The following is a 44,738-nucleotide window of genomic DNA, read 5'->3' as shown; positions in this document are numbered from 1 at the left end:
TCACTTTCGAAGTTGAGAGTGGGGTTATTAATACTATCTGCCTTTCTGGTCGCGCTTTTTTATCAAGTACCGCTTAATACGGTCGCAAAAACTATCTCTGATGGCTTTGGCGGTATCTTAGGATATATCGGGTTGGTGATTGTGTTTGGAACCATTATTGGCCTAATCCTTGAGAAAACGGGTGCCGCCATCGTGATGGCAGAAACCGTCATTAAAGTTTTGGGACCGCGTTTCCCTACTTTGACCATGTCTATCGTTGGTGCTGTCGTATCTGTACCCGTGTTCTGCGACTCAGGCTATATTATTTTAAACTCGTTAAAAGAGTCTTTGGCTGAGCGTTTAAAAGTTTCGAGCGTGGCAATGAGTGTCGCATTAGCGACTGGCTTATATGCCACTCATACCTTTGTGCCGCCAACACCCGGTCCAATTGCAGCAGCGGGCAACTTGGGTCTTGAGTCAAACTTGGGCTTGGTCATCATGGTCGGTGTTGTCGTCACCACCGTTGCGGTACTTGCTGGTTGGCTGTGGTCAAATCGCTTCCTTGACGCCACGCCTGACAATATTGATGCCCTTGACGCAGTCGCCGTACCAGATAATATGAAGACTCGTGACGACTACAGCAAACTGCCATCAGCGACTATGGCATTTTTACCTATTATCGTGCCCATTGTATTGATTTGCTTATCGTCTATTGCCAATTTACCCAGCACACCATTTGGTAGCGGCATACTAACCGATATTCTCATATTTATTGGCAACCCATTAACCGCCCTATTAATTGGTTTGTTTTTATCATTCTTACTGATTAATACTGACCAAAAAACACAGCAGATTAGTGACAGCATCTCACAAGGCTTGGTAGTCGCAGCGCCTATTCTTTTAATTACTGGTGCTGGTGGCGCGTTTGGCGCTATGCTAAAAGTTACGCCAATCGGTGATTATTTGGGTACTACGTTATCTGCCCTAGGGCTTGGTATTTTTATGCCATTTATCGTTTCTGCGGCGCTCAAAACAGCACAAGGTTCAACCACTGTTGCTTTGGTCACTACTTCGGCGATGGTCGCTCCATTATTAGGTCAAATAGGTCTTGATAGTGAGCTTGGTCGCGTATTTTGTGTGATGGCGATTGGTGCAGGCGCGATGACTGTCTCGCATGCTAATGACAGCTTCTTTTGGATTGTTAGCCAGTTTAGTCGTATGAGTGTGGCGCAGGCTTACAAAGCCCATTCTATGGCGACAGGTATTCAAGGCGTGACCAGCATCATCTTTATTTGGCTATTGACCTTGGTATTTATCTAGCGCCTTAAGTAAATTATTGAAAGTCAATTTTTAAAATTTAAGTAATTAAAAAAGACTCAAAGAAACATTTAAAGAGAAAGTCATGAAAATTTTAATCGCCCCTGACTCGTTTAAAGAAAGTGTAGAAGCACTGGATGTCTGCCACGCTATTCAATCTGGCTTCAGCCAAGTGTTTCCTGACGCTGACTATAAACTGCTACCGATGGCGGATGGCGGCGAAGGGACTTCTGCAGTGTTGTCTTATGTGTTAGGTGGACGCTGGAAAGAAGTGCGTGTCCATGACCCTTTAATGCGACCAATTAACGCAAAATATTTATTACTCCCTGATGCAACTGCGGTCATTGAAGTCGCTCAAGCTTGTGGCTTACATCTATTGACGGTAGCAGAGCGTAATCCTGTCATTGCTAGCAGCTATGGCGTCGGCGAATTGATTGAGGATGCTCTAAATGAAGGCGTCAAGCGGATTATCATTGGTCTTGGTGGCAGTGCTACCAATGATGCAGGACTTGGTATGTTAACGGCGCTTGGTATGACGTTTCATGATAGTAATGACAACATCTTAGCCCAAGGCGGCGGCGCACTTGCTAACTTGCAACGATTGGATGCGACCAGCTTTCATGCAAGCGTCTTAAACACGGTGTTTGAAGTGGCTTGTGATGTCACCAATCCGTTATGTGGTGAATTGGGTGCCAGTGCCATATTTGGTCCTCAAAAAGGCGCTAGCCCGCAGCAAGTCCATGAGCTAGATAAATCGTTAACGCATTTTGTAAATGTGTGCGAGCAGCATGGCTATCAAGGCCATCAAGAGGTAGCAGGTGCCGGTGCAGCAGGTGGACTGGGCTATGCGTTAATGAGCTTTTGCCAAGCGGAGTTAAAGTCAGGTTTTGATACAGTGGCAAAAGTGGCCAATTTATCACAGCATATCGCCGATGCAGACTTGGTCATCACTGGTGAAGGCAAGCTTGATGCTCAGTCTGCTATGGGCAAAGTGGCAGGTGGTATTAGCCAAATTGCTAAATTGAGTCATACCCCCGTGATTGCTATTTGCGGCAGTGTTGATGGGCTAAAATCCGCTCAGACTAGCCAGTTTGACATCATTGTGCCCAGTATCCAAAAGCTAGATTCCCTCGATAATGTCTTTAAAAACGCTTATAACAATATTGAAATTACCGCTACTAATATTGCCGCAGCGATAAAATTGGGTCAACGCCTAAAACAGTATTTATAGAACTATATTATAGATGCTTAATTGGTAAGCTCGCTTTTTGTATCATAAAAAATGCTTTTCTCAATAACCAATAGCTTTAACAAAGCTACTCTGCCAACAACTTCGCCAACAATTCATTTATTTCGACTTTAAACTCTTTATCTTCGATTTTATTGGCGCTGATTTTAGCGTTTTGTAGACTTTTGATCGCAGCATCGGTTTGGCCCAATTCGATTTGCAGCTCAGCCATCGAAAAAGCAATCGATGCTAAATGGTCTTTTGAATTAATCGCTGCGGCTTTATCTAATGCTTTTTGATATATAACCAGCGCTTCATCCAAATCCTCGGTAAAGTCAGCCAAGGTTTCCCACTGTTCAGGATGGTCTTTATCGCTTTTTTCATTTTCATTACACAAATCTTTTAGCTGCGCATATAGCGCATCAAAGGTTTTTTGATCGTTCTTACTGTCCGCTTCTAGCAGCTTTTCTGCTAACACATAGATGGATTTATATATTTTGGTATTAATCATGATGGGTTACCCTGTTGGTTGCGCGTTATAGGCGTTGAATGATGTTGATTATAGACTAATTTATAACAATAGCTCATAGAAAAGGGCGTGATAGCAATCACACCCTTTTATTTTATCTGGCTTTCAACCTAAACAAGTAAAATAAGCAATTATTCAGCAGCGATAACGGTAATCTCGACCAATAACTCAGGACGAGCCAATGCTGATTCACCGCATGCACGCGCTGGTGGCTGGACGCCTTCAAACCATTTATCCCACACCTCATTCATTGCGGCAAAGTCTGACATACTTTTTAGCCAGACGGTTGCGGATAGCAGCTTTGATTTGTCACTACCAACTTCTTGCAGCAGTTTTTCGACTTTCTCTAAGCATGTCAAGGTTTGGGCTTTGATATCCTCTTCGCTATTACCCACTTGACCGGACAGATAAATGGTTTGGTTATGAATCACAATCTGACTCATACGTTGGTTACTATGCAGCTTTTGCATGAATTATTATCCTTAATTTTTAATGTTCTTAATGTTTCAGTACTCTTAAATACCTGAACTGTCAAATATATAAACGGCTCGATTTTTACTTAAACGTTATTTAGCAAAAATTAGCGAGAAAAACGCTCAGCGCTAAAGGGTTTAATATCAACCAATAATGGCTTGTCATGAATCATCTCCTCTACCAGACGACCAGTCATGGGTCCTAAGGTAAAACCCTGATGGCTATGACCAAAGGCAAACCATAATTTGTCGTGCTGCGGCGCAGGACCAATGACTGGTTTCATATCCGGCATACAAGGACGTGAGCCCGCCCACGCTTCACTCTCGACGGCATTTTCTAGCGGCAGAATTTTGCGCGCAAGTTTTAATACGGTATTTAATTGGCCAAAATTCTTTGGCGCATTCATGGTGGTCATCTCAGCACCAGTGGTGATGCGGATACCTTGCTGCATCGGACCCATCACAAAACCCTTATCCATATCAAACATACTATGGTTGATGGTGTTTTTTTCCGTGACTTTAAAATGCTGATGATAGCCACGCATTGGGAACAGCGGCAAATCATAACCAAGCGGTTTGATTAAATCGTTAGACCAAGGCCCAGCAGCAATGACCAATTTTTCACTATAAAAAGTGTCGTTGTCGGTAATAATTTTCCAGCCATCTGCTTCTTGGACGATTTCATTGACACCGCTTTCTTTGATGGTACCACCCATTTCTTGAAAGTTTTTTGCGTATGATTTCACCAATAAGCTCGGGTTTGACACTTGCCAAGAGTTTAGCCAATGAATCGCGCCAACGAACTCGTCAAAATTGGCGCTCGGCTCCATCGCTTTTAATTCGTCAAGCGTCAAGACATTGTGCTCAACGCCCTGATCACGGTCTTTGATTGCAGCATCAATAGCTGTTTTAAACGTCTCTTCAGAGCGATGCAACTGCAACCAGCCTTTGCGGCTAATCAAATATTCAGCGCCAGACGCTTCAATCATGGTTTGGTGTTCACTGGTGCAATGTTCAATCAGTGTCTGCCACTCCGCTTCGATTTTTTTAATTGAAGCTGGCGTCGAGTATTTCCAATACTGCAATAACGCTTGATGATAGCGCAAAATCGCTGGGATTCGATAGCGAATATCAGTGCCTTGATTTGGCAATACGCGTATCATTTCAGTCAGCTGGCGTGGAAACGGATGAGTATGAATCGCCTCGCGCTGAATCAAACCAGCATTGCCATATGAAGTCTCAGAGCCCGGTAGTTTTTTGTCCAATAGTAAAACTTTGGCGTTATTTTTTTGTAAATGCCAAGCCGCTGAGGTGCCGACCATACCTGCACCTATAACGATCACTTCGTAGCGCATAACACGTCCTTTTTTAAGATTTTAATACAGAATATCAAGGTTGAGAAATAACAAATAAGGGAGTAATAGTAACGCATTGCGTATCAGATTAAACCCTTATCATAGAAATATTTTTGCTATTTAATACTTTTGGTTATGCGTTTAATTGAAAGCTATTTCTGATAGGAATAATGAATAAACTATTAAAAAAATACACATGTTTTGGATAATCTTAGATTAACACATGAAGTGCAATACCAAATGCAAGGTAAAAAAAAGACCTAGATGCGCTAGCATCAAAGTTTTTATCCACCGACCAAAGTGAGATTGCAACCATGAGCTATACACATCTAAGCCTAGGTGAACGATACCAGATTTATGCCCTTAAAGGGGCAAAACATAGTATTAATTTCATAGCGAGGGTGTTAAACAGAAGTCCCAGTACCATATCAAGAGAGCTTAGGCGTAATAAAAGCCTACGAGGTTACCGAGCAAAGCATGCTAATAACAAGGCTTGTGACAGACGGGCTAACAACGCCACAACTATTGTGGCTGACCTCTGGCCATGGGTGACAGACAAGCTTAAAGAGAACTGGAGTCCTGAGCAAATATCTGGCGTTCATGCTGGTATCAGTCATATGAGCATTTATCGCTATATTTGGCGTGATAAGAAGCAAGGCGGTACAATGTGGCAGTGTCTCAGACGTAAAGCCAAACCATACCGGCAGCGTCTAACCGCTGAGACTCGAGGCCGTATCAATGACAGAGTCTCGATTCATGAACGCCCTTGTATTGTTGAAGAACGCTCACGTATTGGAGATTGGGAAGCGGATACCGTTATCGGTCAGCATCACAAGCAAGCGATTGTCACGCTCGTTGAACGTAAAACGGGGCTATTGAAGATGAAGCGTGTGGGTCATAAAACAGCACAGCAAGTATCAGAGGCAATGATAGAACTCTTAGCGCCAGTGAGGTTGCAGGTTAAGACCATTACCTCTGACAATGGTAAAGAGTTTGCTCAGCATAAGAAGGTGAAACAAAAGCTCTTTAGCCCTTTCTTCTTTGCCGATGCTTATGCGTCATGGCAGCGAGGAACCAACGAGAATACCAATGGCCTTATCAGAGAGTACTTGCCTAAGGGTAGTGACTTTAGACAAGTCACTGATAATGAGATACAGGACATTGAGAACAAACTAAACAACAGACCAAGAAAACGATTAGGGTTTAAGACGCCTATGCAGGCGTTCTATAATATTAATTAGCGTTGCACTTGGTGTGTTAATCTAAGAATTAAAATAGCATGAATGAATCACCACCAAATTGGATCCTCACTTGCTAGTGTTTCTAAAAGCTTCTTGCCAGTCTCGACCGTCAACTTATCGGCAGGTAGCTCAGCGATGAACCGTGACGGCTTATCAAAGTAACCCGAATAGCTTGAGAAATACTCGGGCGCAGTTAAAAATAATCTGCTCTTAGCACGGCTACAAGCAACATAAAACAGCTTACGCTCCTCCTCTAACTCTTCAAAATCACTGAGCGAGCGATAGTGCGGCGTCATACCATCGACGAGAGAGTTGACAAATACCACTGGCCATTCAAGCCCTTTGGCACTATGAATGGTAGAAATGGTAACTTTATCATTACTATTTTCGTCTTTTTCAGGCTCGCCTGCGGTAGCAACTGAATCATTGGGCGGATCGAGGGCAAGATTTTCTAAGAATTTATCGAGGCTGTCGTACTCTGTTGCTAGGTTTTTAAGCACACGAAAATCTTCACTACGCTCGCGCCAATTCTCTTCAATCGTTTTTAATACAGGAATATAAAACGCTAAAATTCGCTCAATCACTATTTCCACTGACTCTGCCTGACTGGCTTTGGTTAAAGTCGTATGCAATGATTTAAGCTGTGGGCTTTTTTTTGCAAATGATGGTGCTAATAGCGGCTCGAAAGTGTTGTTGTTAATGTTACTATTAACATCGCTATTCACATTTTTATTTACATTGCTATCGGCATTAATCGCTTGGGTTAAGCGCGTCGCCGTTACTGCCCCTACCCCTTTAAACAAGGTTAAAATACGGTGCCATGCAATGGTATCATTTGGGTTATAAAGTATTTTGACAAAGGCTAAAACGTCCTTGATATGACGCCGCTCAATAAAGCGAATGCCGCCCACGACGATAAAGGGAATATTGCGTTCCATAAATTCAAGCTGAACGTAGTTGGATTGAAAAGATGTGCGGCACAAGACAGCAAAGTCCTCATAATCGTAATCTGGTTTTAATTCGATAATTTTATCTGCAATATATTTAGCCTCTTTTGTTTCATCACTTAAACGGCGAAATATTGGCTTGATGCCTTCTATAGATGCGCCCGAGTACAATTGCTTTTGATAGCCCAACGTAATTTGCGCCGATAAAGCATTGATATAATCCAGCACCGCTGGCGTACTGCGATAATTTTGCTCTAATTTAATCAGTTTTGCTTCGGGGTAGCTTTCGCCAAATAGTAAGATATTTTCATAATTGGCACCGCGAAAAGCATAGATGCTTTGGTTGTCATCACCAACGACCATCAGCGATACCGACGCCGGCGCACAAATCAAATCTATCAGCTCTTTTTGCGGAATATTGGTGTCTTGATATTCATCGACCATGACATAACGATAGTGCTGTTGTAGCAGCTGACGAAAGGTATCATTGTGCTTTAGATGGCGCACCACTTGGCTGATGATGTCATCAAAATCATATAAATGATTGGCGCGCTTATATTCATGAAAGTCGACCGCCAATTGCTCAATAACTGGAATATGCACGGCGATATCAGGATAACTGCTTTCGATTAAGTCGCGAATATGAATGCGCCGATTTCTAGAAGTTGAAAATATATTTTGCAAGGTTTTTTTGCGCGGAAACGCCTGATTGGTTATTTTGGTCGGATACTTTTTTTCTTTATTAATCAAATCAATCGCATCTTCACTATCGCCGGTATCTAAAATCGTAAAGCGCGGATTGATACCAAGTGGCCCAGAATATTGGCGCAATAACATATTGCAAAATGAGTGAAAAGTGCCGCTGGTGATATCGTTTAGCGCCTTGCCATTTATGTGACTATCATCTAGACGGCTTGCCAACAAAGTTCTAGCGCGACTTTTAATCTCATTGGCCGCCTTGCGGGTAAAGGTTAATAGCAAAATCTCTTTTGGCGCGACGCCATTTTCTATCAAATAGCTGGTTCTATAAGTCAAGGTTTTGGTTTTACCAGAGCCTGCACCGGCGATAACCAACACCTTGCCCTCAGTTGTGGTAGCAGCCAATAACTGATTAGGATTTAACTCACTGGCATAATCCACTTGCAACCCTAAATGACTGGCAAGCCGTTGCTCTAATATTTCAGCATCCGCATTTATCAAGTTGGCCTCGAGCTTTTTAATCGCCTGCTCAAGCCGCGTCAGCTTGGGTTTCATGTCAACGAAATTTTGCGGATAATTATAATGGTGGGTAGCAAAAATGGTGGTCATTATTAACAATTGCCTTTGGTGTGGTTTATCGTGCTGGCTATTGATGACAGCGCAGCAGCATGCATTATCATTTATAGGTAGTAGCTTATCATAATAGACAGGGCGCTGAGGGTCGTTGATAACGAACACTCATATGAAACGATGATATTAAAGGTTGGTATTAAACCGCGGTATTAAACAGGTTACTAAGTATTGTGATTGAGCGTAAAAATTAAAATAGCAAGCACAACAACCTCACCCATTTTGGCTGAAATTTGCTACAATATGCCCAATTTTGAGTTCCTATTTTACCAAGCTTTATACTGACTAAATACCAAGTCTGTTATTGCCTGATTTTATTAATATATTGAGAGCATGTTATGGGTTTTAATTGCGGCATCGTCGGTCTACCAAACGTGGGTAAATCCACCCTGTTTAACGCCTTGACCAAAGCGGGTATCGCCGCTGAAAACTTCCCTTTTTGTACCAAAGATCCCAATACCGGTATTGTTCCTGTGCCAGACCCACGCCTAAAAAAATTGGCTGATATCGTCAAGCCCGAGCGCGTATTGCCGACAACGATGGAATTTGTCGACATCGCAGGTTTGGTGGCTGGCGCCTCAAAAGGTGAAGGTATGGGCAACCAGTTTTTAGCCAATATCCGCGAGACCGATGCGATTGCGCACGTGGTACGCTGCTTTGATGATGACAACGTCGTCCACGTTGACGGCCGCGTCAGCCCTATCGATGATATCGAAACCATCAATACCGAATTGGCATTGGCCGATTTAGAGGCCGTTGAACGCGCTATTACCAACTTAAGCAAAAAAGCCAAAGGTGGCGATAAAGACGCGACGGCTATGCTTGATGTGTTCAAAAAAATCGAGCCATTATTAGCAGAAGGTAAAGCCGCCCGCGGCGCTAACCTAGACAAGGACGAGCAAAAACTGATCAGAAGTTATGGTCTGATTACCTTAAAGCCAACCATGTATATCGCCAACGTGAGCGAAGATGGCTTTGAAAATAACCCATATCTAGATGCGGTGCGCAACTATGCCACTGGCGAAGATTCTATTGTCATTGCCCTATGCAATCAAATCGAATCTGAAATTGCTCAGCTTGATGAAGATGACAAAAAAGACTTCCTAGCTGAAATGGATATGGAAGAGGCTGGTCTTGATCAAGTGATTCGCGGCGGTTATGATTTGCTTGATATGCAAACGTATTTTACGGCAGGCGTCAAAGAAGTTCGCGCTTGGACCGTCGCTGTTGGTGCCACCGCTCCTGAAGCCGCTGGGGTGATTCATACTGATTTTGAACGGGGTTTTATCCGCGCTGAAGTCATTGCATATGATGACTTTATCGAGTATGGCGGTGAAAAAGGCGCAGCTGCTGCTGGCAAATCACGCTTAGAAGGCAAAACCTATATCGTACAAGATGGCGATGTGATGCATTTCCGCTTTAACGTTTAATATTTACAAGTACAAGCGGATTGCGTGTTTACATAGTCTTAGTAGAGAACAACCAAAAGCCAGCTTCAACGCTGGCTTTTTTTATTATAATAAAGGGAATAACGTTAAAATAATTAACTTCTCGAACAACAACGATAAAATAAAATGATAAAAATAACGGGCGATAAATGATGACTGTTTCTGTTAATCAAACCACGAATTCTAGCGACCATTGGGCAAAACTATTTAGTGCTCAGCGTTTAGGCAGTCATAAAAAAGCCCCTGCCGAGGACAGCGCACGCTCCTCCTTTCATAAAGATTACGACAGACTGGTATTTTCACATTCCTTTCGTCAGCTGAATCAAAAGACCCAAGTTCATCCGTTAACCAACCAGCTTGGTATTCATACGCGCTTAACACATTCGCTAGAAGTTTCTTGTATTGGGCGCTCTTTAGGTGTCATGGCGGCAGAGAAGCTGCATGATAAGTTGGGCGGCGGCTTACCGAACGGTGTCGCGCCCGCTGATGTCGGTGTCATTGTCCAAGCAGCTTGCCTTGCCCATGATATTGGCAACCCACCGTTTGGTCATGCCGGAGAGTACGCCATTCGTGACTGGTTTATGCATCCTGACCGTAAGCAAATCTTGCAAAATCTGAATAATAACGAGCAATTAGATTTACTGGCTTATGAAGGCAATGCACAAGGATTTCGTATATTAACCCGAAATGAGCACCACCCTGATTTAGGCGGTATGCGATTAACTTGCGCTACTTTAGGCGCGTTTATGAAGTACCCTTGGCTTGCGACCCATAGCAATCCCGTTTATCAAGACAGCTCTATTGATCAAAACAACTGCATTTACCAAGGCAATCACACCACTAACATGCAAAAATTTGGCTGCTTTTATAGTGAGGCAGCGCAGTTAGAGCAGTTGGCAGAAACGTTAGGCTTGCCATATTCAAAGCAGCACGATGGCTTTGCTCGTCATCCGCTAGCCTATTTATTAGAAGCGGCAGACGATATTTGCTATGCGCTGATAGATTTGGAGGATGGCATCAATTTGAATATGCTAAGCTATGCAGAGGTTGCGGCGATTTTTTATGAGCTGATTGGCGAGCGCCCTGATACGCTTATTCTACCCACTCAAGTATCAGTCAGACAGCATCTGGCATCGCTGCGGGCACGTGCAATGATGCGTTTGGTCAATGCCGTCACCGATGCCTTTGTAGCCAATAGTGATACTATGTTGGCGGGGATGCTACCAGGCAGCTTGTTTGCGCACTGTGAGCCGAGCGTACAAAGTGGCATTAACCAAGCTAAGCAATTGGCACGCGAAAAGATATTTAATCACCCAAGTAAGGTATGCATGGAGCTGATGGCCAATCAATGCTTGCAGCGCCTGCTCGATGCTTTTATGCCACTCGCCTGGATAAAACAGACAAATGAGGCAAATGAAACCAATGCGCCGATAAGCCAAATATCCTTTGAGCAGCAGCGTTTGCTAAAATTACTCCAGCCGCATCTCGATGAACACCGCCGGACTCTAGCAGATAATACCTATGATAATATGCTTAATGTTTTAGACTTTATAACCGGTATGAATGACCATGAAGCCTATCGACTGGCACAAGAGCTACAAGGACATTGGGGCACCATTGTTTAAACAACATGTTTAAGCAGCTCGTTTAAAAAGAAGTTTAGAGACAATTTAAAACCGAGCCAAACCAAAATTTAAGCAAACCATTAACGATAATCCTCTATTTTATTCGTATTTTCGCAATGAAATGAGTATGATAGACATCTATCAGGTAATTTTGAAATATTATGAGTAGTCGCGAACAAAAGAAACTTCAAACACGGCACGCTTTTTTTAATGCGGTGCTCGATTTGTGTATGACAGGACAGTCTTTCAGCTCAATCAGTCTCAGGCAAGTCACGCGTGAGGTTGGCGTGGTGCCGACCGCCTTTTATCGCCATTTTGATGACATGGAATCGCTTGGTCGCGCCTTAGTCATCGAAGAGTTGGGCGGTACGATGGCAACGTTAAGTGAAAACTTGCAAATTGGGCGCAAACGCAGTTTTGAGCGTCAAATCGCTAAAAGCATCCAAATGTTTTTATATATGGTCAGCGAGCAGCCTTGCTACTGGCAGTTCTTAGTCAGTGAACGCTATGGCGGCTCAGAGGCGGTACGCAAAGCCATCAATGAGCTGATTAAAAAACACGGCCAAAACCTAGCAGAAGACTTAGCGCTACAGCCGGCATTTACCCACATCAATACTTATGATCGTAGACTGTTGGCGGAAGCTGGGGTCAATATGTTTTTTTCTTGGATTATTGACTGGCTCGAGCTAACCTATACCGAAGATCATGATGATGAGGTCGACTTGGCTGAGATTGAAAAGAAAAAACAGCTGATGCTGCATAATTGCACGCGCCAAGCACAAATGCTGTTTTATGGTGCCTATAACTGGAAATCTACCGAAGAAACCCGTTTAAATGATTAATTAGACTTAGTTTTTGCATGCTATTTATTACTAATTATCTATAACCATTAGAAAATTGGCCTAAACGCCCAAAGTCGCTGCGTTAGCACACGCACCTCTTTGGGCTTTTTATTATCAGCGTTATTAGCATTGCCATTAGCGTTGTTAGCATCACTGCTGTTTTTATTACCATTATTATCGCTGCTATTTGCTGCGTCGCCATCAGCGGCCGTTTTGCTAATAATAACGGTCGCAAAGCGTTGTCTTGCTTGACCAACCGTCGCATTATCAGAGGCGGTAATAAATGCCATAAAGGCTTGGCTATCAACCGCTAGTAATGGCGTCAAGGCTTTGCGCTCCTCTTCTTTTACACTACTTAATACAGGCAGTTGCCAAACATCTTCGACAGAGCCGAAGGCTTGTTTTGCTCGCAACTCAACGATACTCTGCATTTGCTGGCTGCTCGCACCTTCTACCAAGGCGGCGAGTAAAACGGGACTGGCGGTATTAATATTAATGGGTAAATAATATGGCACCGCCGTGATATAGGGACGCAGTGTCGCCAATACTTGCGCATCAACGCCCTTTACCTCTGCTAATTGATCGATACTAAGCAACGCTTGGTTGGGTAAAGCTGTATCCGCGCCGCGATTGGACTGCTGAGCATAAACCACACTTTCATCACCGCCATCTTGGTAGACCTCGCTGTCGGCATCTTGATAATCAAGTATCGCAACGGCGGTATCAGGCTCTAAATTTAGCTGTGTAAGCAGCCTTTGAAAGACGGCCAAGGCAGCAGTATCGACAGCGCCATTATGATATAAATTATTAATATTAAAACGACTGCCCTCATCGCGTAATTCGATGTCGATACTATGTCCGCCTAGGGTGTAAGGCGGTATTGGCTGCGCCCAAATATCCTGCTCGCTATCAGTATCATTTAATTTGGCATCAGCACGAATCAAGGTAACCGCCAATTGCTGACCTGCATTAATATCTTGTAAAAGTTGGTTTTGGTCAAACAATAAGCCGCTACGCCGAATGGCAATCTTTTGGCTAGCAAGCATTGCCCCTGCAACCACAGTAATACTAACCACCAATAATAAAATAGTCAGCAGCGCGACGCCACGTTGCGAATCGGCTTTCATAGAGGTTATAGGCATCGTTGGCCTTATTTGTGGCTTAGTTGGCATAAATAGCCTCTATCATTGACCAAATGCGGCATTGTCATTATTGCTGCCTGAGTTATTGTTTTCTACATTGCCATTGGCTGCATTATCGTTATTGGTGCCACCATTACTGTTGCCGTTATTGTTGTTATTACTATTGCTATCGCCATTAGAATTGTTAGGCGTATTTTTATGACTGGTATTTGTACTGACATTTGGTATTGGCTGCGGCGTCAGTGCCCATTGCCAAGTGATCGGCATATCTTGATACGTAAGGTTAAGCGCAACCCCTTTTGGTAACAGTATAGTCTCAGACGTTTTATTGGCTGAATTCGCCGTCTGCCCTGATGGTGCGTTATTGCTGATGTTATTACGATTGTCTTTATTGGGAAATTTGGTGCTTAATTCAGGTAAATAAGCTTGCCAGCGCCCAGCCGTGACGCCTTTAAGCAATACACTATCTAAGCTTATGCTGTCACTGCCAAGACTGGTATATTGACGACGAATTAAGCCCTCATCGGCAAAAATGTATTCGATATGCTGCACACTCGCGCTGCTTTGATAACGTGGATCGGGGTCCGCAAAACGCACAAAGCTGATACGTGCGCCGTCTAGAGTCATAAAAGGTTCGGGCGCTGGTGCGTTTTCTTGATTGCTATTGCTGGCGTTATTATTACTCCCATTGTTATTTGCGGTATTGTTGGTTGCAGCATTATTCGTTGAGACATTATTAATTAAAGAATTAGCACCCTGCGTATCCACTGCCTGATAAGGAATCATTTGGTTCATATCTTGCTGTAATTGCAAATATGCATATTGCAAAACTGCTAAATTATCCGCATGAAATTGCGCCCGTTCACGCGCACGGTTAACGCCATCAAATACTTGCCAGCCTGCAACTGCTAACATGGCAAATATCGCCATCACCACCATCAGCTCAAGCAAAGTAAATCCATGATTTGATTTCATGGATTGCCTCCATTAGGGTCTAGTTGGCTCAAATCCAAACTACCAACCTCTTGCTCAGCATTACTTAACATCACGTTGATATCCGTCACTGCGCTGCGTGTTTGTCCGTCTATAATGGGCGCAACAGCGATATTTACTTGCTTTAATGCAGGTGTGATGGCATCGGTGGCAGTCATTGTCACTTGCCAATCACGACCTTGGGCATTGATGGTTTGTGTTTTGTTGGCCGTCAGCCACGTATCTTGAATATGCAAGTCCGCTGCCGCGTTTTGTGCGACAAACTGCGCTAGCGTGCGAGTACGTAAAACATCAACTGAGCTTAAATACGCACTACTCGCACGGCTCGCGGCAACGGCAACGACGGCCAAAATTGCTAAAGCAACCATGACTTCAATTAGGGTAAATCCTTGCTCATGCCTTGATATAACAGGCTTTGGATTTGTGTAGGTCGATTTGGCTTTATCTTTGTTAATCATCAGCTACAGCTCTTGTCCTACCGAGATACTACCATCGGGCATAATTGTAATCGCCTCGCCCACCAAACGCGAATTATGACGCACCTCTATTGTTACCGGTGTGGCCTGACCTGTGCCAAACCATAGTACTTGCGGTACATTTTGCTCGGTAAACCACGGCTGCAGCGCTTGCGTTTGGCCTGCGGTTGTTTGCTTACCTGCATCTAGGCTTTGCACGCTTAAGCTCACACCCGTAGGCAAGGCAGGCAGACTAACTTCTGGCTCAATCTCCCAACTTGGTGTGGGCACTTTATCTGCAACAGCACTTGAAATGCTCGTCAAATCTGCCGACAACTCCATGGCGTTCTTAGGTGTACTGTCTCCAATAAAAGAAGTGGCAGCCTGAGTTTGATAAGCAATATACGGGTTTGATAGCGTGACAATGACAGGCGCAATTTGACCTTGTTTATCGGCTTGTAAGCTTAGACCCATGGGCTGCATACGCTCAGCCGATAAAAGCCGTACATAGCTCAGAGAATCTGTTAAATGCTCATAAAAGGCGCGGTTTTTGCGTGACTCACTACTACCGACCGACAAGCTCATCATGCCAGCAAAGATAGATAGAATAACTACCACCACTACTATTTCTACAAGGGTAAAGCCCACTTGTCCGATATGACCGCGTGGGTTAGAAACTGTGATTGAAGATATCGAGGAAGTCGGTTTTGACATACAGAAGTCATCTAGAATGGCGTCACCTTATTAAAAATAACGCTATATTGAATAATATACAAACGACGAAAGACATGACGAGTTATAAAAACTATGACTTCGTACACGTGTTAAAAGATAATTTAACGTGTTGCCGTACAGAAGATAGCAACACGGACTGTTATAAAATAATAGTTGACTGCGTTTAAAATAGAATGAAAGCTAGTAATTGGTATTACGGTGCTCTTCTGATTCAGTATCGATTTGCTCTACCAATTCTTGCATATCTTCATCCATGACTTCATCATCGGCCGCTGGATAATGGCTTGGCAACTCAAGCATTTGCTGCACAAAAGCATAACGCAAGGTATCACGGCGTCCTAAATAGCGCTGATAAAAGCTTGAGTTTAATAATCCTGCGCCGCCCTGACCCATCGCCCAAATCGAGGACAAATAATCACGCGTACTTAGACTACTGTGCTGCTCTTGTAAATACGCGCTGATAATATCAATCAAACGTTTCATGCGCTGACGGCGTATATCATAAAGCTCACCGAACAGGCGATTCAGACCCGTCACCGATGCGGCTAAACGCTCTTCGATTTGGTTAAGGAGCATGGCTTTTTGCGGATTAAATAGTTGCTGAAAAATCATCCGCGCAACACCAGCCGACGGGCAATCATCAATACGGTTAATCTCAAACAGCTGCTCTTCATAACGGATAATAATACGCAGGTAAAGCTCATCTTTACTAGAGAAATGCTTATATAAGGTGCCTTTAGCCAAATCAAGCTGGTCTGCCAAACTGTCCAAAGTGATATCACCATCGCCTGACTCAAGTAGCAATTGCTCTGCCATCGCTAAGATATTCTCTTCTCGTGCCTTGAACTGGTGCTGACGACTCATAATTTCTCCTAAAAACTGACAATATCATGCATACCACCGTCCCTTTTGTCAGTGTACTGGCAGCACGCTTATAAATTTCGTAACGGCTACGCCAATACCATCAAAGGCAATATGCTTATGTTTGCTAAATAGTCATTGATAATCATAGGGTTAAGTTCAGCATCAAAACACACTCAACACAGAACTACAAGACAAGTCTATAAATGACTGATTGGTCATAGCATAACCATTTTAGTGATACTGTGCCAGTAAATTTTCAAAGTTTTTTGCAGTCAGCGCGCCGACTTCCTCGCCACTACAGCCATACAGTTGGGCAAGATAGCTTGCCACGTATGGCACGTATGCCGGCTCATTAGGCCTGCCACGTTTAGGCACGGGTGCTAAATACGGGCTATCGGTTTCGATAAGTATTCTGTCTTTGGGCATATTTTTTGCGGCATCTTGAATCATTTGCGCACTTTTAAAACTGACGATACCTGAGAATGAAATATAAAACCCTAAATCTAGCGCTCGTTTTGCCGTCTCCCAGTCTTCGGTAAAGCAATGGATAATACCGTGTTCAGCGCCTTCTGCTTTTAGGATATCAAGCGTATCTTCTTTGGCATCACGCATATGCACGACAAGCGGTTTCTTTAGCTGTTGGCTGGCATAGATATGACGCGCAAGGCTGGATTGTTGCTCTTTTTTATTTTCCGTCGACCAGTAATAGTCCAGCCCCGTCTCCCCTATCGCCCACACGTGCTCAGCATCAGCCGTTTCTATCAAGCGCTCAACTGTCGCTGACTGCAATACGCCGATATCTTCACAAGGATGAATACCGACGCTCATACCAAGATTTAGCGTCTCGTCATTATAAGTGCTGACGATATTGGCAATCTCATCGTATTCAGCAAAATCACACATAATGGCCATCGCACGGGTGACATTCGCCTCTTTCATCGCCGCAATCGCGCCGGACAATTGACCATCATACTTGGTTAAATCCAAACGGTTTAGATGGCAATGCGTATCTGTAAACATAAACAATCTCGTTAATAAGAATCAATAAATAAAATTATCTTAAAATATGGATTTGGTAATAGTAATAGTATTAATTGCTCTGATAAGCTGGCTTTTCAAGTCGTGTTTAACAAACGTCTATACAAAGGCTTTTTAACAGAGCATTTTTTTAAAGAATGGTTTTTTTGAATGAGGTGTATTTTAGAGACATCCTTTAATGCAGCGGCACCACACGCATCACCTCTTCTATGGTTGTTAACCCTTCGCTAATACGCTTTGCTCCCGATAAACGTAGCGGCTGCACACCTTCGCGGTACGCTTGCTGCTTCAACGTATCCAAATTGGCATCGGCGGCGACCAGTTTTTTTAGCTCATTGGATAACGGCATAATCTCGTACAGACCAACGCGACCTTGATAACCCGTATGGCGACAGTGCTCACAGCCCTGCGCCTTATAAACTTGTGCTGGTACAGGCGCGCGCCAAGGCTGCACCAGCTCTTGCCATTGAATGGCTATCTCGCTATCTGGCGTCACATCAAGCGCTTGCTTACAATGCGGGCATAACGTCCGTAATAATCGCTGTGCCATGACGCCCAATATCGTTGCTGAGGTTAAGAACGGCTGAATACCCAAATCATGCAGACGAGTAATAGAGCTTGGTGCGTCGTTGGTATGCAACGTTGATAGCACTAAATGCCCCGTCAAAGACGCTTGCACGGCCATATTGGCCGTTTCGGCATCGCGAATCTCACCGACCATAATAATGTCTGGGTCTTGACGCATCAAAGAACGAATACCGTCGGCAAAATGCAAATCAACCCCTGGATTGACCTGCATTTGGTTGAAAGCCGGCTCAATCATTTCAATCGGATCTTCAATGGTACAGACATTGACCTGCTCGGTGGCGAGCTGTTTGAGCGTACTATATAAAGTGGTGGTTTTACCCGAACCTGTCGGACCAGTAACCAAAATAATGCCGTTTGGATGCGCGGTCAGCTCATGCCACGTCTCAAGCTGCTTACCTGACAGGCCAAGCTGGGCAAATGAGCGCACCAGCACTTCTGGGTCAAATACCCGCATCACGAGCTTTTCGCCAAAAGCGGTCGGCATGGTAGAGAGACGCAGTTCAGTCTCTAAGCCTTTTGGCGTTCGCGTTTTTAAGCGTCCATCTTGCGGCTTACGCTTTTCTGCCACATTGAGCCGTCCCAAAATTTTAATACGTGCAGTGACTGCCACTATGATGGCAAGCGGCATCTCATAGACACTATGCAGCACCCCATCGATACGAAAGCGCACCTTGCCCGTTTCGCGGCGCGGCTCTAGATGAATGTCGCTTGCGCGCTGCTCAAAGGCATATTGCAATAGCCAATCGACCACTTTGACGATATGTTGATCATTGGCATCGGGATTGGTGTTATCGCCGAGCTGTAACAACGCTTCAACGTTGGTGACGTCCGCTGCCGCACGCTTATGTAGGGAGTTCGCGCCCGCAATCGCTTGCGTGACTTGATAAAACTCTTGCCGATAGCGATTGATTTGTTCAGGATTGATAAAGACCGTACGATAGCTTTTTGATTTAATGAGCTTTTCGATATTGCCATGCCAATCGGTATAAAATGGCTGGTCAGTACCAATAACCACTTCATCAAGCGTCACTTCAATCGGTAAAATATGCTGCGAACGCGCATACTCAAACGACATCAGCTGCGTCACTGCTGGTACATCGACCTTTAACGGATCAATACGCACCAGCGGCATATCTGCTTTGGCAGCCAACCATTGATTAAGCCATGCTAGCGTCAATTTATTCTCAGAATTATTATTAAGCGCGTGACCATTTGGCAGCCCAAACTCGCTAATCGTAATCAGCGGATGCTGCGCCTTGTTACGGCGACTGGTAATGACAAGATTATAACCGCGCTGATCAATCACCCTATCTGCCAATAATTCATCTAGGCACCAACGCAAATCAATCACTATCGAATATTTTTGAACAGGCATGGTTGTCTTCTTTTAAAGGTTTATTCTTATGAGATTTAAGGCATTTGGCAGCGGCGATTTTTACTTTAATTATACTGTGACAATATTCATTATCTGCAATTCACCTGTTTCTAGCAATTTAAAACTGACATCAACCGATTTATAGCGCATAACAAATGACGACTCTGTCTCTGTACGTCGATAAGCAGGGCGCGGGTCTTGGGATATCAAGGCTTTGATAGTATCAAAATCAGATATTACTAACTGCTTTTGAGTTTTATCAATGACTGCTTTAACGGATGAGTGCTTATTTTGCGCATTTGCTTCCGCTGCATTATCTGCACTTTGAATGGCGATAATTTGCCCAAACTGCTCATAAGCCGATTCGGTAGTCGTCACGTCCAACAAGTGCGGTGCCGAAGGCGCAAAACCGCTTTTTGCTTCAGGCAAGGCATCACTATAAGCCACATAAGGCTTGATATCGATAATTGGCGTCCCATCTATCATATCAGCCCCGCTGATAATAAGTAACACCCGTCCTTCGACAATCTCAATGCGCTCAAGCTTTACCACAGACAGTCCAAGCGCGGATGGTCGATACATACTGCGACTGGCAAATACGCCTATTTTTTGATTGCCACCCAAACGCGGTGGACGCACTTGCGGGCGAAAATTACTATCATTTTTGTCTTGCTGCTTATTATTGAGTGAATGCTTGTCTTTATCTAACTTGTCTTTATATAAATAGTTATGATGAAACTCCCAACTGATCCAAATATGACTAAAATCCTCCAGTCCGACAAATGCCGCTGGCGTGTCATACGGCGCGAGCATTTCAATCACACTAGTCATAGCCACCAAATTTGGCTGCCTCGGTGCGCCAAACTTTTGTGACAGCGGCGCACGGTGGTAACCGATAATGGGCGATATATGATAGTTAATAGCGGCGGAAGTCTGACAAGTCATAAATCAAGTTCCAAAAGTAAATAGCTGATAATACATGGCATGCGGCAATGATAGAAAATTACTCGCTAACGATATTCCATTTTATCATGGTACAGACAGGCAGCTAGGCGGATTTTTATTTTAAAGTTTGTTATGATGAGCGAGAAATTTATTGAGAATGGCTTGCATTCATAACGCACACGTCTAAAAGTACAAGCAGCAAAGTTTACTTTTACCGGCAGCGCCGTTGTTTGCTATAATCTGACGCCTTATAAAACCTGATAATAATGTTAAAATAACGGTTTTTTATCCGTGTCATTTGCTTAGCATGTCATTTGCTTAATTAGCCTGAACTGATAATTGATAAGCGCTTAATCTTATTCACACTTTTTATTACCTTAAAAATTTTTGCTTACCACCATTTTTAATGGGCGAATACACATTACCACTTACTAACGAGGGCTTTATGTCAAAACTCCGCACCGAAACGGTCACTGAGGTTCATCACTGGAATGACTCTCTATTTAGCATCAAAACCACGCGCGACGATGGCTTACGCTTCCGTAATGGCGAGTTTGCGATGATTGGTATCGTTGTCGATGGTAGACCGCTATTGCGCGCTTACTCGATTGCCAGCCCCAACTACGAAGAGCATTTGGAATTTTTCTCTATTAAAGTTCAAGACGGTCCGCTAACCTCGCGCTTGCAGCATATCAAAGTGGGCGATGAGTTACTGGTCAGTAAAAAACCGACTGGCACGTTGGTCTTAGATGATTTGTTGCCGGGTAAGCACTTATATATGCTCTCAACCGGTACAGGACTTGCGCCATTTTTAGCGTTATCACGCGACCCTGAAGTCTATGAGCGTTTTGACAAAATCATTTTGGTACACGGCGTACGTCAGGTCAAGGATTTGGCTTATCGCGAAATGTTCGAAGAAGAGCTGCCAAACGATGAAATCTTTGGTGAAGAGTTCCGTGAGAAGTTTATCTACTACCCGACCGTCACGCGCGAAGAGTTTAGAAATACCGGCCGTATCACTGATCTGATGAAATCAGGTAAATTCTTTGAAGATATCGGTCTACCGCCAATGAATAAAGACGATGACCGAGTACTTATCTGCGGTAGTATGCCATTTAATGCGGATATCTCTACAATTTTAGACGACTTCGGTCTCACCGTCTCTCCACGTATGGGCGTACAAGCGGATTATGCCGTTGAACGTGCCTTCGTTGGTTAAAAATGAATTTTTATCTTAAATATAATAAATAATTCTTGACGGCTAAAAATAGCCTGCTATAATACGCAGCCTATACAGAGTTAACCTTGTAGCCCAATTCGATATAGTCTAGCAGTAAAGACTTTATCTCCTAACATGCCAGTGTGATGGAATTGGTAGACATGACGGATTCAAAATCCGTTGCCTTTAAAAGCGTGTCGGTTCGAGTCCGACCACTGGTACCACTATACGAAACCCTTACAGTCTATGGATTGTGAGGGTTTTTTATTGCGTGAATTATTTATAAATTGGTCGAGTAATACTAGCGTCAAATAAAATTTTGATACTATCTTGATACTTTAATACATCTGTATGTTCACGTATTATAGTGCTATTAATATAATAACTGCGGCGTGACGGATGAATTATGAAAGTTAAGCTTAGTAAGAAGTTTATCGATTCAGTTGCATATGCTTCAAGTGGTACAGACATCTATATGGATGAAGTATTAACGGGTTTTGCACTTCGTGTAGGTAAGCAATCTAAGAGATACACGCTTCATAAACGCATCAATGGTAAGCTCTATCGTGACGAAGTTGAAGAAACACATCTAATCACTTTGACTGAAGCTCGTGAAAAAGCTAGCACGATGATGGTCAACATAAAAAAGGGGCTTGATGTTTACGATGGTTATCACGCTACTCCAAAGTTAAAAGACATTCAAGATTGTAATATACCAACACTCAATGAAGCATATACCTACTTTAAATCGATGAAGCCAAATCTTGCTAGCCGTACTATTGAAACTTATGATCAGCAAATACTTGGTCGACTCGATGACTGGCTTGATATATCGTTAAACGATATAACTAAAACTATGATAAGTGAAAAACATAAGGAAATCAGCAAATCTAGTCCAGCTCAAGCGAATGCCACTATGCGAGCTCTCCGCTCTATATGGAACTACTGTCAAGATAGTTTTTTAGATGACGATGAGGAGTACATAATAAAGGATCAACCCATTCGAATACTGAATGCCAAGAATGATTGGAACAAAATTAAACCTCGTACTCGTCATGTTGAAGAAGAGTATTTAGGAGTATATTTTAAAACTTTGATTGAACACCGTGACGGTAGTTCTTTCAAACAAGCATCTTATAGCAATAATGCTCGTGATCTTTTACTGCTTTTTATGTTTGCTGGAGTTCGCTTAAATGAAGCGCAGACACTAAGATGGGAAGATGTAGACCTTGACGCTGCTCGTATCGTTTTTAAAGCTACTAAAAATGGTTCTGATTACCATATGCCTACTGGAAAAATACTTCAAGCCATACTTAGTGAACGCTATAGATTGAGCAATGGAGAGCGTTGGGTATTTCCGAGTGATTTGAAAAGAAATAGCGACCACGTTAAAGATTTGAGCGGTAGTTATCATTCAATATCAGACAAAGCTGGCTTGCACATTACGCCTCACGATTTACGTCGTACATTTGGCACTGTCGCCAATAGTCTTAATGTAACCTATCCTGTACTAAAGAGACTGCTAAATCATCGTGAGGCTAAATCTAGTGATGATGTGACACTACATTACATACAGGTATCACAGCGACAATTACGTGAAGCTTTAGATGAGATTGAAGCTTTTTATTGCAAGCATATAGGAATGACTCAAGATGAGGTGATTAAGAGCCTCTTACAGACATAACTTCATATAGTTTTTTAAAGTTCTGTACAACTAACTAATCGATAGAACATATAACGACATTTTGATTAGGAGACATACTATGGGTATCAAACTTGAATTTGGTATGACACAGAATAGTAGAGATCAAAAAATCTGTGTTGATTATTGGGCATATGATCATAAGGAGGATTATCTTGAACATGTACAAATGCTATGTCAGAAATATAGAATCAACTCAAATCTATTGTTTGAGACGATTGCTCAATGTTACGCTTGTTTAGATGATGTGCTCTGTGAGTACTGCACAAGTGCTTGCCCGGTAGAGATGCCAGCAGATATCCTATATATGCGTGCTCAAGATAGTTGGTGTTGTATGGTTTGCAAAAACGCAGTATGGCAAAAGGCTTACGTTTGATTGCTGTCAAACCTATATAGTAGCTATTGCAAAATCTACAGTAGTGAATTAAATTTTATGATTTTTTATAAACAATCATATATGCCAATTATTCTGATTAAACTGGTTCACTATCTCTAGTAACCCATTTACCAAACTCAAAACTCTCGTTATATTTGATTTTGAAACTGTTGTTTACACGGTAAACACATTCCGTATTAAGAGTTGTATTCGAAGTATAGAATTTTTCTGTATTAAGACCTAAATACTTTATAAAAAGCGGCTTAGTGAAAAATTTTTTTAAATAGGTACTATATTGACCATCTCTATCTATGACAAAACCACATTCAACACAAGTATTGACTATAAAAACTTTGTTGAGTATTTCACTACGCACCTTTTTTATGGGTGAAAAAACATAATGCTTAGAAAAATGTGTATTAATAATTCTAAGCTCTTTATCGCTACAATCTTTTATTTTCTTAGAACGTACTTTATAGTCTTCTTTATATCTCACCTCAGAAATTATCGGATTGGAGTAACCACATTTAGCGCAAGAGTCTTTACTCAGCCCTAAAGTCATCTCAGTGATACCGTTGGATTTAAATCTAAACTTTGTAGAGGTGAATCGCTCATAAGGTATAAAAACTAGGCCTTGTGAAACCAATCTTTGTATAAAATTCTCTAATGGTAGTGTAATAGGCTTAAATGAACAGTGGTTGTACCGACTACTGTTGCTGTCTAGCTTATTCACGTTATAAATCATATAAGCTTGATTGTCCTGCGTCTTATTTCTATAAATAGAGAATACAGGTATGTCTTTCGTACTATAAGCATAATCGCCTGTAATTGCGTTCGTATCTTTAATTGAGCCACTTCTAAGCAACCACGCACACCTTACACCTGATTGAGCATATTTTTCTTGTCTGCGTTTTGTTTCTATAAAAGTTTGAGGGCTCCATTGCACTTCAATGGCAATCTTCGCTTTACCTTTTTCTGCGTAGATATCTGCTATCCATTCCTCACCACTAGGGGTAACCCCTCTTTTTTCGACTTCTACATTCCAACCATTTCTATCTAATTCTTTCATAACAAGATATTTGATATGCATGTGTTCGGCAGTTTCACCACCAGTCGAGCAGTCAGAGTCTTTAGGTTTTGCCTTATGAGCGAAGAACTGCGTACCTAGCTTACTTGTCTTTAGTATTGCCTGATTACCACAGCAAGCCATATTGAAACTGGACGCTTTATCTTCTTTTAAAGCTATCCAATCTTTTAAACTATATATAAAACTATAGATTTTTTCATCATTTTTTATGCAAATAAAAGCCATATTGATCCTTAATTATTTTGACTTTTAAGCTAGCATTACCTTTTTGTGTATTTTCATACTTTCTTAGTTAACCAAGCATAATTTAAAGCTTATCTTTATTAAGCACTCAATTTGTTATCCAATAAGAACCGCGTAAACTGCGCTAAGCGATTAGAATCAGACAACAACTGCTTAGTGATCTCCTGATACGCTTCTTGGCTATCAAAGATAGCGTCTAGCGTGGCATCTGGATAATCACCTAACATAATCTTATCCGCTGGATTATTAGCAATCTGCTGCATGACGATATCGTTCTCTTTAATCTTATCCCATATCGTTTGCGAATAGTTGAGCATATCGCTATCGGTTAGATTTTCCGTATCAAACATCTCATTAAGCCGCGCCACAATTTGCGATAACAAATCCTCTTCCTTGTCCCTCGCTCTACCGCCGCCGCCGCTGCCTGATTTTAGATCAATACTCTCTTCTTGCAGCTTTAAATCTTGTTGACGAAGTTTAGATAAGCGGTAGTGACTCATAACAATATTACTAAGATCAACGTCGTCGTCATCATCTAGCTTTTCGCGTAGCATAGGTTGCAGGTGACGAGCATACAAACTCAGCTTCTCCAACGCTTTATCATCATAATCGACAATTTGCGACATGAACTCATACTGGCGCGTGAAAGTGGTCAGATCCTTCTTAAATAGCTCAAGTGCGTCTTGCTCCACCTTATAGCCTTTATAATCGGTCTCAGCGTTAGCAATCAGCACCGCATCTCCAGTAGCATTACTTCGTTCTAGTAGCATCTTGGCATTGGCAGCCTGCTCTTTTGCTTCTTTATAGCGTTTTTGCCAACGCTCAACGGCAGGCTTGCAGATATTACTGACAGCGGCACCAGATTTGTTCTTGGCGTAAAAAGCAATAGCAAACTGTTCAACCTCCGGCCAATCGAATATACCGCCAGCACATAGCTTCTCATACAGATCAAACACACTATCAGGATCAGACACATCATCTAAAGTAGCATTTTTATAATACGGCTGAAACGCCTCTAATATGTCTTCTGGATCATTAAAGAAGTCGAGCACAAAGGTGCCACTCACTGACTTGCCAGCATATGTACGGTTTAAACGTGAGAGCGTCTGCACACAGTCTACGCCGCCAAGCTTTTTATCCACGTACATGGCGCATAATTTGGGCTGATCAAACCCTGTTTGAAATTTATTAGCCACTAGCATCACTTGATAATCATCACTATCAAAGGCTTTACGCATATCACGCCCTTTAAGATTAGGGTTCATATTATGCTCAGTAAATTTTTGATCAATTAAGGCGCTACTATCAGGATCATCAGCGTTAAAGCTGACCTCACCCGAAAACGCTACCATAGCATTGATACCTTTATAGCCGTGATCAGTAATATAGCGATCAAAGGCGAGCTTGTAGCGAACTGCCTCCTTACGTGAACCTGTCACGACCATAGCTTTGGCTTGCCCGCCGAGTAACCCTTTGATGTTTTCATTAAAATGCTCAATGATGACTTTAACCTTTTGCGCGATGTTATGATCATGCAAGCGCACCCAGTTATTAAGCTTGATAGTCGCGCGGCGGGTATCGACTTCTTTGTCTTCAGCAGCAATTTTTTGGGTTAACTGATAGACCACTTTGTAATTGGTATAGTTTTTTAACACGTCTAAGATAAAGCCCTCTTCTATAGCTTGGCGCATTGAATAGACATGATAAGACTCAGGTACGTTCTGTTTTGACGGTGGCAGATCAGGATTAGGTACACGTCCAAACAACTCTATCGTTTTTGGCTTAGGTGTAGCGGTAAAGGCATAGTAGCTCAAATTAGGACTGTTACGACGCGCGGCAATGACGTTATCTAGCATATCTTCACTAGATAGTACCTGATCGCTATCTTTATCATTGCTGTCACTGTCATTATCACCAGACACTAACACTTCTTTGAGCTTACGCGCAGTAGTACCTGTCTGTGAGGAATGCGCCTCATCAGCGATAATGGCATAACGGCGTGACTTTAAGACAGCGGAGTCTTCAATGGCTTTGAGCACAAACGGAAAGGTTTGGATAGTGACGATGATAATCGGTTGTGAGTTTACCAAGGCGCTGGCTAGCTTCTCAGACTTTGACCCTTCACCCTCTTTATTATTAATACGTCCAACCACGCCATCGGCATGTTCAAACTGAAAGATCGTATCTTGTAGTTGTTGATCCAGTATCGTACGGTCAGTAATGACAATGACAGAATGAAACTGTTTATCGCCGTCACTGTTATATAAAGTCGATAGCTGATGCGCTGTCCACGCGATAGAATTAGACTTACCTGAGCCTGCGCTATGTTGAATGAGATACTTTTGACCCGCGCCCTCATCGATAGCCGCATCAACCAACTTGGTCACGACGTCCCACTGATGATAACGCGGGAATATTAAACTCTCCTTCTTAGACTTGCGCCCTTCCCAATCTTCAACCTCTTCAATCTGCAAGTGAACGAAATGCCCAAGGATCGAAAGTAAATTCTCTGGCGTCAGCACTTCATTCCATAGGTAATCGGTGGCATAACGGCTGCTATCGGCTGGCACGTCATTACCCGCGCCGCCCTCGCTGGTGCCTTTATTGAACGGTAAGAAGTAAGTACTGTCACCTGCCAGCTTCGTGGTCATATAGACTTCATATTGACTGACGGCGAAATGTACCAGTGCGCCGCGCTTAAAGGTCAGCAGTGGTTCAGGTTTTTTAGTATCAGGGTCTTTCGGCAGGCGGGTCTTCTTATACTGAGTAATGGCATTTTGTACCGCTTGCTTAAACTCCGACTTTAGCTCCATTGTAGTGACAGGCAAGCCATTGACGAATAGCACGATATCGATACGGTTACGCTTAGCGACCTTGCCGTCAGTGCTATCCTTTACGCTGGCATGCGGGCTATAGACTACCTCAGGAACGACACGGCAGATATTGGCTTCATAGCGTGCCATGGTCTCAGGGTTGAGGCTGTGTTCAGGTTTAAACTGGCACAAACTAAACCGCGCATTACGAATCTTTAGACCATGACGTAAGACGCCTAGCGTGCCATAGGTGCGCGAGGCTCTATCGGTAGCTTGTGCGTCCGCTTTGTTGAGCTGCTTGACCAAGGCGGTGATAAAGTGGCGCTCAGAGTCGATAGGAAAGGTGCGGCAAAACTTCTCCCATTCCTGCGGCTGGGTGGTCTGCACAAAGTTGAGCACGTCTTGCTCATATAGCGCGGTCTCTGCCGTATAGCCGCTGGCACTACCCAACTGCCAGCCGTGCGCTTGCATCTGAGTGACGATATCGGCTTGGAAGACAGATTCGTAGGTGATGTTATGGGCGTTAGTAGCAGTGCTAGTCTGAGTCATGACATGATTCTTATTATTGGGTTATAAATTAGGCTTATGAGATCAACCAAACTTTGTTAATTTCAACGATCTTATGTTTTCGACCATTAATAATCTCTGTTCTCAATATCTTACTAGGGTCAGTCTCTTGCACCATTTCTCTACTGTCTTCATCGGTCATATCATAAGCTTCAATATGCCGACTAAACTGCCAGATATGGCAATCTAAGTACTTAGCAGTGTTTGCATTGTAGTGAATAGAGCTTTGAATACCATTTTGGGGCTGTTTATCTACTGACTCAAAAGTATTCTGATAAAAGTTTTTATGAGCCTTTATCGCACAAACCACTTGGGATCGACTGATATAATCTTCGTATAGCCAAATTTGTAGATAGTAAGGAGTTTGCAACGTTTCTAGCGAGTCTTTCCATGACTGATAGATTTTTTGCAAATTTTTAATCAGTAAATACTCACAGTCACCTGTTGGCTCAGGATAAACACTACTGCCTAAAGGTAAGCGCGACCATGGTTGTACCCGAAACTTAACGTAGTCTCTTTTTTCTTGAGTCAGTAGATTAATATTAAGGCTCTTACGATTATCACCCCATTGCTCAATAGCACGTTTACGGCGGTTGATGCCTCTTATTTTTCGGTATTTTATAGCGCTGTTTTTCATAGGAATCTCTACTCTCAGTTCAAATCATGCTTAAAGTCGCTAAGATAAACAGGATGTAAACTTCATCTACTATCCCAGCTAATTGCTCTATACAAAGTCCAGCACGTCTTGCTCATAGAGTGCTGTCTCAGTCGTATAGCCACTAGCATTACCAACTTGCCAGCCTTGCGTCTGCATTTGAGTAACGATGTCTGCTTGAAAGACAGATTCGTAGGTGGTGTCGGTTACGTTAAGTCCGTTTATAGTTATTATAATGCTCTGAGTAATCTCGTTGCCCTGTAAGTATTTTATCGTTCAAAACCAACTCTTTTAAGAATGCCATCTTGTAATTCAAATAACCCACTAGGCTTACCTATAATATTACTCCTAGTAGAATTTTCATAATCTATAACCTCGTTAAGTAATTTAAAAACTCTTTTACCAGCATAAACAAAGCCATGAGTTCCAAAAAAGCTATTATATTCATGTGTTAAAGAAGATATCTGAAAATCATTTTTAGTAAAAATACGATTATCGAAAGCTTCTTTAAAAACTACTTTTTCAAAGTAATCTTGCTTAAATTTACCGCTGCCAATCATTGCTATGGCATTTCTTCGAATAACAGTCTTTTTGACTACTACTTCTAATATTGGATCTTCAACTATCTCGTATTTATATAAATAATACTTTCTATCTTGGGGACATTGTATGCCTAAAAGAAACTCAGCTTGATAAGCACCAAAGTGATTTCTCATAGAGGTATGTTTTCTAGCTTTATCTAAAACTGCATTAATTGAGTGTTCTACCACATCGGAAATATAATCAGCGTTGATCAATGAGTTGATATGTCTAGGTAAAAACATACTTTCATCATAATCTCCATTTCTTAATTGCTTACTTCCTTCACAGCTCATTGCGAGAATGTATTTACCATTCCTATAGGATGGATATAATTCAGACAAATGATTTTTTATAGAGTTAATCATATGTTGAGCCACTAATGTGCTTCCAGCAAATGCTATTGCACAAACAGCATCATTCTTAGATTTATGATAATAATCATTGAACCATTCGCCACTGAAGCTCAAACCTTGCATCTTAATAGGTACTTCAATAACTTTTTTGAAACCGTTGACCATTACGACATTGTTTTGAGTTATGTTGCTATCACTAGCAAAATAAATACTTTCCTGCTCAAAATCACCGTAACTATATCCAGCTATTACTAATGTCATAACATTCCCTTAATGAAACTAAATTTATTTTAGGTTATCAACATCAGACGCCCGCCAACCCCGAACATCAATCTTACCCGTAACAGCAGCAGATATTAGAGCGGTGTGGCATACTTGCACGAGTTGGGCGGTTTATTCGACTTCATTAAAAAACTTAATCCAAGTTTTACGGCTCATCGCACATCTGCTTAAAGCTTTTACCAAATAACGTTTTATTCAGTTTTTGCTGATTTTTAAATACCACTTCAGAGTCAGCATGATAAATCTGCTCATTCACACAGTTACCAAAGCCAAAAGTAACCAAATCAATTTTGGCATATTTAGCAGGGTTACTGGCTTTTTCTTCCTGATAGCGCTTGGTAGCCAAACTGCGGTAATACTTGCCACCATCGTCTGTGATATCTGCTTGTTCTTGAATTTGCTCTTCAACAAACTGCTTCCATCTATTTTGCACAGCCGTTTCATTCTTTAATAACGGCTCAATATAAGTTTTACACATTTGCGGGCTTTGCTTGAGTGCCTCACTGGGATTCAGATATCCCAAAATCGTCAATTTATTTTGTTCATATTCGCCGTCAATAGACTTGACCAACTCTTGCTTATAACCTTTTGCTTCAGGCACCACATCAAGTCGTTCAATATTATTCTTAACTTTTATATATTCTTCAGTAAGCTTGTCTAAGTCTTTCATCGATAACTTGTCTAGTGCATCAATATCCATCGGTGGAAAAAAGCTATCTAGATTTGATCTTGTTAAGCTCTCTAGCACAAAATATGAGTTTTCGATTTGCTTATCATTGTATTTTCTACTGTCAAAGTCACCCTGCATACTGCAAAAATCATCTTCCCATTTATAGGTCTGTGCTTGGGCGATGGTGGTCACGGCCATTGATGCCAATAGAGCTGCTACGGTAACTACTTTCACGATATAACTCCTTTTATTGATTTTCTTGTTTATCAAACGCAATATGCGCTTAATCTCTATTTACAGCTACTCAGGCGCCCGCCAACTCCTCACATCAATCTTACCCGCGACGGCAGCAGAGATTAAAGCAGTGCGACGTTCTCTTAGAATCATCAATAATGCATCAGATTTTTCAATAGTTTTGTCAATAGTTTTAAGTTGACCAAAACATTGTTCCACTATTATTTTTTGCTCGATAAGTGAGGGGAACGCAGCTGTAAGACTTCTAATATTATCCATTCCTATGGTTTTAATAGTTGAACCAAAGGTATACCTATCAAACTCTTTTTCCATTCCGTAGAAGACTAAAAGCAGAAACTCAGGAGATAGTTTCTGCTTTATAGGAAGCCAGGCAATTATATGCTGAGATACAGCCATTTCTTTCGTAGTAATAGCACTTAAACCAATTGAAGCATCTCTAGTGAATACAACTGAATGTTTAGGTAAAATTCTTGCTGAAGAGTTTGCTAATCCCAACTCACTGATTTCAAAAGCTGTATCTGAGATATAATCTACAACTCTAAGTTGCTTCGAATCATTAAGCGATATCCAAGGAATATTACAATTTTCCCAATATTTTTCTTTAGTTTTACTGGGCGTGTGTCCACTTTCAATCTTGGCGTAATATTGAATTTTACAAACCTCCCAATCCTCAGGCACTTCCCCCAACCATTCAACACCCGAATTTTTCGTTGGGGCATCAGGGTTTAAGCCTTTAGTCACCGCATGACTGATGATCGCTTGGCGCTTCTCTTTTAATAACTTGATTAAGGTTTGCTGTTTTTCGATTAGGGTATCGATTTGGGCAATCTCGAAATCGAGGAAGCTGGCGATTTTTGATTGTTCGCTTAATGAAGGATTAACTAAACTGATATTTTTAAGTTCGTCGCCATTCACATGAGGAATCCCCATACCATTAGCATGCTTCCTCATTTCTGGCTCAATACACATGCATAAATACCAATAGTAGTTTGGATTCATCATACAATTTAGTTTAGCAGCCGCCATTGTCGAAGAAAGAATGCCACGTCTACCACGTACAAACTCGCCAGCGTTTGAACCATCCCAAATAATTAATGGTTGGTTTTCACTAACTAAGTATAAGTTTTTAACTAAGGGTGCGTATTTATGTGCAGAATTACCACGCAGGCTATCCATTGATAAGTACGGGTAATAATCTGGTGAATACTCATCGAAAATCTCTTGAGGATTTTTTCCTTTGGTGAAACTTGCAACATACTTATGTCTATTGATTTCCCAATGCGCTGGAATCTCCCCCAACCACTCAACCCCAGAATCCTTATATTCATCATACTGCTGATACTTCTTCACCAATTCAGCCATTATGAATGCACCTCACCCAATAGCTGCATAATCTCACTACTAACTGCATCCAAATCCGCGTCTATATCGGCAAGCGGACGCGGTGGCTCATACACATAGAAATGACGGTTAAACGGTATCTCAAAGCCGACAATGCCAATCTCTTCATCGATAGCATCTGTCTTGTCGCTATTGATCCACGCATCAGGCACATGCGGCTGTACTTCACGGGCGAAGTAACTTTCGATCAGCTCAGTGGTGGTCACCTCAGGATTAAGCGGTACGTTTTCATAATCGCGTAGGTCACTATCGGTTTGGAACTCTACGATTTTGGCTGGCTTGTCTGATTGACTAGGCTTATAGCTAAACGCACCATAGATCGGATTGGCAACCTTGACCGCTTTTTTGATGACGGGTTCTGCTTCAGGGTTTTTCCATGTGATAGCATCCATCAGCTGCTTTTTCTCTTTGGTGTCTAAGCTAACCTCAGCGTCTTTTAACGCTTGCTTAAACACTTTTTCAAACTCGTTATAGTCATCGAATTGATCTTTACCGATCGCCGCTTGCAAGGCTTTGGCTTTATTCATGATCTCAAGCTGATCTTGCCATACTTTAGAGTCAAGCACGTCTTTGATTTGCTTTTCTTTTAGCTCGCTAAAGTCCGCCTTAATCATCGCACGCGCCTCAGTCGTAACTGCTGATAAGTCACCATAGTTGTCACTGTTACTATCAATAGCCCAGTTACCACCAAACGCCTCATACAGCGCTGGCATGACCATATCGAACGGTTTAGGTGCATAACGTAGGGTCTCTAACGCGCTATCTGACAGCTGAGCCGATAGACGTAGCGGCCGCTCAATAGTGATACGGCGATAGCCAAACTCATGGGTAGCAAATATCTTACTGGCAAAGGTCTTGGCAGGTTCGGCTTTAGGATTGGCAGACTGACGGCCACGGTTAGACTTAACCTCCTCTGGCTTATCTAATACGCGGGCGTCCACCACTTCAAAGTTGCCAAAGCTACGGGTAATGGTCTTAATGTCCTCTTCGCTCATCTCGTTACGCTTGGAGCCAAGTGATTTACGCATCTTGCCGTATAGGTTACTGCCATCGATCAATTGCACATGGCCTTTACGCTCAGGCGCTTTCTTATTACTCAATATCCAGATATATGTCGCAATACCCGTGTTATAGAACATATCAGTAGGCAGAGCGATGATGGCCTCTAGTAAATCAGCCTCAAGGATATAACGACGGATCTCACTCTCGCCGCTCCCTGCGCCGCCCGTAAATAACGGTGAACCATTCAAGATGATACCAATGCGACTACCTTGGTGCTCATTGGCGCGGCTCTGCTCACTGTTGGCAGTCGTGTTCTGCATCTTGCTCAGTAAGTGCATTAAGAATAATAGCGATCCATCAGACACGCGTGGCAAGCCCGCCCCAAAGCGACCATCAAAGCCTTTTTGCTCATGCTCATCATTGATCTCGCCAGCTATCTTTTTCCAGTCCACACCGAACGGTGGATTAGATAACATATAGTCGAACTGCTCAGTTGCTAGCTGATCATTGGATAAGGTATTGCCCAGCTTGATACGGCTAACGTCTTGTCCTTTAATGAGCATATCAGCTTTACAGATAGCATAGGATTCAGGATTTAGCTCTTGACCAAAGGCGCTCATACGCGCATCAGGGTTTAGCTCTAGCACGTATTCCATACCTGAGGATAGGAAGCCGCCCGTCCCTGCTGTGGGGTCATAGATGGTGCGAATAATGCCGTCTTTAGTCAGCGCGTCATCATCTTCCATAAATACCAGTGAAGTGGTCAAGCGCACGATATCGCGCGGCGTGAAGTGCTCGCCTGCGGTCTCGTTTGAGCTTTCGGCAAAGCGGCGGATCAGCTCTTCAAACACAAAGCCCATATCGTGGTTAGAAATCGCCTCAGGGCTTAGATCTGTATTGGCAAATTTTTGGACGACTTTATAAAGTAAGTTGGCGTCTGCTAGCTGACCGATAAACTCTTCAAACTTAAAATGCTCGAATATCTCACGCGCGTCTTTTGAGAATGACTGAATATAAGTGTTTAAATTATCCTTGATATCGCTTTGACCTAGCTTACTTAAATCCATAGGAGATATATTATAAAAAGCATGCTTACTGATACGGGTAAGCTGCTTTTCTATCATGTCCTCCTGCATACCTTGGTCTTTGATAGTGGCATACTTCTCGACGACCGCTTCTTTATGGTCAGCTAATACACACTCTAAGCGGCGCAGTAGCGTAAATGGCAAGATGATGCGGCCGTATTGCGATTGCTTAAAGTCACCTCGCAATAGATCAGCGACAGACCAGATGAAAGCGGCGGTTTGAGAGAAGTTTTGTGTTGTCATAGGAGGGTCTTATTATTGAATAGGGCTTACAGAATAAGTCTAAGATAAATAGAGGTTTACCAGAATTCTTGAGATTATAACGCACCCGACCCTCTATAGTAAAAATAGTTTATTAGGTGCTAACTCCTACACTAACTGGGTGCTGAGAATATTATTAAACATATCTGTATTAAACTGTGACTATATTTCATGAACAATAAAAAAGGAAGCTGACCCTATATAAAATATAGGGCTATCTTCCTTTTTCTATTTAGTATTTTACTTAGGTGACACACTAAATATCAGGGTTTGTAGAATCACTCAGCTATAAACTTGCTCAATCTACTCAGCGCGATACTATCTCTCATGAGGAATTGACCGCTAGGCAGTCGTTTGATAGCCCTACTACCTCAACTGAATCAGCAGATGTTTCTATACGTTCACAAGTAAAATATGACTTGATAGGCTCACTGAGTGAACAGACGGATCTTACTCGTCGTAGTATCGTGGCTATTTTAAAAGGTATTAATAACGGTATTTTTGCGCAGTTTAAAAACAACCCTGAGGCTTTCATCCGTGAGGTAGCTCGCCTTATCAACGAAGCACGTATCAAGATGGTTATCCAAGGTCTTACTTATTATACGACCGACCAGACCTACCCGCTTAATGAGATTTTTGTGTCAAATCAAAAAATCCCTAGCGACTCGCTAAAAGTGAGCCGACATGTTTTTGACTATGTTGCGACGGACTCAAGCATTGAAAAACGATTTGCTCAGGAACTAGAAGGTGCCATTGACGATGTAGCAGTATATGCCAAGTTGCCTGATAGATTTAAAATTCCGACCCCTGTAGGCGACTATAATCCTGACTGGGCTATTGCTTTCAACGAAGGCAAAGTGCGTCATATTTATTTTGTAGCTGAAACCAAAGGCTCAATGATAGACGCTGACTTACGTGAAAAAGAAAAGTATCGGATAGAGAGTGCTAAAAAGTTCTTTGATGCACTAAACCTAAAGGCTGGCGAGAATAATAGCCTTGCGGATCAGACTGTGAAATATGGTGTGATTGATAGCTTTGATGAGCTATTAAAGCTGGTTAGTTAGATCAATAGCTTCAACTGAAAATAAGTTTTTAAACAAGTTTTTTTATGAGTGAGTAATATTTCGATAGTGTTGCCTTCACTTGTCAGACGGCAAAACCATTATTTTTCAAGGTGCAACATTATCAAAGCTAAGCACTGTAAAAAATAGAGCAATAGGCTTTATCGTATATGAAAGCCACCAAGCCTTACCGTCTGGGCTTGGTGGGATTTTACTATTTTCAGATTTTCTCAGCTAGGTTGGTTGATATTGGGGTTTGAAAATTTTGTTAGCAAGTATTCAAAGTAAACTGGGCTAGCATCATTTTTGTCAGTAGATTGCAAACAGCCAACAACACGATGTGCCAATAAGTTTTTTGCTGTACCTGGTGCACTTATTAGGGCATGTCCCTAATTGGAAAAAGGGGTAATAGTCGCTAAAATAAAGGTTATATTTTAGCGATCGATAGGTATTCATTAAAGATGGCCAGACAAGCATTGACCGATAATCTCTGGGAACAGCTACAAGTGACTATGGCACAACATGGTTGCTACCGAAAAGATAAGAATCGTGACGTGATGGAAGCCATTCTTTGGAAACTACGTACAGGTGCTCCTTGGCGTGACATACCTGAAGAATTATGCCCATGGAAAACCGCTTACAACCGTTTCAATCGATGGTCAAAAACGGGTTTGTGGGAGAAATTTTTTTTAGCCTACGAAAAGAAGTTGATACGGAATGGGTATTCATCGACGGAAGTTATATACGGTGTCACCAGCATGCAAGTGGAGCTCGGCGTGGTGAAGATCGAGCAATTGGACGAAGCCGTGGCGGAGCAACTACAAAGATACACCTATCCTGTGATGCCGATGGATATCCGCTCGATTTTAAAATCACTGGGGGTGACGTCCACGACAGTCAAGTTGCAAGTGAATTGATTGACATGATTGGACAGGCAGATTACTTTATCGCTGATAAGGGCTATGACTCAGAAGCCATCAGAGACAAAGCCCATACCCACGATATGGTGCCTGTCATCCCTAAAAGGAAGAATGCCAAACAGCCTAATCCAGAATTTGATAGCTACTTGTACAAGCTGCGCCATTTAGTAGAAAATATGTTTGCGAGACTCAAGCACTTCCGTAGTATAGCCACTCGCTATGAGAAGTTGGCTCGTAATTTTAAGTCAATGCTTTATCTGGCGTGTACTATCATTCATTGCAAGATGAATAATGGTACACGCCCTAGTAAGGTTACAAGCCTGCTTTAACTTCATTTTTGCGTCCTACCAGTCCATGGTTTAAATGCTCTTACAATGTAATTATTTTATTTTTTAAATCCGCCATTCTACTGCCTATTAATATTATTAATGGATACTATTTTTATCTTTGCTAAGATGGGGTAATTAATATTAAGGTTTGCACCTTTATACGTGACAACGTGACAACGTGACATGCTATTAGATACATACCTTTCAGCACATTATAAGCTATGGATAGCATTAAAAAGTCACGAATATAAAATGACTGGACGCTATATAGTATATAGCTTGTCACGTTGTCACCCTAAAACTACCTACGTCTACACTTCGCTGCTATCATTACCGAAGACTTAATATTCTAAGGAAATGCAAAACAACAATGATATTAAAAATAAAGCTCAACCCTCTAACCATGAAAGCGATTAGAGGGTTGAGCTTAACGTTTAATCAAACATACAAGTAATTGTTTTGTTTTAAGGTCTGTAAGTTAATCCTATATCTGCCATTTCACCCAAGTATTCCATAGTGCGTGTAGTAAAGTTCGGCCCAATAGCCGCCACCTCTGCATTTAATGCAAACTTTAAAACATCTTCAGCACCTGACGATTCACCTCTGAATTTAAATATGTATCCATCTAGTAGCTGATTACGATATTTTATACCATCTACAAAATCAACGTAATGTTCAACATACTCTGGCCCCTCAATCATTTTTACATTTTTGATGTTATCGCTATACTTTTGTGACCATTGTGATCTAGGATTTATAAAGTAAGTATAGTCTTTTAACCCTTATAATACTACTAACAGTAAATAAGGATAACTTACATTTTGACTTCATAATACTGGCTCTCGCATGATTAGATAATAGCAAATATTTGCCGATAATTTAACTATTTATCTACTAAAGCTCAACTTTATCTTCGTGATATTTACTTTGTTCTAATTTTGCTGTTTAATCTGAATTTAGTTTTAGTCTTGACTTAAACAAGCCTTTCGTAACATGCCAGCAGATGCATAAAGCGTGCGTTGTGATCATCAAGTACAATATCTAACTAGATAGGATGTTATAGTCATCATTTGTCTCTACACCCTTTTTTACCGTGACAACGTGACAACCCTTATGCTCTATAGCATTCAGAGCAATATTATTCATGACAACCTTTAGGTCGAAAAAGCTAAAAATCAGGTTATAGCCCCTTCAAAATATGACTTGTCGCTCTGTCACATCACTAATAGACTTATTAATGCTCATATGATCAATTCGGATGAGTCAGCTTGATAACTACTACGAGTTACATTCAAGAAAATAGTCATTTAAAATTGTAAAAGGATCTAGGGCGTGTCATCAATTAGCAGAGATATTTCAGAATAAGCTGTAGTATACCTAGAAACTTGAGCTCAACGCCTATGACAAGACGACATGCCCTGCGAGATGACCAATAGAAGAAAATTAAAGGCATCCTACCTAGACAACCCAGTGACGTTGGTGTTATCGCAAAAGATAACTAGTTATTCGTGGAAGCCGTTCTTTACCGCTATAAGATGGTGTTCCTTGGCGTGATCTACTTGAACGCTTCGGTGACTTTAGAGTAGTTAATACATGTTTTAGCCGCTGTTTAAAAAAAGAGGTATGGAAGCATGTGTACTCAGCTGTCTGAGGGGTCTGTCAACGAATATGCCATGTTAGATGCCACCATAGTTAAAGCCTATCAACACAGTGCTGGAAAAAAGGGATCAAGCCATTGGACGCAGCAAAGGTGGACTGACGACCAAAATACATACTCGAACAGATGCGCTAGGCAATCCTACTGGCTTTTATCTAACCGGTGGCGCGGCTCATGACCTGTGTGGCTCAGATAAGCTATTAAATGTCAGTATCACTCAGACATGGCTTGCCGATAAGGCTTACGATGCGGATGCCCGCGTTATTGAACCGATTGAAGCCGTACAAGGCCATGTAGTCATACCATCTAAGTGTCATAGGCTGCAGCCAAGAGACTTCGATAAAGAACTTTATAAAGAGCGGCATCTGATCGAGAACTTCTTTGCCAAGATTAAGCAGTACCGTGCAATTGCTACTCGCTGTGATAAGTTAGCCAGTTATTTCCTCAGTGCAATTCATCTGGTTTCTTGTGTCATTTGACTTAATTGATGACACGCCCTAGTTTTTAATTAGCACCATTAGTAAGCATCCCAAATATTTTAGCACCCCCGATGATGCATAATAGTGATCAGTGGTAGCCAAGTTTTTGTCAGAGTGTTTACGTTTTTTCTGTACTACCCTTACCTCATAGCCATGAAAACTCTCACGAGCACCGACACGTATTGAGCTATTCAGACTCAAGTCTTTTTTAACATCACTTACAACTTGCTCGCTATATGCCCTGACCTGCCAATGACTGGCATCAATAAGCTGACAACCTACCAGCATAAAACTCTGTAGCATTTCAAGCTGGGCCTCCTTAATACCAAAATGAATCGATGAGTTATTTAAGTTATGTTTATGTGCAAATATTTCAATAAACATTCTCAACTTTTCAGGATCATTTATAGACATCTGATACGCCCTATCTAATGCTCTAATTATTACTTCCTGGTTTTTACTACCTTTAGGCCTACCTAGTAATAGCCTGTCATCGTTGAACAGCTCATTAGCGCGCAGATATAAACATTTAGACTCATTTAGACTTATACCATGTCTAATAGCAATCTCAGGTAACATCTCATCTCGAGAGTTTATGCCTAACTCCTGCAGCTCCTCTAGAAAACCTATGACGTCCGCATATTTAGGATGAATGAAAATTGAATTTGTATTTGACTCATTAAATCCATTCAAATTACCGTTTAGCAGTTGCTGGCTAGCATTGTTATCAGGTTCATCTGCATTCTTAAATAATGGTGTTTTATTAACAGCTGTTTTTTTAAGAAAATATGTTCTTATCTTATTTAACTTTACAGTCTTCATCGTTGCATCATAAGCAGTTTTATCTTGCCTATAAATGATAGAGTAATCTAGCTCTGTTATTAGCTCTAAAACTGTTATAGGCAGCTCCAAGCAAGCGTTACTCAGCCGCTCCCCTGCCAGCAGATGAGCAGTATGAATATAATGCTCAAAGGTTGTGTCGCATGTTAAATGCCCTGCAAAGCTAGCCAGCCCAATCCAAGCGCCTTGATCTTTATGATAGCCAAGGACGCCTTTTATGACTTTTTCGCACTGCTCATTATCATAATCAGTCATCACCTGTGCCAATGACGACTTACTTAGTACTAACGCCAGCTGACTAATCGTAGTATGCCTAAAGCTATGAAATGTGAAGTTGTGTTCTCCTAGCAATCTGTCCCAAATTAACTTCATAAGGTTACTAAAAACCACACTGGGTAACGGCTGATCACCTGAACCTTGAGAAAACAAGTAACGACGCTTCAATCTTTTCTGCTGACGATATAACTGAGTAAATTGTGTTAGCTCGTCTTTCTTAAGTAGGCAGTTAATCGGTATAAGGCGGCTTGCGCTGCTACTTTTCAATCTCCGATAGCGATTTGGTCTTAACCATATTTGTGGCTGCTGTATTCGTTGCCCATGCTCATCAATATAGATGTCAGCTATATCACGAACTTTAACACCGATAAGTTCTTTAATTCGCAACCCTGTTCGATACGCAAGACTTAACACTACTAGGCAAAGGTTTTTCTGTTCATCGTCTAAACCCGAATTGACCAGATACTCTTTCATCGCATGGTATATCCGAGGTGATATCATGTTCGCATTTACCACTTGGCGTTTATTACCCCATGGGAAATACACAAACGGCGCATTATAGGACGCTCGCTGATAATCATGGAAAGCTCGTAGTCTGCCGTAAGTAAATTTTTGAGTATCTTTGAGCTTATCCAGATATGAAACTTTGTTTTTGCTTATATGCTCATTATTCAAGACATTGAGACTACCTTTACTTAACACATCGTCTGTACAGCCAACTAAGTCATCATCCTCATCTAGATTGTCTTCGCCAAAGCCTGAGTCTTTGTTCAAAATAGACTGCTTTCTTCCATCCTTAATCTTACTTTGAATGATCTCCTCATATACAGCTTCAAAGTCCTCACCAGACCATTCATCAAGATTCTCATCCATTGTTAGCATCAGCCAATCCCGACCAATACATCCCAGATATTTGCTGATGGTATCTAATCTGTTATTGCTATCATCCAATAAGCTCTTTACCCATCCTAAAAGACGCATGGCGTTGGATTGGGTTAACTCCTGCTGTAACAGTTCTACTTGTATAATAGCGGATGCTTTACTGCCTTTAAGGGCATCTTGAACCTCTTTAATGAGATTCTTGCTAAAGCTTGGATACTCCCTACTATTACTACCTTTTTTGTCTGATTCTGAATAACTTGCTATAAATAACTCTGACCAAGTAAGCGGCTGTGGGTTTGATTTGAACACCTCTTGATTATAACTAATAAGCTTTTTTGTGGTTAAGCCCGTCGTTTTAATCTTGCCCTGTCTAACCATAGCCAGCGCAGTGTCTATATCGCCTCCCTTCATCTGCCGCCAATGATAGTCAGCGTATTTTATTAAGTGTGATAAATGTGGTTTACTTTTATCTTTATACTGTAGTTTTAGCTTCTTACAAATATCATCAACAATGATTTCAAACGATTTCACACCTTCTTTTTTTAAGTTTTTATCTTTTAGCGCATATAAAAAGCAAAGTGTCATATCATCAGGTATGTACTCTACATAGCGCTGTAAGCTTGTAGCAGACACATCCTCTGAGGTATATCCTTGCGAATAAGAACAACCGTAATTGTCATCATCAATACTTAGCAAGATTAGCGCTAGACTCTCATGGTAGATGCCTGGACCTGATAATTCATCAGTTGCTGGTAGTTGCAATTGATATATGTCACGTTCGCCTAGGAGCCATTGATACAGTGCTTTTAACACATCTATGTCATTCAATCCCCCATACATCACGCTACAGTAGAGCACTGACTCAATCAAATCATTGTTTGAGAACCTTCTTTTCCGTTGCCATATCTCAATTATTTGCTGGCTAGCAAGGCTTACTTGAGCACCACTTACCATCCAATCATAGGATATTGTTAAATGATCACGCTCTGCTATGACTGGCACAACTGGTTCATCCATACTCAGTTCATGAGCTTTGTTATAACTCCGTATGTATTCTAAAAATCCTTGTCTGGCTAAGTGATAGCTATGCGCAGTATCAAAATGCACCTCAAGTATGCTACCAATGGTTTGATAGTATTCAGTTAGGTCTGTTCCTGTGGGTATGTGATTGTCATCAACATACGAAGCTATCAAAACTTTTGCCTCATTTTTGATACTCTCATGACTCTTGCTTTTATTTTCTTCTCTTAACTGATGAGCAACGGCATTATCCATATATATTCACCTCAACTTGTCGTAGATTAAGCTCAACTGCAACTTTCTCTAAGTCAGCGGATAACGCTTTTAGCTCATTAATGGATAATGACGACATGGGATGCATAGCCTCCTGATCTGGATGTTCATGACCATATAGGGCGCAGATCAAATGCTCAGGAGACTTATTCGTTAGTAGTGAGCGTAATTGATGTCTAAGCCAGTTGTCTTGGTGACTAAAAAAGTGTTTTATCTGATAGCGAACCTTACTAGGTTTAATACCGGTAAAGCCTTTGGGATTTTGGCTAAATAGCTGAATGAGTGGCTGACTAGAGTTCAAAATTTTATTTATAGGAAATTGGTCATTGGGATATATAGAATTATGCATGACCGCAAATTGCTTGATATATTCAATATAATTTTGAATCGCTGTGATTAAGAAATCACTAAGAGGAATAAGCCTTCCCTGCCCTTGTCCCTGACGCTCTTCTTTATCCGACACCCATAACAGCCTTTGCCTAAAATCAAATTGATTTAAAAGCCCAGGCGCATGCTTTACGGGTCTAATACCAGTCTGAATAAAGATGATGTGCCATAACCAGACACCATAAGCATTAAACTGCTCAATATAACGGTCCTGCCTTATGCTTACGTTCCGCTTTAATCGACCGTTATAACTCTCAGTTGCTTCAGCAAGCTCATCAAAAAATCTTTGGCAGATATCAATATTTAAAGTCATGTCACTACCAATATATTTTTTATAACGATTGCTTTTCGTGCTAGACATACTAAGCTGTCGCAGCTCACCTTGGCTGTCCGCAGTACAGTATTCGGTCAATAGTTGTATGGCGCTGTAGTAAGTCTTCTCTAAGCTTATTGTCTCAATACTGGTGTAGTACAAGGGCGAGCTGTGTTTCACATCAACTCCAGTAATCATGTCGGCATGTAATGACTCTTGCAGCTCATTCTTTATAACTGTATATAAACAAGCGTCAATATGCTGATTTGATAACACCGGTAGCTCTAGTTGCACTTTCAAGCTTGCCAGCACTTCAGACACTTCATCGCCATCCACCGAAAACTTATTTTCAATAACTGCTTGTAGCCTCGCTGGCAGAGGTAATTTAAATTCATTATCATGGCTTTGACGATGTGGCAATAAGTGGCTTCTACGATTTGAAGTTACGTTAATAGTATTACTCATAGCATAACTATCAGCAGCCGAACCGCTCTCATGACTCAACCACTTGCGCTGACTTTTATCCAGTTCTAACTCATAAATCACGTCTTGAATCTTCCGACCACTTAGTAGTGATAGTAATATGACCGCATAAACCTGACGCTGTTTATAGCTAACAACGCCAAAAAGCTGCCACACCCGAGCAAATAACATCTGATAGCTCAGTAGACTTAGTTGACGTAGATTAGTAGGAAAATGAAACTGGTTACGGCGGGCATGTCGATAATTGTTTTTTAGCTTCCATTGCTGTAATTCTGAGGATTTAGCGGTTGTCCTGGAAGGCTTAAAATCATTATCTAAGAGCGCAGGCGGGTCATCATCAGCAGTATTTTCAGCATCCGCCACGTTATCATTTTTATGGGGTTTGCCAAATACTGTTGCTCTTAATGGTTCATCAGTACAATCAAGGTATAGCTTATTAGAGTGTTCTTTACTAAGCTCATTGTTTTGTGAGTTGGTATAGGTTTTACCCACAAACGCTTTATTCTCTGCAACAACTTCATAGGCAAGTCTTATTTGACCAATTTTACCAGCCAACTTTTGATTAACCACTTTGCCTGACTCTTCATCACTTCTTGTCTTAGCTTCATATACGCGTAATACTGCTAGTGCATTCGTCAGTGAAGCACGTTGAGCATGGATATCAATCAGTTTTTTAACAATCTCTGACTGTGGGTTATTGTCCTTTAAGCCCATCCTCAGACGCACACTTAGCTGACTGACTTTGGCGGAGTGCTCATCCTTACGTATAGCAATCATAATAATTATTTGCAGATATGCGCTCATAAACTGCCATGCT

The 44,738-nt window shown here is 41.8% G+C and carries 32 protein-coding genes, 1 tRNA gene and 2 pseudogenes (1 of these 35 only partly in view); 13 read left to right on the top strand and 22 right to left on the bottom strand.

Features of this window, described 5'->3' with window-relative positions; translation table 11 throughout:
• On the top strand, nucleotides 1–1,299 hold a 1,299-nt coding region (locus IQ457_RS12365; protein ID WP_200663620.1), incomplete at its 5' end, for a GntP family permease.
• 82 nt (nucleotides 1,300–1,381) lie between these two features.
• Nucleotides 1,382–2,527, top strand: coding sequence for a glycerate kinase (locus IQ457_RS12360; protein ID WP_068405519.1), 1,146 nt, complete (start codon nucleotides 1,382–1,384; stop codon nucleotides 2,525–2,527).
• A gap of 85 nt (nucleotides 2,528–2,612) precedes the next feature.
• Here IQ457_RS12360 and IQ457_RS12355 read toward each other — a convergent pair whose 3' ends face one another.
• From IQ457_RS12355 to IQ457_RS12345, 3 genes are all read right to left on the bottom strand, one after another.
• Nucleotides 2,613–3,035, bottom strand: coding sequence for a tetratricopeptide repeat protein (locus tag IQ457_RS12355; RefSeq protein WP_191692141.1), 423 nt, complete (start codon nucleotides 3,033–3,035; stop codon nucleotides 2,613–2,615).
• 149 nt (nucleotides 3,036–3,184) lie between these two features.
• Nucleotides 3,185–3,523 carry a RidA family protein gene (locus IQ457_RS12350; protein ID WP_068405525.1) on the bottom strand — a complete coding sequence of 113 codons (339 nt, stop codon included), beginning with the start codon at nucleotides 3,521–3,523 and terminating at the stop codon, nucleotides 3,185–3,187.
• Between the two features lie 110 nt (nucleotides 3,524–3,633).
• Nucleotides 3,634–4,881, bottom strand: a complete 1,248-nt coding sequence (locus tag IQ457_RS12345; RefSeq protein WP_200663618.1) for an NAD(P)/FAD-dependent oxidoreductase — start codon at nucleotides 4,879–4,881, stop codon at nucleotides 3,634–3,636.
• A 314-nt stretch (nucleotides 4,882–5,195) separates the two neighbouring features.
• Here IQ457_RS12345 and IQ457_RS12340 point away from each other — a divergent pair, with 314 nt between their 5' ends.
• The gene (locus IQ457_RS12340; RefSeq protein WP_200663616.1) at nucleotides 5,196–6,122 is read left to right on the top strand and encodes an IS30 family transposase; all 927 of its coding nucleotides are present in this window, start codon (nucleotides 5,196–5,198) and stop codon (nucleotides 6,120–6,122) included.
• A gap of 47 nt (nucleotides 6,123–6,169) precedes the next feature.
• Here the strand turns inward: IQ457_RS12340 and IQ457_RS12335 are convergent, their stop codons facing one another.
• Entirely contained in the window at nucleotides 6,170–8,377 is a 2,208-nt protein-coding gene (locus IQ457_RS12335; RefSeq protein WP_207161749.1) for an ATP-dependent helicase, read from the bottom strand.
• A 359-nt stretch (nucleotides 8,378–8,736) separates the two neighbouring features.
• Here IQ457_RS12335 and ychF point away from each other — a divergent pair, with 359 nt between their 5' ends.
• The 3 genes from ychF to IQ457_RS12320 all read left to right on the top strand — a co-directional run bounded on the left by ychF (nucleotide 8,737) and on the right by IQ457_RS12320 (nucleotide 12,313).
• Nucleotides 8,737–9,828: a redox-regulated ATPase YchF gene (ychF, locus tag IQ457_RS12330; protein WP_068405531.1), complete on the top strand. Its 1,092-nt coding sequence runs from the start codon at nucleotides 8,737–8,739 to the stop codon at nucleotides 9,826–9,828.
• Between the two features lie 170 nt (nucleotides 9,829–9,998).
• Nucleotides 9,999–11,471 carry a deoxyguanosinetriphosphate triphosphohydrolase gene (locus IQ457_RS12325; protein WP_200663632.1) on the top strand — a complete coding sequence of 491 codons (1,473 nt, stop codon included), beginning with the start codon at nucleotides 9,999–10,001 and terminating at the stop codon, nucleotides 11,469–11,471.
• Between the two features lie 161 nt (nucleotides 11,472–11,632).
• Nucleotides 11,633–12,313, top strand: a complete 681-nt coding sequence (locus tag IQ457_RS12320) for a TetR family transcriptional regulator (protein WP_191692145.1) — start codon at nucleotides 11,633–11,635, stop codon at nucleotides 12,311–12,313.
• 47 nt (nucleotides 12,314–12,360) lie between these two features.
• Here the strand turns inward: IQ457_RS12320 and gspK are convergent, their stop codons facing one another.
• From gspK to IQ457_RS12280, 8 genes are all read right to left on the bottom strand, one after another.
• Nucleotides 12,361–13,455: a type II secretion system minor pseudopilin GspK gene (gene gspK / locus IQ457_RS12315; RefSeq protein ID WP_242465441.1), complete on the bottom strand. Its 1,095-nt coding sequence runs from the start codon at nucleotides 13,453–13,455 to the stop codon at nucleotides 12,361–12,363.
• A gap of 42 nt (nucleotides 13,456–13,497) precedes the next feature.
• Nucleotides 13,498–14,430, bottom strand: coding sequence for a prepilin-type N-terminal cleavage/methylation domain-containing protein (locus tag IQ457_RS12310; protein WP_200663614.1), 933 nt, complete (start codon nucleotides 14,428–14,430; stop codon nucleotides 13,498–13,500).
• A complete protein-coding gene (gspI, locus tag IQ457_RS12305) occupies nucleotides 14,427–14,906 on the bottom strand; it encodes a type II secretion system minor pseudopilin GspI (RefSeq protein ID WP_200663613.1) in 480 nt (159 codons plus the stop codon). The genes IQ457_RS12310 and gspI overlap by 4 nt, the downstream gene beginning before the upstream one ends.
• 3 nt (nucleotides 14,907–14,909) lie before the next feature.
• Nucleotides 14,910–15,617, bottom strand: a complete 708-nt coding sequence (locus IQ457_RS12300) for a prepilin-type N-terminal cleavage/methylation domain-containing protein (protein WP_200663611.1) — start codon at nucleotides 15,615–15,617, stop codon at nucleotides 14,910–14,912.
• A gap of 201 nt (nucleotides 15,618–15,818) precedes the next feature.
• Complete coding sequence (locus tag IQ457_RS12295) at nucleotides 15,819–16,502, bottom strand: TetR/AcrR family transcriptional regulator (protein ID WP_068405549.1); 684 nt, start codon at nucleotides 16,500–16,502, stop codon at nucleotides 15,819–15,821.
• Between the two features lie 231 nt (nucleotides 16,503–16,733).
• Nucleotides 16,734–17,522 (bottom strand): TatD family hydrolase, encoded by a 789-nt coding sequence (locus IQ457_RS12290; protein ID WP_200663609.1) that lies wholly within the window; start codon nucleotides 17,520–17,522, stop codon nucleotides 16,734–16,736.
• 193 nt (nucleotides 17,523–17,715) lie between these two features.
• Nucleotides 17,716–19,503 carry a GspE/PulE family protein gene (locus tag IQ457_RS12285; RefSeq protein ID WP_200663607.1) on the bottom strand — a complete coding sequence of 596 codons (1,788 nt, stop codon included), beginning with the start codon at nucleotides 19,501–19,503 and terminating at the stop codon, nucleotides 17,716–17,718.
• A gap of 69 nt (nucleotides 19,504–19,572) precedes the next feature.
• Nucleotides 19,573–20,448: an SAM-dependent methyltransferase gene (locus tag IQ457_RS12280; RefSeq protein WP_200663605.1), complete on the bottom strand. Its 876-nt coding sequence runs from the start codon at nucleotides 20,446–20,448 to the stop codon at nucleotides 19,573–19,575.
• 445 nt (nucleotides 20,449–20,893) lie between these two features.
• Between IQ457_RS12280 and IQ457_RS12275 the strand changes: the two genes are divergently transcribed.
• From IQ457_RS12275 to IQ457_RS12260, 4 genes are all read left to right on the top strand, one after another.
• Nucleotides 20,894–21,667, top strand: a complete 774-nt coding sequence (locus tag IQ457_RS12275; RefSeq protein WP_144296434.1) for a ferredoxin--NADP reductase — start codon at nucleotides 20,894–20,896, stop codon at nucleotides 21,665–21,667.
• Nucleotides 21,668–21,804: 137 nt separating this feature from the next.
• Nucleotides 21,805–21,891, top strand: a tRNA-Leu gene (locus IQ457_RS12270).
• 182 nt (nucleotides 21,892–22,073) lie between these two features.
• A complete protein-coding gene (locus tag IQ457_RS12265) occupies nucleotides 22,074–23,351 on the top strand; it encodes a tyrosine-type recombinase/integrase (RefSeq protein WP_198334084.1) in 1,278 nt (425 codons plus the stop codon).
• A 79-nt stretch (nucleotides 23,352–23,430) separates the two neighbouring features.
• Nucleotides 23,431–23,745 carry a hypothetical protein gene (locus tag IQ457_RS12260; RefSeq protein WP_200663603.1) on the top strand — a complete coding sequence of 105 codons (315 nt, stop codon included), beginning with the start codon at nucleotides 23,431–23,433 and terminating at the stop codon, nucleotides 23,743–23,745.
• A 97-nt stretch (nucleotides 23,746–23,842) separates the two neighbouring features.
• Here IQ457_RS12260 and IQ457_RS12255 read toward each other — a convergent pair whose 3' ends face one another.
• From IQ457_RS12255 to IQ457_RS12225, 7 genes are all read right to left on the bottom strand, one after another.
• The gene (locus IQ457_RS12255) at nucleotides 23,843–25,057 is read right to left on the bottom strand and encodes a competence protein CoiA (RefSeq protein ID WP_200663601.1); all 1,215 of its coding nucleotides are present in this window, start codon (nucleotides 25,055–25,057) and stop codon (nucleotides 23,843–23,845) included.
• A gap of 98 nt (nucleotides 25,058–25,155) precedes the next feature.
• Complete coding sequence (locus IQ457_RS12250; protein WP_200663599.1) at nucleotides 25,156–28,437, bottom strand: type I restriction endonuclease subunit R; 3,282 nt, start codon at nucleotides 28,435–28,437, stop codon at nucleotides 25,156–25,158.
• 34 nt (nucleotides 28,438–28,471) lie between these two features.
• On the bottom strand, nucleotides 28,472–29,092 hold the full coding sequence (locus IQ457_RS12245) for a hypothetical protein (RefSeq protein WP_200663597.1): 621 nt from the start codon (nucleotides 29,090–29,092) through the stop codon (nucleotides 28,472–28,474).
• A 287-nt stretch (nucleotides 29,093–29,379) separates the two neighbouring features.
• Nucleotides 29,380–30,306 (bottom strand): hypothetical protein, encoded by a 927-nt coding sequence (locus IQ457_RS12240; RefSeq protein ID WP_200663596.1) that lies wholly within the window; start codon nucleotides 30,304–30,306, stop codon nucleotides 29,380–29,382.
• Nucleotides 30,307–30,472: 166 nt separating this feature from the next.
• Nucleotides 30,473–31,231, bottom strand: coding sequence for a hypothetical protein (locus IQ457_RS12235; protein ID WP_200663594.1), 759 nt, complete (start codon nucleotides 31,229–31,231; stop codon nucleotides 30,473–30,475).
• Nucleotides 31,232–31,297: 66 nt separating this feature from the next.
• On the bottom strand, nucleotides 31,298–32,614 hold the full coding sequence (locus IQ457_RS12230; protein ID WP_200663591.1) for a restriction endonuclease subunit S: 1,317 nt from the start codon (nucleotides 32,612–32,614) through the stop codon (nucleotides 31,298–31,300).
• Nucleotides 32,614–34,983, bottom strand: a complete 2,370-nt coding sequence (locus IQ457_RS12225; RefSeq protein WP_200663589.1) for a type I restriction-modification system subunit M — start codon at nucleotides 34,981–34,983, stop codon at nucleotides 32,614–32,616. The genes IQ457_RS12230 and IQ457_RS12225 overlap by 1 nt, the downstream gene beginning before the upstream one ends.
• Before the next feature lie 287 nt (nucleotides 34,984–35,270).
• Here IQ457_RS12225 and IQ457_RS12220 point away from each other — a divergent pair.
• Both IQ457_RS12220 and IQ457_RS12215 read left to right on the top strand, forming a co-directional pair.
• Nucleotides 35,271–36,065 (top strand): annotated as a pseudogene (locus tag IQ457_RS12220) (restriction endonuclease); the annotation flags it as partial.
• A gap of 458 nt (nucleotides 36,066–36,523) precedes the next feature.
• Nucleotides 36,524–37,311, top strand: a protein-coding gene (locus IQ457_RS12215) for an IS5 family transposase (RefSeq protein WP_200663586.1) whose coding sequence is annotated in 2 segments (ribosomal slippage) — nucleotides 36,524–36,731 and nucleotides 36,731–37,311 — 789 coding nt in all. Because the reading frame shifts where the segments join, the coding sequence is not laid out codon by codon here.
• A 464-nt stretch (nucleotides 37,312–37,775) separates the two neighbouring features.
• On the opposite strand, the gene IQ457_RS12210 is transcribed toward IQ457_RS12215, so the two are convergent.
• Nucleotides 37,776–38,012, bottom strand: a complete 237-nt coding sequence (locus IQ457_RS12210) for a hypothetical protein (protein WP_200663584.1) — start codon at nucleotides 38,010–38,012, stop codon at nucleotides 37,776–37,778.
• Nucleotides 38,013–38,753: 741 nt separating this feature from the next.
• On the opposite strand from IQ457_RS12210, the pseudogene IQ457_RS12205 reads away from it, so the two are divergent.
• Nucleotides 38,754–39,447, top strand: a pseudogene (locus IQ457_RS12205) (IS5 family transposase).
• An 18-nt stretch (nucleotides 39,448–39,465) separates the two neighbouring features.
• On the opposite strand, the gene IQ457_RS12200 reads toward IQ457_RS12205, so the two are convergent.
• Together IQ457_RS12200 and IQ457_RS12195 are read right to left on the bottom strand one after the other, a co-directional pair.
• Nucleotides 39,466–42,720 carry a site-specific integrase gene (locus tag IQ457_RS12200; protein ID WP_200663582.1) on the bottom strand — a complete coding sequence of 1,085 codons (3,255 nt, stop codon included), beginning with the start codon at nucleotides 42,718–42,720 and terminating at the stop codon, nucleotides 39,466–39,468.
• Nucleotides 42,713–44,738, bottom strand: partial view of a hypothetical protein gene (locus IQ457_RS12195; protein ID WP_200663580.1) — the 3' portion only. 299 nt of this gene lie beyond the right edge of the window; only the last 2,026 of its 2,325 coding nucleotides appear in the window; its start codon lies beyond the right edge, outside the window — the gene reads right to left on this strand; its stop codon occupies nucleotides 42,713–42,715. Before IQ457_RS12195 ends, IQ457_RS12200 begins: the two co-directional genes overlap by 8 nt.

The organism is Psychrobacter sp. M9-54-1 (assembly GCF_016613355.1).
GTDB classification, from domain to species: Bacteria; Pseudomonadota; Gammaproteobacteria; order Pseudomonadales; family Moraxellaceae; genus Psychrobacter; species Psychrobacter faecalis.
Note: the sequence above shows the minus strand (reverse complement) of the source record. Positions and strands in the feature narration are given on the sequence as shown.

Coding starts and splice junctions, on each gene's coding strand:
- IQ457_RS12340 (WP_200663616.1), top strand. CDS start 5,196: ATGAGCTATACACATCTAAGCCTAGGTGAACGATACCAGATTTATGCC.
- ychF (WP_068405531.1), top strand. CDS start 8,737: ATGGGTTTTAATTGCGGCATCGTCGGTCTACCAAACGTGGGTAAATCC.
- IQ457_RS12350 (WP_068405525.1), bottom strand. CDS start 3,523: ATGCAAAAGCTGCATAGTAACCAACGTATGAGTCAGATTGTGATTCAT.
- IQ457_RS12240 (WP_200663596.1), bottom strand. CDS start 30,306: ATGACATTAGTAATAGCTGGATATAGTTACGGTGATTTTGAGCAGGAA.
- IQ457_RS12335 (WP_207161749.1), bottom strand. CDS start 8,377: ATGACCACCATTTTTGCTACCCACCATTATAATTATCCGCAAAATTTC.
- IQ457_RS12280 (WP_200663605.1), bottom strand. CDS start 20,448: ATGACTTGTCAGACTTCCGCCGCTATTAACTATCATATATCGCCCATT.
- IQ457_RS12245 (WP_200663597.1), bottom strand. CDS start 29,092: ATGAAAAACAGCGCTATAAAATACCGAAAAATAAGAGGCATCAACCGC.
- IQ457_RS12325 (WP_200663632.1), top strand. CDS start 9,999: ATGACTGTTTCTGTTAATCAAACCACGAATTCTAGCGACCATTGGGCA.
- IQ457_RS12360 (WP_068405519.1), top strand. CDS start 1,382: ATGAAAATTTTAATCGCCCCTGACTCGTTTAAAGAAAGTGTAGAAGCA.
- IQ457_RS12275 (WP_144296434.1), top strand. CDS start 20,894: ATGTCAAAACTCCGCACCGAAACGGTCACTGAGGTTCATCACTGGAAT.
- IQ457_RS12295 (WP_068405549.1), bottom strand. CDS start 16,502: ATGAGTCGTCAGCACCAGTTCAAGGCACGAGAAGAGAATATCTTAGCG.
- IQ457_RS12200 (WP_200663582.1), bottom strand. CDS start 42,720: ATGGATAATGCCGTTGCTCATCAGTTAAGAGAAGAAAATAAAAGCAAG.
- IQ457_RS12320 (WP_191692145.1), top strand. CDS start 11,633: ATGAGTAGTCGCGAACAAAAGAAACTTCAAACACGGCACGCTTTTTTT.
- IQ457_RS12260 (WP_200663603.1), top strand. CDS start 23,431: ATGGGTATCAAACTTGAATTTGGTATGACACAGAATAGTAGAGATCAA.
- IQ457_RS12310 (WP_200663614.1), bottom strand. CDS start 14,430: ATGAAATCAAATCATGGATTTACTTTGCTTGAGCTGATGGTGGTGATG.
- IQ457_RS12225 (WP_200663589.1), bottom strand. CDS start 34,983: ATGACAACACAAAACTTCTCTCAAACCGCCGCTTTCATCTGGTCTGTC.
- IQ457_RS12250 (WP_200663599.1), bottom strand. CDS start 28,437: ATGACTCAGACTAGCACTGCTACTAACGCCCATAACATCACCTACGAA.
- IQ457_RS12355 (WP_191692141.1), bottom strand. CDS start 3,035: ATGATTAATACCAAAATATATAAATCCATCTATGTGTTAGCAGAAAAG.
- IQ457_RS12300 (WP_200663611.1), bottom strand. CDS start 15,617: ATGTCAAAACCGACTTCCTCGATATCTTCAATCACAGTTTCTAACCCA.
- IQ457_RS12265 (WP_198334084.1), top strand. CDS start 22,074: ATGAAAGTTAAGCTTAGTAAGAAGTTTATCGATTCAGTTGCATATGCT.
- IQ457_RS12290 (WP_200663609.1), bottom strand. CDS start 17,522: ATGTTTACAGATACGCATTGCCATCTAAACCGTTTGGATTTAACCAAG.
- IQ457_RS12210 (WP_200663584.1), bottom strand. CDS start 38,012: ATGATTGAGGGGCCAGAGTATGTTGAACATTACGTTGATTTTGTAGAT.
- gspK (WP_242465441.1), bottom strand. CDS start 13,455: ATGCCTATAACCTCTATGAAAGCCGATTCGCAACGTGGCGTCGCGCTG.
- IQ457_RS12255 (WP_200663601.1), bottom strand. CDS start 25,057: ATGGCTTTTATTTGCATAAAAAATGATGAAAAAATCTATAGTTTTATA.
- IQ457_RS12230 (WP_200663591.1), bottom strand. CDS start 32,614: ATGGCTGAATTGGTGAAGAAGTATCAGCAGTATGATGAATATAAGGAT.
- gspI (WP_200663613.1), bottom strand. CDS start 14,906: ATGATTAACAAAGATAAAGCCAAATCGACCTACACAAATCCAAAGCCT.
- IQ457_RS12285 (WP_200663607.1), bottom strand. CDS start 19,503: ATGCCTGTTCAAAAATATTCGATAGTGATTGATTTGCGTTGGTGCCTA.
- IQ457_RS12345 (WP_200663618.1), bottom strand. CDS start 4,881: ATGCGCTACGAAGTGATCGTTATAGGTGCAGGTATGGTCGGCACCTCA.